At 68.2% G+C, this 55431-nt stretch carries 55 protein-coding genes (2 of these 55 running past the window's edge); 40 read left to right on the forward strand and 15 right to left on the reverse strand.

What is annotated here, in order from left to right; genetic code table 11:
* Positions 1–687, forward strand: partial view of a TRAP transporter large permease gene (locus BUR94_RS18985; protein WP_074258004.1) — the 3' portion only. It extends 600 nt beyond the left edge of the window; 687 of the gene's 1287 nt are visible here — the last part of the coding sequence; its start codon lies beyond the left edge, outside the window; the stop codon is at positions 685–687.
* A gap of 13 nt (positions 688–700) precedes the next feature.
* Here BUR94_RS18985 and BUR94_RS18990 read toward each other — a convergent pair whose 3' ends face one another.
* Both BUR94_RS18990 and BUR94_RS18995 read right to left on the reverse strand, forming a co-directional pair.
* Positions 701–1507 (reverse strand): sugar phosphate isomerase/epimerase family protein, encoded by an 807-nt coding sequence (locus tag BUR94_RS18990; RefSeq protein WP_074258005.1) that lies wholly within the window; start codon positions 1505–1507, stop codon positions 701–703.
* Positions 1504–3195 carry an FAD-dependent oxidoreductase gene (locus tag BUR94_RS18995; protein ID WP_074258006.1) on the reverse strand — a complete coding sequence of 564 codons (1692 nt, stop codon included), beginning with the start codon at positions 3193–3195 and terminating at the stop codon, positions 1504–1506. The genes BUR94_RS18990 and BUR94_RS18995 overlap by 4 nt, the downstream gene beginning before the upstream one ends.
* 115 nt (positions 3196–3310) lie before the next feature.
* Between BUR94_RS18995 and BUR94_RS19000 the strand changes: the two genes are divergently transcribed.
* The 11 genes from BUR94_RS19000 to BUR94_RS19050 all read left to right on the forward strand — a co-directional run bounded on the left by BUR94_RS19000 (position 3311) and on the right by BUR94_RS19050 (position 15674).
* Positions 3311–4237, forward strand: coding sequence for a LysR family transcriptional regulator (locus BUR94_RS19000; RefSeq protein ID WP_074258007.1), 927 nt, complete (start codon positions 3311–3313; stop codon positions 4235–4237).
* 120 nt (positions 4238–4357) lie between these two features.
* On the forward strand, positions 4358–5353 hold the full coding sequence (locus BUR94_RS19005; protein WP_074258008.1) for a Bug family tripartite tricarboxylate transporter substrate binding protein: 996 nt from the start codon (positions 4358–4360) through the stop codon (positions 5351–5353).
* Positions 5354–5470: 117 nt separating this feature from the next.
* Positions 5471–6037, forward strand: a complete 567-nt coding sequence (locus tag BUR94_RS19010; RefSeq protein ID WP_074258009.1) for a tripartite tricarboxylate transporter TctB family protein — start codon at positions 5471–5473, stop codon at positions 6035–6037.
* Positions 6034–7551, forward strand: coding sequence for a tripartite tricarboxylate transporter permease (locus BUR94_RS19015; RefSeq protein ID WP_074258010.1), 1518 nt, complete (start codon positions 6034–6036; stop codon positions 7549–7551). The genes BUR94_RS19010 and BUR94_RS19015 overlap by 4 nt, the downstream gene beginning before the upstream one ends.
* The gene (locus BUR94_RS19020) at positions 7548–8378 is read left to right on the forward strand and encodes a shikimate dehydrogenase family protein (protein WP_245794647.1); all 831 of its coding nucleotides are present in this window, start codon (positions 7548–7550) and stop codon (positions 8376–8378) included. The genes BUR94_RS19015 and BUR94_RS19020 overlap by 4 nt, the downstream gene beginning before the upstream one ends.
* Before the next feature lie 149 nt (positions 8379–8527).
* Positions 8528–10717, forward strand: coding sequence for a catalase/peroxidase HPI (gene katG, locus BUR94_RS19025; protein ID WP_074258012.1), 2190 nt, complete (start codon positions 8528–8530; stop codon positions 10715–10717).
* Positions 10718–10962: 245 nt separating this feature from the next.
* Positions 10963–12144, forward strand: a complete 1182-nt coding sequence (locus BUR94_RS19030) for an ABC transporter substrate-binding protein (protein WP_074258013.1) — start codon at positions 10963–10965, stop codon at positions 12142–12144.
* A 64-nt stretch (positions 12145–12208) separates the two neighbouring features.
* Positions 12209–13132 (forward strand): branched-chain amino acid ABC transporter permease, encoded by a 924-nt coding sequence (locus tag BUR94_RS19035; protein ID WP_074258014.1) that lies wholly within the window; start codon positions 12209–12211, stop codon positions 13130–13132.
* 142 nt (positions 13133–13274) lie between these two features.
* The gene (locus tag BUR94_RS19040) at positions 13275–14234 is read left to right on the forward strand and encodes a branched-chain amino acid ABC transporter permease (protein WP_074258015.1); all 960 of its coding nucleotides are present in this window, start codon (positions 13275–13277) and stop codon (positions 14232–14234) included.
* Positions 14231–14980, forward strand: a complete 750-nt coding sequence (locus BUR94_RS19045) for an ABC transporter ATP-binding protein (RefSeq protein WP_074258016.1) — start codon at positions 14231–14233, stop codon at positions 14978–14980. The genes BUR94_RS19040 and BUR94_RS19045 overlap by 4 nt, the downstream gene beginning before the upstream one ends.
* Positions 14973–15674 (forward strand): ABC transporter ATP-binding protein, encoded by a 702-nt coding sequence (locus BUR94_RS19050; protein WP_074258017.1) that lies wholly within the window; start codon positions 14973–14975, stop codon positions 15672–15674. Before BUR94_RS19045 ends, BUR94_RS19050 begins: the two co-directional genes overlap by 8 nt.
* Before the next feature lie 24 nt (positions 15675–15698).
* On the opposite strand, the gene BUR94_RS19055 is transcribed toward BUR94_RS19050, so the two are convergent.
* The 4 genes from BUR94_RS19055 to BUR94_RS19070 are packed head-to-tail and all read right to left on the reverse strand — an operon-like array spanning position 15699 to position 18453.
* Entirely contained in the window at positions 15699–15935 is a 237-nt protein-coding gene (locus BUR94_RS19055) for an Lrp/AsnC ligand binding domain-containing protein (protein ID WP_074258018.1), read from the reverse strand.
* A 33-nt stretch (positions 15936–15968) separates the two neighbouring features.
* Positions 15969–16727 carry a LamB/YcsF family protein gene (locus tag BUR94_RS19060; protein ID WP_074258019.1) on the reverse strand — a complete coding sequence of 253 codons (759 nt, stop codon included), beginning with the start codon at positions 16725–16727 and terminating at the stop codon, positions 15969–15971.
* Positions 16727–17740, reverse strand: a complete 1014-nt coding sequence (locus tag BUR94_RS19065) for a 5-oxoprolinase subunit C family protein (RefSeq protein ID WP_074258020.1) — start codon at positions 17738–17740, stop codon at positions 16727–16729. The genes BUR94_RS19060 and BUR94_RS19065 overlap by 1 nt, the downstream gene beginning before the upstream one ends.
* Complete coding sequence (locus BUR94_RS19070; RefSeq protein WP_074258021.1) at positions 17737–18453, reverse strand: 5-oxoprolinase subunit B family protein; 717 nt, start codon at positions 18451–18453, stop codon at positions 17737–17739. Before BUR94_RS19070 ends, BUR94_RS19065 begins: the two co-directional genes overlap by 4 nt.
* Positions 18454–18607: 154 nt before the next feature.
* Between BUR94_RS19070 and BUR94_RS20970 the strand changes: the two genes are divergently transcribed.
* The 5 genes from BUR94_RS20970 to BUR94_RS19090 all read left to right on the forward strand — a co-directional run bounded on the left by BUR94_RS20970 (position 18608) and on the right by BUR94_RS19090 (position 21625).
* On the forward strand, positions 18608–19096 hold the full coding sequence (locus tag BUR94_RS20970; protein ID WP_084193207.1) for an AMP-binding protein: 489 nt from the start codon (positions 18608–18610) through the stop codon (positions 19094–19096).
* A 124-nt stretch (positions 19097–19220) separates the two neighbouring features.
* On the forward strand, positions 19221–20168 hold the full coding sequence (locus BUR94_RS19080; protein ID WP_074258022.1) for a putative zinc-binding metallopeptidase: 948 nt from the start codon (positions 19221–19223) through the stop codon (positions 20166–20168).
* 79 nt (positions 20169–20247) lie between these two features.
* Positions 20248–21171 (forward strand): helix-turn-helix transcriptional regulator, encoded by a 924-nt coding sequence (locus BUR94_RS19085; protein ID WP_074258023.1) that lies wholly within the window; start codon positions 20248–20250, stop codon positions 21169–21171.
* Positions 21168–21341 (forward strand): hypothetical protein, encoded by a 174-nt coding sequence (locus tag BUR94_RS20805; protein ID WP_175570504.1) that lies wholly within the window; start codon positions 21168–21170, stop codon positions 21339–21341. Before BUR94_RS19085 ends, BUR94_RS20805 begins: the two co-directional genes overlap by 4 nt.
* A complete protein-coding gene (locus tag BUR94_RS19090; RefSeq protein ID WP_139301363.1) occupies positions 21293–21625 on the forward strand; it encodes a hypothetical protein in 333 nt (110 codons plus the stop codon). The genes BUR94_RS20805 and BUR94_RS19090 overlap by 49 nt, the downstream gene beginning before the upstream one ends.
* Positions 21626–21643: 18 nt before the next feature.
* Here the strand turns inward: BUR94_RS19090 and BUR94_RS19095 are convergent, their stop codons facing one another.
* Positions 21644–22558 carry a LysR family transcriptional regulator gene (locus BUR94_RS19095; protein WP_074258025.1) on the reverse strand — a complete coding sequence of 305 codons (915 nt, stop codon included), beginning with the start codon at positions 22556–22558 and terminating at the stop codon, positions 21644–21646.
* A gap of 171 nt (positions 22559–22729) precedes the next feature.
* Here BUR94_RS19095 and chvE point away from each other — a divergent pair, with 171 nt between their 5' ends.
* The 11 genes from chvE to BUR94_RS19150 all read left to right on the forward strand — a co-directional run bounded on the left by chvE (position 22730) and on the right by BUR94_RS19150 (position 35171).
* Positions 22730–23782: a multiple monosaccharide ABC transporter substrate-binding protein gene (gene chvE / locus BUR94_RS19100; protein ID WP_074258026.1), complete on the forward strand. Its 1053-nt coding sequence runs from the start codon at positions 22730–22732 to the stop codon at positions 23780–23782.
* Positions 23783–23846: 64 nt separating this feature from the next.
* Entirely contained in the window at positions 23847–25367 is a 1521-nt protein-coding gene (gene mmsA, locus BUR94_RS19105) for a multiple monosaccharide ABC transporter ATP-binding protein (protein WP_074258027.1), read from the forward strand.
* Between the two features lie 10 nt (positions 25368–25377).
* Positions 25378–26610 (forward strand): multiple monosaccharide ABC transporter permease, encoded by a 1233-nt coding sequence (gene mmsB / locus BUR94_RS19110; protein WP_074258028.1) that lies wholly within the window; start codon positions 25378–25380, stop codon positions 26608–26610.
* 3 nt (positions 26611–26613) lie between these two features.
* Entirely contained in the window at positions 26614–28359 is a 1746-nt protein-coding gene (gene araD / locus BUR94_RS19115; protein ID WP_074258029.1) for an L-arabinonate dehydratase, read from the forward strand.
* Between the two features lie 60 nt (positions 28360–28419).
* The gene (locus BUR94_RS19120) at positions 28420–29343 is read left to right on the forward strand and encodes a Gfo/Idh/MocA family protein (RefSeq protein ID WP_074258030.1); all 924 of its coding nucleotides are present in this window, start codon (positions 28420–28422) and stop codon (positions 29341–29343) included.
* Positions 29340–30350, forward strand: coding sequence for an aldose epimerase family protein (locus BUR94_RS19125; RefSeq protein ID WP_074258031.1), 1011 nt, complete (start codon positions 29340–29342; stop codon positions 30348–30350). Before BUR94_RS19120 ends, BUR94_RS19125 begins: the two co-directional genes overlap by 4 nt.
* Positions 30351–30364: 14 nt before the next feature.
* On the forward strand, positions 30365–31282 hold the full coding sequence (locus BUR94_RS19130) for a dihydrodipicolinate synthase family protein (protein WP_074258032.1): 918 nt from the start codon (positions 30365–30367) through the stop codon (positions 31280–31282).
* Positions 31283–31290: 8 nt separating this feature from the next.
* Positions 31291–32811, forward strand: a complete 1521-nt coding sequence (locus BUR94_RS19135) for an aldehyde dehydrogenase (NADP(+)) (protein ID WP_074258033.1) — start codon at positions 31291–31293, stop codon at positions 32809–32811.
* Entirely contained in the window at positions 32808–33698 is an 891-nt protein-coding gene (locus tag BUR94_RS19140; RefSeq protein ID WP_074258034.1) for a 2-dehydro-3-deoxygalactonokinase, read from the forward strand. The genes BUR94_RS19135 and BUR94_RS19140 overlap by 4 nt, the downstream gene beginning before the upstream one ends.
* 19 nt (positions 33699–33717) lie before the next feature.
* Positions 33718–34332: a 2-dehydro-3-deoxy-6-phosphogalactonate aldolase gene (locus BUR94_RS19145; RefSeq protein ID WP_074258035.1), complete on the forward strand. Its 615-nt coding sequence runs from the start codon at positions 33718–33720 to the stop codon at positions 34330–34332.
* Complete coding sequence (locus BUR94_RS19150; RefSeq protein ID WP_074258036.1) at positions 34329–35171, forward strand: SMP-30/gluconolactonase/LRE family protein; 843 nt, start codon at positions 34329–34331, stop codon at positions 35169–35171. The genes BUR94_RS19145 and BUR94_RS19150 overlap by 4 nt, the downstream gene beginning before the upstream one ends.
* 92 nt (positions 35172–35263) lie before the next feature.
* Here BUR94_RS19150 and BUR94_RS19155 read toward each other — a convergent pair whose 3' ends face one another.
* The 8 genes from BUR94_RS19155 to BUR94_RS19190 all read right to left on the reverse strand — a co-directional run bounded on the left by BUR94_RS19155 (position 35264) and on the right by BUR94_RS19190 (position 44682).
* Complete coding sequence (locus tag BUR94_RS19155; RefSeq protein WP_342745219.1) at positions 35264–36799, reverse strand: UxaA family hydrolase; 1536 nt, start codon at positions 36797–36799, stop codon at positions 35264–35266.
* A complete protein-coding gene (locus tag BUR94_RS19160) occupies positions 36796–37692 on the reverse strand; it encodes a dihydrodipicolinate synthase family protein (protein ID WP_074258037.1) in 897 nt (298 codons plus the stop codon). The genes BUR94_RS19155 and BUR94_RS19160 overlap by 4 nt, the downstream gene beginning before the upstream one ends.
* A gap of 9 nt (positions 37693–37701) precedes the next feature.
* Complete coding sequence (gene araD, locus BUR94_RS19165) at positions 37702–39429, reverse strand: L-arabinonate dehydratase (protein WP_074258038.1); 1728 nt, start codon at positions 39427–39429, stop codon at positions 37702–37704.
* Between the two features lie 7 nt (positions 39430–39436).
* The gene (locus tag BUR94_RS19170; RefSeq protein WP_074258039.1) at positions 39437–39559 is read right to left on the reverse strand and encodes a dihydroxy-acid dehydratase; all 123 of its coding nucleotides are present in this window, start codon (positions 39557–39559) and stop codon (positions 39437–39439) included.
* A gap of 10 nt (positions 39560–39569) precedes the next feature.
* Complete coding sequence (locus BUR94_RS19175) at positions 39570–41648, reverse strand: TRAP transporter large permease subunit (RefSeq protein ID WP_074258040.1); 2079 nt, start codon at positions 41646–41648, stop codon at positions 39570–39572.
* An 83-nt stretch (positions 41649–41731) separates the two neighbouring features.
* Positions 41732–42772: a TRAP transporter substrate-binding protein gene (locus BUR94_RS19180; protein WP_074258041.1), complete on the reverse strand. Its 1041-nt coding sequence runs from the start codon at positions 42770–42772 to the stop codon at positions 41732–41734.
* Positions 42773–43049: 277 nt separating this feature from the next.
* Positions 43050–43955, reverse strand: a complete 906-nt coding sequence (locus BUR94_RS19185) for a 5-dehydro-4-deoxyglucarate dehydratase (RefSeq protein WP_074258042.1) — start codon at positions 43953–43955, stop codon at positions 43050–43052.
* 10 nt (positions 43956–43965) lie between these two features.
* Positions 43966–44682: a ribonuclease activity regulator RraA gene (locus BUR94_RS19190; RefSeq protein ID WP_074258043.1), complete on the reverse strand. Its 717-nt coding sequence runs from the start codon at positions 44680–44682 to the stop codon at positions 43966–43968.
* Positions 44683–44800: 118 nt separating this feature from the next.
* Here BUR94_RS19190 and BUR94_RS19195 point away from each other — a divergent pair, with 118 nt between their 5' ends.
* From BUR94_RS19195 to BUR94_RS19250, 12 genes are all read left to right on the forward strand, one after another.
* Entirely contained in the window at positions 44801–45529 is a 729-nt protein-coding gene (locus BUR94_RS19195) for a GntR family transcriptional regulator (RefSeq protein WP_084193240.1), read from the forward strand.
* A 357-nt stretch (positions 45530–45886) separates the two neighbouring features.
* The gene (locus BUR94_RS19200) at positions 45887–46618 is read left to right on the forward strand and encodes a FadR/GntR family transcriptional regulator (protein WP_074258044.1); all 732 of its coding nucleotides are present in this window, start codon (positions 45887–45889) and stop codon (positions 46616–46618) included.
* Positions 46615–47481 (forward strand): SMP-30/gluconolactonase/LRE family protein, encoded by an 867-nt coding sequence (locus BUR94_RS19205; RefSeq protein ID WP_074258045.1) that lies wholly within the window; start codon positions 46615–46617, stop codon positions 47479–47481. The genes BUR94_RS19200 and BUR94_RS19205 overlap by 4 nt, the downstream gene beginning before the upstream one ends.
* A gap of 23 nt (positions 47482–47504) precedes the next feature.
* A complete protein-coding gene (locus tag BUR94_RS19210; RefSeq protein WP_281249230.1) occupies positions 47505–48656 on the forward strand; it encodes a mandelate racemase/muconate lactonizing enzyme family protein in 1152 nt (383 codons plus the stop codon).
* 59 nt (positions 48657–48715) lie between these two features.
* Positions 48716–48946: a hypothetical protein gene (locus BUR94_RS19215; protein ID WP_074258047.1), complete on the forward strand. Its 231-nt coding sequence runs from the start codon at positions 48716–48718 to the stop codon at positions 48944–48946.
* Positions 48947–48951: 5 nt separating this feature from the next.
* Positions 48952–49749 (forward strand): NAD-dependent epimerase/dehydratase family protein, encoded by a 798-nt coding sequence (locus BUR94_RS19220; RefSeq protein ID WP_217694080.1) that lies wholly within the window; start codon positions 48952–48954, stop codon positions 49747–49749.
* Between the two features lies 1 nt (position 49750).
* On the forward strand, positions 49751–50989 hold the full coding sequence (otnK, locus tag BUR94_RS19225; RefSeq protein ID WP_074258048.1) for a 3-oxo-tetronate kinase: 1239 nt from the start codon (positions 49751–49753) through the stop codon (positions 50987–50989).
* Positions 50986–51630 (forward strand): 3-oxo-tetronate 4-phosphate decarboxylase, encoded by a 645-nt coding sequence (otnC, locus tag BUR94_RS19230; RefSeq protein WP_074258049.1) that lies wholly within the window; start codon positions 50986–50988, stop codon positions 51628–51630. Before otnK ends, otnC begins: the two co-directional genes overlap by 4 nt.
* Positions 51627–52385 carry a hydroxypyruvate isomerase family protein gene (locus BUR94_RS19235; RefSeq protein WP_074258050.1) on the forward strand — a complete coding sequence of 253 codons (759 nt, stop codon included), beginning with the start codon at positions 51627–51629 and terminating at the stop codon, positions 52383–52385. Before otnC ends, BUR94_RS19235 begins: the two co-directional genes overlap by 4 nt.
* A 51-nt stretch (positions 52386–52436) precedes the next feature.
* The gene (nanR, locus tag BUR94_RS19240; RefSeq protein ID WP_084193242.1) at positions 52437–53162 is read left to right on the forward strand and encodes a transcriptional regulator NanR; all 726 of its coding nucleotides are present in this window, start codon (positions 52437–52439) and stop codon (positions 53160–53162) included.
* The gene (locus BUR94_RS19245) at positions 53159–54403 is read left to right on the forward strand and encodes a ribulose-bisphosphate carboxylase large subunit family protein (protein WP_074258052.1); all 1245 of its coding nucleotides are present in this window, start codon (positions 53159–53161) and stop codon (positions 54401–54403) included. Before nanR ends, BUR94_RS19245 begins: the two co-directional genes overlap by 4 nt.
* Positions 54400–55431, forward strand: partial view of a four-carbon acid sugar kinase family protein gene (locus tag BUR94_RS19250; RefSeq protein WP_074258053.1) — the 5' portion only. It continues 282 nt past the right edge of the window; the window shows 1032 of its 1314 coding nt (coding positions 1–1032); it begins with the start codon at positions 54400–54402; its stop codon lies beyond the right edge, outside the window. Before BUR94_RS19245 ends, BUR94_RS19250 begins: the two co-directional genes overlap by 4 nt.

A 55431-nucleotide genomic window follows, 5' to 3' on the forward strand; every position in this document is an offset into this window, starting at 1 on the left:
CCCGACTGGGCGGGCTGGCGCAAGGCCACCGCCGCGCTGCGCCGCTCGGTCTGGGCGCTGCTGGCCCCGCCGGTGGTGATGGGCGGCATCTACTTCGGCATCTTCACCGCCTCCGAGGCCGCCGCCGCCGGCTCGCTCTACGCCCTGCTGGTCGCGGTGCTGGTCTACCGCAATTTCGGCCTGCGCGACCTCTGGCACTGCGCCTATGCCACCATGCGCACCTCGATGATGGTCTTCATGATCATCGCGGGCGCCGCCATGTTCGCCCATGCCATCACCCTGGTGCGCCTGCCCGTGGGCGTGACCGAAAGCGTCACCGCCATGGGCCTCGGCCCGATCGGCTTCATCCTCGTGGTCATGGCGCTGATCTTCGTGCTGGGCATGTTCCTCGAGAGCATCGCCATCATCCTCATCACCACCCCGATCCTGCTGCCCACCATGATCGCGCTCCAGATCGACCCGATCTGGTATGGCGTGCTGCTGATGATCAACCTCGAGCTGGCGATGATCACCCCGCCCGTGGGGATGAACCTCTTCGTCATCAAGGGCATCACCGACGCCCCGCTCGGCACCATCGTGCGCGGCGCGGCACCCTATGTCGCGCTGATGGTTGTGGGGCTGGCGCTGCTGGTGCTCTTCCCCGGCCTGGCCACATGGCTGCCGACGGCGGCGGGCTTCGGGCGCTGAGGCCGGGGGGCGCTCAGCCCTCCGCCAGAAGCCGCGCCACGGCCTGGCGGGCGCGCTGCAGCACCGCGCCCGCGCCTTCGCGTGCCGTCAGCCCGTCCATCGGCACCTCCACCCCCAGCGGGATCCCGGCCGGAAGCGCGGCGACAAAGGCCGCGAGGTCGATCTCGCCCTCCCCCGGCGGCAGCCGCTCGGCCCGCGCGGCGTGCAGCAACTGCTCGGTCGTATAGGGCGGATGCACCTTCGCATCGGCCAGGTGCGCAAACCGCAGCCGCTCCTCCGGCGCGTTCCGCAGGTCGTCGAGCCGGCTGCCCGAGCGGTCGAAGTGCAGGCTGTCGGCCAGCACGCCCACCTTTGGCCCGGCCTGCGCGGCCAGCGCCAGCGCCCCGGCCAGGTCGGGCACCACCGCCCAGGGAAAGAACTCCAGCGACACGCCGATCCCGCGTGCCCCGGCCAGCTCGGACAGCGCGCCCAGCCTGTCGGCAAGGCGGCCCGGCTCGGGGTCGTAGGGCGCGGCGATCAGCTCCCGCGCGCCCAGCTCCGCCCCCGCGTCGAGGAGCCCCGCCAGCCGCGCCACCTCCAGCCCCGGCTCGATCATGACGAACTCGATGTCATGCACCACGAGCCCCGTCTCCGCCAGCGCCGCCCGGGTTTCGGCCATCGCCGCGGCGTCCTCCATCAGCGGGTAGGCCGGCGAGGTCGGCGTCACCCGCCGCAGCCGCAGCCCCACCGCATCGAAGCCCGCCTCCGCCGCGGCCCGGATGAACGCCGGCGGCGCAAGGTGGATGGCGGTCAGGTGGGCCACCGAGATCATCCGGCTCATCTCTGTTCTCCTTCTGCGGCATGGCGCCCGGCGATGAACCCGAAGGTCAGCGCCGGGCCAAGGTTGATCCCGCCCGCCGGGTAGGTGCCCCCCATGACCGAGGCCATGTCGGTGCCCGCCGCGTAGAGCCCCGGCACCGGCGCGCCATCCTCTCCCAGCACCCGCGCCGCGCCATCGGTGACCAGCCCGGCAAAGGTGCCGAAGCTGCCGGGGATGACCCGCACGGCATGGAAGGGCGCGTGGGCAAGCGGGGCGACGCAGGGGTTGGGCCGCTGGTCCGGGTCGCCCTGCACCCGCATGTAGGCCGTGCTGCCGCGCCCGAAGGCCGGGTCTTCCCCGCGCTCCGCACCGGCGTTGTAGGCGGCGATGGTCCGCGCAAGCCCTGCCGGGTCGATCCCGCAGGCCCGCGCCAGAGCCTCCGGCGTCTCGCCGCGCTTCAGGTAGCCCGACCGCAGCCAGGGCCGCAGCGGCAGCGGGGCAGGGCGCACGATCCCGAGCCCGTAGCGCCGGATGAACCTGTGGTCACAGACCAGCCAACTCTCCGGCTCCGCGCCCTCGGGCACCGCACCGAGCAGGGCGGTGACGTAGTCGTGGTATCCGAGCCCCTCGTTGCAAAAGCGCTCGCCACTCGCCAGCACCCCGATCACCCCCGGCTGGCCCCGGTCGATGATATGCGGAAACACCCCGCGCTTGCCGTCGGGCCAGCGCAGCTCCGACACCGGGCAGAGCGCGGCCGGACCGGCCAGCGCCGTGGTCTGACGTCCGCCCACGGCCTCGCCGGCCCGCAGCCCGTCGCCGGTTGCCTCCGGCACGGCCAGCGGTGCATGGGTCTCGGGCCTGGCAAAGGTCGCCGCCCGGCGCGCCGCGTCATGCGGGTATCCCCCGCAGGCCAGCACCACCCCGCGCCGCGCACGCAACCGCACCTCGCCCTCGGGGCCGGAAAGCCGCGCGCCCACCACCGCCTCGCCCTCCCGCACCAGCTCCGCCAGCCCGTGCCCGACCCGCAGCTCCACGCCCCGATCCAGCGCCGAGCGCATCAGCCGCGCCACCAGCGCGTTGCCGTTGCGCAGCTGCATCCCCCGGCCATGACGCGCCAGATCCCACAGGTGCCGCGCCATCCGCCGCGCTACGTGAAGCGCCGCGCCCGGCGAGCGCAGCATGGTCATGAAGGCCCGCAGGTCGGGCCCGGCCTGAATGGTCATCCCCATGAAGCTCGTCTCGCGCATGGGCCGCCGCAGCAGCGCCACCGCCGCGCCAAGGCCCTTGGCCTCGTAGGGCCGCGCGATCACCGAACGCCCGCCCGGCCCCGCGCCGGGCAGCTGGCTGTAGGTATCGGGGATCGTCAGCCCGGGCTCGAACTTCAGGGCCGTTTCGCGCGCGAAGAAGTCCACCATCTCCGGCGCGGCCTCCAGGAAGGCATCCACCAGCTCGGCGTTGAAGGCATTGCCCTGCACCGCTTCGAGGTAGACCCGCGCCGCGCCCGGCTCTTCCCTCGTGCCAGCCGCCGCGCACACCGGGTTGCCCGGCGCCCAGATCCATCCGCCGGACCATGCGGTGGTGCCGCCGATCATCTCCGCCTTCTCGGCCACCACCACCCGCAACCCGCGATCCGCCGCAACCACGGCCGCCGCCAGCCCCGCCGCGCCGGAGCCTGCCACCAGCAGGTCGCAGATGATCTCTTCGGCCAAGGTCTCCTCCCTCTCGTCCTGCCCGATCCATCGCCGCTGGCATCCCTAACGTCAAATGCTTGCTTGTCGCTCTGCGTAACATCAGGTTAATCGGGCAGACGGAGGAGGAGCCGCCATGCCCGAAATGACCCTGCGCCAGATCGAGGTGATCCGCGCGGTGATGATGACTGGCACGATCTCTGCCGCCGCCGAGATGCTGGGCGTCTCCGCGCCGGGCATCTCCCGGTTGGTCAAGCACACCGAAGAGACGCTCGACATCCGCCTGTTCGAGCGCAAGGCCGGCCTCTTCGTGCCCTCGGTCGAGGCGGGCGCCGTGTTCGACCACGTCCGCGAGGTCTACAAGGGCGTCGCCAACCTGCAAGACGCGGTGGGCTCGCTCAAGCGCGGGGAAAACGTGGCGCTTGCCTTCGCCTCCGCCCCCTCCGTCGCCCAGGTCATCGCCGCCCGCGTGCTCAAACGGGTGCGCGACCGGTATCAGAGCCTCTTCATCGACCTGAACATCCTCAAGATCGAGGAGACCGTCGATTACCTGCTGCTGGAGCGCGGCGAGTTCGTCATCATGTCGTCGCCGGTGCAGAACGCCTCGGTCGAGAACGAGAAGATCGCCGAGGCCCGGCTGCTGGTCATCCTGCCCGAAGGGCACCGCCTGGCCAGCCGGCCCGAGATCTCGGTGCACGACCTCGCGGGCGAACAGCTCATCGGCGTCGAGCCGTCCGACCCCTACGGCGCACTCACCGCCTCTCCGTTCCGCGCCGCCGGGCTGGAGCCGCAGCACGCCCTGCGCGGCCGTTTTGCCCAGACCGTCGTGAGCCTCGTGCGCCAGGGGCTCGGCGTGGCGGTGATCGACGAGTATTCGGTGGCCGAGGCCGAGTTGCCCGGCCTCCACCGCCGCCCGCTGGCAGAGCGCAGCAGCATCGACATCTATGTGTCACGCAAGAAGGGCCGGGTGCTCTCGGGCTTCGCCGAACACGCCATCCTCCATTTTCGCCGCGAGCTGGCACGGGCCACCGAGGAGGGGCCGGGGCATTGGAGCCGGACATAACATCAGGTTAATGAAGGCGACGAAAAGGTATTTGACGTTACCCTTGCCCGCTTGCTACTCCGCCAGCCATCGGAGCGGTCCCACCGGGCCGCCGCAATCCGAAACGTCTGGGAGGACATCATGAACAAGTTCATTCTGGGCGCGCTCTCCGCGCTGACCCTTTCCGCTGGCGCCGCGCTGGCCGAGTACCCCGAAAAAGAGATCCAGGGCATCATCCAGTGGGGGGCCGGCGGCTCCACCGACACGGTGATGCGCTCGGTCACCCCCCACGCCGAGGCGGCGCTGGGCGGCACCATCGTGATGCAGAACATGACCGGCGGCGTGGGCGCCATCGCACTCAACCACGTGGCCGACGCCGAGGCCGATGGCTACACCCTGCTGATGGGCGCCGAAAACCCGCTGCTCTACAAGGTGATGGGCCTGGGCGACAAGGACTACTCCGACTTCACCCCGATCAGCATCCTCGCCCGCGGCACGCCGATGCTGGTGGCCAATGTCGACGCGCCCTTCAACGACTACGCGGAGATGATGGCCTACATCAAGGAGAACCCCGGCGAAGTCCGCTTCGGCGCCACCGGCCCCGGCGGCCTGCCCTCCGTCATCACCGGGATGATCGGCGCGGTCGAAGGCGGCCTCGACGTGATCTCCGTGCCCTACGACGGTGACGGCCCGGCGCTGACCGCCCTCCAGGGTGGCGCGGTCGACGTCATGCCCGCCGTGCTCGGCGCCGCCATCGAGGGCATCCGCGCCGGCAACATGAAGCCGCTCGCCATCTTCGACGTGGAAACCAACGCCAAGCTGCCCGACGTTCCGGTGGTGACCGAGTTCAACGACGCCTACGCCACCTACCTCCCCTGGGGCCCGTTCTTTGGCGTCTTCGTCGCCAACGGCACCCCGGATGACGTGGTCGCCAAGCTCGCCGCAGCCTATGCCGAGGGCGCGAAGAACGAGGAGTTCGTCAAGCTGATGGACGACCGCGGCTTCACCATGATGGGCATCTCCGGCCAGGAGGCGCAGGACTTCCTGACCAAATGGCAGCAGGGCACCACCTGGCTCCTGCAGGACGCGGGCCTCACCAAGGCCTCGCCCGAAGAGTTCGGCATCGCCCGCCCGTAAACCGCACCAGGGCTGGCGCGGGCTCCGCGCCGCCCTCTCAGCACAGAGCAGCGGGCGCCGCATCTCACCCGAGCGCGGCGCCCGTCTTGTCCCGAACGGCAGCCTGCGGAGAAGGCCATGGAACATCTGGATCCGGACCATCACGACGGCACATCCGACGCCACCCCCGGCGGGGTCGCGGCCGAGCGCCGCCCCGGTGAGCTGGCCTTCGCCGCCTTCCTCCTGCTGGCCTCCCTCGGCCTGCTCTGGAGCGCCTGGGGCATCTCCGGCTTCCAGGCCCTCTCCGCGCCCGGCTCGGTGCCCATGGCCACCACGGCGGTCATGGTGGTGACGGCGCTGATCGTGGTGCTGAAAACCGCCCGCCTCCCCCGGATTACCGGCGAGACCTTCTCGCGCGATATCCTGCCTCCCGTGGTGCTGATCTTCGCGGCCTTCCTCGTGGCCTTCGGCGTGGCGCTCAAGCCGCTGGGCTTCCTGCCCACCGCAGCCCTGTTCCTGATCGCCGCGATCAAGATCCTCTCGCGCCGCTCCTGGCCCTGGGTGCTGGTCGTCTCGCTCGGCTCGCTGGTGCTGATCTGGCTCATCTTCCGCATCGTCTTCACCGTGCTGATGCCCGCAGGCATCGTGCCCGAAGCCGAGGTCATCCAGCTCTTCCGCAACCTGCTCGCGGGGGCAGGGGAATGAGCGCGCTCTGGGATTTCCTCACCGTCGTCACCCAGCCCCAGCTCCTGCTGCTGGTGGGGGTGGGCACCTTCGCCGGCATCTACGTAGGCGCGATCCCGGGGCTGTCGGTCACCATGGCGGTGTCGATCCTGATCTCCTTCACCTTCTCCTGGGATGTCTACCCGGCAATCTCGCTGATGATCGGCATCTACATGGGCGGGGTCTACGGCGGCTCCCGCACGGCGATCCTGCTCAACATCCCCGGCGCCCCCTCGGCAATCGCCACCGCGCTCGACGGCTACCCCATGGCCAGGCGCGGCGAGGCCGGGCAGGCCATCGGCGTGACCACGGTGATGAGCTTCATCGGCGGCTTCGTCGGCATCGGCGTGCTGGCGCTGGCCGCGCCGCTGGTGTCCGACTTCGCCCTGCGCTTCCAGCCGCGCGACTACATGCTGCTGGCGGTGCTCGGCATCCTGCTGGTCGGCTCGCTCTCGCAGGGCAGCCTCGTCAAGGGCATCTTTGCCGGCGCGCTGGGCATCGCCATCGGCGCGGTGGGCCGCGACCCGCTCACCTTCACCGAGCGCTTCACTTTCGACCTCAAGATCATGGAAGGCGGCATCAGCTTCATCGCCGTGATGATCGGCATGTTCGGCGTGTCCGAGGCCCTGCTGCAACTCCACCACGTCGACAAGGACGCAGTGCGCCAGAAGATCACCCGCATCGTCCCCTCGCTCGCGACCGTCCGCAAGCACCTGCCGCTGTCGCTCCAGACCTCCACCATCGGCGTGGTCATCGGCGCGCTGCCCGGCACCGGCGGCGACATCGCCGCGCTCATGGCCTACGACCACGCCAAGCGGGTGACGAAGTCCCCCGAGCGCCCCTTCGGCGATGGCGCGATGGAGGGCCTCGTCGCGCCCGAAACCGCCAACAACGCCGCCGTCGGCGGGGCCTTCATCCCGATGATGACGCTGGGCATCCCCGGCGACGCGGTCACCGCCATCATGATCGGCGCGCTCTTCATCCACGGCCTCAATCCGGGGCCGATGCTGATGATCGACCAGCCCGACATGTTCTGGTTCATCGTCGGTGCGCTGGTCACGGCCAACGTCTTCATGCTGATCTTCGGCCTCACCGGCATCCGGCTCTTCACCCGGATCGTCGAGATGCCCCGCTCGGTGCTGATCCCGCTGATCATGCTGCTCTCCATCGTCGGCGCCTACGCGGTGAACAACTCGCTGACCGACGTGTACTGGATGCTCGGCTTCGGGGTCTTCGGCTACTTCATGCGCCACTACGGCTACCCGCTCGGCCCGGTGATCCTGGGCGTGATCCTGTCGCGCCTGCTCGACGACAACTGGCGCCGGGCGATCATTTCCGAGCGCGAGGACTTCTGGCGCTTCATGGGCGGCGTGGTGACCTCGCCGCTCTCGCTCACGCTCTTCCTCGCCGTCATCCTCATCTTCGTCTCCCAAACCCCGGCCTGGACATGGGCCAAGGCTCGCCTCTTCGGGCGCAAGCAAGGACAGCAGCAGTGACCGCCCTCAAGCTCGGCCTCATCGGCGACAATATCGCCAAGTCCAGCGCGCCCCGACTGCATCGCCTTGCAGGGGCCCAGAACGGCGTCGAGGTCACCTACGACAGGCTCGTGCCCGCGCAGATCGGCGAGCCCTTCGATGCGCTCTTCGCCAATTGCGCCCCGCGCGGCTACCGCGGCATCAACGTGACCTATCCCTACAAGGAGCGCGCCGCCGAGAAGGTTTCCATCGCCGATCCGCTGGTCCGGGCGATGGGCGCGGTCAACACGGTGCTCTTCGAGCCGGAGGGTCCGCAGGGGCACAACACCGATTACACCGGCTTCATCGCCGCCTACCGGGTGGCGCGTGGTGCCGAGGGGCCGGGCCTTGCCTGCCTCGTCGGAGCCGGGGGCGTGGGTCGGGCGCTGGCCTTCGCGCTGGTGACGCTGGGCGCCGAGGAGATCCGCCTCTGCGACCGCGACACCGCCAAGGCCGAGGCGCTGGCCGCCGACCTGGGCGCGCTTCCCGGCGCCCCCCGTCTCGTGGTCGAGCCCGACGCCCGCCGCGCCAGCGCCGGGGCCACCGGCCTGCTCAACGGCACGCCGCTGGGGATGGACGGCATCGGCGGCAACGCCTTTCCCGAAGGGGCGACCGGGGGTGCGAAATGGGTGTTCGACGCGGTCTATACCCCGGTCGAGACCCCGTTCATCACCGAGGCCCGCGCCGGCGGCCTGCAGGTGATCTCGGGCTACGAGCTGTTCTTCTGGCAGGGCGTTCACGCCTGGGGCCATTTCTCCGGCACCCCGCTCGACGAACCCGCCCTCCGCCGCGCCCTGGCCGCGGGCTAACCAATAACCACACCTTATCGCGGCCTTCGTGATTTCGAATTTTTCCTGATAGCGTCCGACTGGTAGGGTCCACCGATATTGGGAGGAATCGCCGCGCCCTTGGGCACCGGCTCTCTTCCCTACGCCACATCCAGCTACAGGAGCGCCCGATGGACGGAGCCGAACTCTCAAACATCAGCAAATGCCCGGTGATGCACACCCTCGCCGCACGCGGCAACAAGGACTGGTGGCCGAACCAGCTCAATCTGAAGATCCTCAACCAGAACGCCCCCGGCACCTCGCCGCTGAAGGGCTTCGACTATGCCGAGGCCTTCAAGAAGCTGGACCTCGCCGCCGTCAAGGCCGACCTCCACGCGCTGATGACCGACAGCCAGGAGTGGTGGCCCGCCGACTTCGGGCACTACGGCCCGTTCTTCATCCGCATGGCCTGGCACTCCGCCGGCACCTACCGCACCGCCGATGGCCGTGGCGGCGCCCGCTCCGGCTCGCAGCGCTTTGCCCCGCTCAACTCCTGGCCTGACAACGCCAACCTCGACAAGGCCCGCCGCCTGCTCTGGCCGATCAAGCAGAAATACGGCAACGCCATCTCCTGGGCCGACCTGCTGGTGCTCACCGGCAACGTCGCCCTCGAGTCGATGGGCTTCAAGACCTTCGGCTTCGCTGGCGGCCGGGCCGATGTGTTCGAGCCCGAGGAGGATATCTACTGGGGTTCCGAGGACGAGTGGCTCGCCCAGTCCGACGCGCCCAACAGCCGCTACTCCGGTGACCGCGACCTGGAGAACCCCCTGGCCGCCGTGCAGATGGGCCTGATCTACGTCAACCCCGAAGGCCCCGACGGCAACCCCGACCCGCTGGCCTCTGCCAAGGACATCCGCGAAACCTTCGGCCGGATGGCAATGAACGACGAGGAGACCGTTGCGCTCATCGCCGGCGGCCACACCTTCGGCAAGACCCACGGCGCGGCCGATGCCGCCAACGTCGGCGTCGAGCCCGAGCAGGCCGGCATGGCCGAGCAGGGCTTCGGCTGGACCAACAGCCACGGCACCGGCATGGGCGCGGATACCATCACCTCGGGCCTCGAGGTGACCTGGACCTCCACGCCCACCAAGTGGTCCAACGGCTACTTCAACAACCTTTTCGGCTTCGAATGGGAGCTCACCAAGTCGCCCGCCGGCGCACACCAGTGGTCCCCGAAAGCCTGGAACGGCGAGCACGCGGTGCCCGACGCGCACCACGAGGGCAAGACCCATCCGCCCACCATGCTCACCACCGACCTGGCGCTGCGCTTCGATCCGATCTACGGGCCGATCTCCAAGCGCTTCCACGAGAACCCCGACCAGTTCGCCGATGCTTTCGCCCGCGCCTGGTTCAAGCTGACCCACCGCGACATGGGCCCCAAGCCGCTCTACCTCGGCCCGGAAGTCCCCGCCGAAGAGCTGATCTGGCAAGACCCGATCCCCGAAGTGGATCACCCGCTTGTCGAGGCCGCCGACATCGCGGCGCTGAAGCAGAAGCTCCTCGCCGCGCTACCGGTGTCGGACCTGGTGAAAACCGCCTGGGCCTCCGCCTCCACCTTCCGCGGCTCCGACCTGCGCGGCGGCGCCAACGGTGCCCGCATCCGGCTCGCCCCGCAGAAGGACTGGGAGGCCAACGAGCCTGCCGAGCTGGCCCGTGTCCTGGGCGTGCTCGAGGGGATCAAGGCCGAGTTCGACGGGCAGGGCGCCAAAAAGGTCTCGCTCGCCGACCTGATCGTGCTCGGTGGCTCCGCCGCCGTCGAGAAGGCCGCGGCCGATGCCGGCTCTCCCATCGAGGTGCCCTTCACCCCGGGCCGGATGGACGCCAGCGCCGAACAGACCGACGCCGAGGCCTTCGAGCCGCTCGAACCCCGCGCCGACGGCTTCCGCAACTACATGGGCGGCAACTTCTCGGTCTCTGCCGAGGAGATGCTGGTGGACCGTGCCCAGCTGCTGACCCTCACCGCGCCCGAGATGACGGTGCTCGTGGGCGGCCTGCGGGTGCTCGGCGCCAACCACGGTGGCAGCAAGGCGGGCGTGTTCACCGACCGCGAGGGCCAGCTCACCAACGACTTCTTCGTGAACCTGCTCAGCATGGACACCAAGTGGGAAGACGCGGGCGACGAGAAAGCCTTCGTCGGCAAGGACCGCAAGACCGGCGCCAAGAAATATGACGCCACCCGCGTCGATCTCGTCTTCGGCTCCAACAGCCAGCTGCGCGCCATCGCCGAGATCTACGCCCAGTCCGACGCGACCCACGCCTTCGTCGAGGATTTCGTCGCCGCCTGGGTCAAGGTGATGAACGCCGACCGTTTCGACGTCTGATCTAAAGAACCCACCACGGAAGAAGGGCGCGGGGGCAACCTCGCGCCCTTTTTCATGACACCTCGCGTGCCCCGGCAATCGCTCGGTCAGCGACCTGCCGAAAACGGGCACTGGAAAAATCGGTCGGCAGGCTGTCAAATCAGTTCGATAATGGAATGAGAATAATATTGCCTATATAGGCAATATAGTGCACAAAACTTGCGACGCCCGGCGCGAACCGGGGCGCGACACCAGGGAGGAACAACATGAACAAGCTACTCACGGCGGCCCTCGCGGCCAGCCTGACTGCCACTGCCGCCCATGCCGAGAGCGTGAAGGTCGGCTTCGTCACCACGCTCACCACGCCCGCCGCGGTGATCGGCAAGGACATGGAGAACGCGGTCAACCTCGCCGTCGAGCACCTCGGCGGCAAGGCCGGCCCGCTCGATCTCGAGGTGATCTTCGGCGACGACCAGTTCGCCCCCGAAGCCGGCAAGCAGGCCACCGACAAGCTGGTGAAGCAGGACAACGTCGACTTCGTCGCAGGCTACATCTGGAGCCACGTGCTGCTGGCCTCGCGCAAGTCTGTCGTGGATGCCGACAAGATCCTGATCTCCGCCAACGCGGGCCCCTCCGAGATGGCCGGCAAGCTCTGCAACAAGAACTACTTCTCGACCTCCTGGCAGAACGACCAGACCCCGATGGCGATGGGCGAGGTGCTCAACGCGTCGGGCGTCAAGTCGCTCTACCTGATGGCCCCCAACTACGCCGCCGGCAAGGACATGACCGCCGGCGTGGAGCGCACCTTCGCGGGCGAGATCGTCGGCAAGGACCTCACCAAGTGGGGCGCCGACGCCCAGCTCGACTTCTCCGCCGAGCTGGCCAAGGCCAAGGCCTCGGGCGCCGACGGCCTCTTCGTCTTCTACCCCGGCGCCGCCGCCGGAGCCTTCGTGAAGCAGTACCAGCAGGCCGGCCTCAAGGACACACTGCCGCTCTACTCGGTCTTCACCATCGACGGCATCTCGCTTCCCAAGCTCCAGCAAGCCGGGTTCTCCGACATCCTCGGCTCCAAGATCACCCAGGAGTGGGATCCCTCGCTCGACAACGAGGCCAACAAGAAGTTCGTCACCGACTTCAAGGCCAGGTTCGGCACCTACCCCAGCTTCTACGCCGCCCAGAGCTATGACGCGATCATGCTGATCGCCTCCGCCGTGGCCGCCGTGGACGGCAACCTCGAAGACAAGGACGCGCTCCGCGCCGCCGTCAAGGCCGCCGACTTCGCCTCCGTGCGCGGCAACTTCAAGTTCGGCACCAACAACATGCCGGTGCAGAACTTCTATCTCCGCGAAGTGGTTGAAGATGCCGACGGCACCTGGACGACCAGGGTGGTCCAGACGGTCTACACCGACCACGTCGACAGCTTCGCCGCCGAATGCAACATGAAATGACCTGAAACACCGGTCGGGCAGGGGCCTCTCCTGCCCGCCCGCTCACGAGACGCGCACACACCCCGTGGATACTTCCCTCCTCGTCATCCAAACGCTGAACGGCCTGCAACTCGGGCTGCTGCTGTTTCTCGTCGCCTCCGGGCTGACGCTGGTCTTCGGCATCCTCGATTTCGTCAACCTCGCCCACGCCTCGCTCTACATGCTGGGCGCCTTCATCTGCGCCTCGCTGACCTACCTCGTCGGCAACTTCTTTCTCGCCGTGCTCATCGCCCTGCCGCTCACCGCCGCGCTGGGCTGGGCGGTAGAGCGCTTCGTCGCTCGCCCGCTCTACGCCCGCGACCACCTCGACCACGTGCTCGCCACCTTCGGCCTGATCCTCGTGCTCGATACCGCGGCCCACCTGATCTGGGGCCCCGAAGGCATCGCCGTGCCGCTGCCTCCCGCCTTCCAAGGCCAGGTCACCCTGTCGGAAACCCTGGTGATCCCCACCTACCGCCTCGTCATCATCGCCGCGGGCCTCGCTGCGGCGGGCGGGCTCTACTGGATGGTCACCCACACCCGCCTCGGCATGCTGATCCGCGCCGGCGCCTCCAACCGCACCATGGTGGCCGCGCTCGGCATCAACATCGAGCTGCTCTTCGGCCTCGTCTTCGCCCTCGGCGCGGCCCTCGCGGGCCTTGCCGGCATGCTGATCGCACCGATCACCGAGGCCTCCATCGGCATGGGCAACCAGGTCATCATCACCGCCTTCGTCGTCATCATCGTCGGCGGCATCGGCTCGATGAAGGGCGCCTTCATCGCCGCCCTGCTGATCGGCCTGATCGACACGCTGGGGCGCTCGTTTCTCGATGATATCTTCAAGCTGGTGATGAGCCCGGTGGCGGCCGAAAACTCCGCCCCCGCGATCTCCGCCATGCTGATCTACATCATCATGGCCTGCGTGCTCGCCCTGAAACCGCAGGGCCTGTTCCCGCCGAAGGTGCGGTGAGGCACATGGCGCACCAGAAGGGATTTCGATTGGATTTTCTCAGCAAGAAAATCGGCAGTTCGATTCAAACTGCTCCCAGTTTTCTGCATTGTCTTGCTCCAACCCTCCATCCGCAACGCCAGCCAATGGCGGGCCGCCTTCAATGAGCGCCCGCGCCCTGATCACCCTCGCCGCCATGGCCCTGCTCGCGGTGCTGCCTCCGGTGTTCTACTTCACCGGCAACGCCTTCTGGCTCGACCTCGCCACCCGGCTCACCATCCTCGCCATTGCCGCCACCTCGCTGAACCTCATCCTCGGCTACGGCGGGCTGGTCAGCTTCGGGCACGCCGCCTATGTCGGGCTGGGGGCCTATGCCGTGGGCATCCCGGCCTATCACTGGCTCTACGGCGGGCTCGAGTCGGTGGGGCTCGACACCACCTCCGGCCTCGTCCAGATCCCGCTCGCCATGGTGGTCTGCGCGCTCTTCGCCCTCGTCACCGGGGCAATCTGCCTGCGCACCAGGGGCGTCTACTTCATCATGATCACCATGGCCTTCGCCCAGATGATCTACTACGCCATCGTCTCGATCGAGACCTACGGCGGCGACGACGGGCTGGTGATCGACACCCGCTCCGAACTCCCCGGCCTCGACCTCGACGAGCCGCTCCAGCTCTTCGGCCTCGCCTATGTGTCGCTCCTCGCGGCCTTGCTGATCGTCCGCATGATCACCCGCTCGCGCTTCGGCATGGTGCTGCGCGGCGCCAAGGGCAACGCCGAGCGGGTGCAAATGATGGGCCTCAACCCCTACGCCTACCGCCTCACCGCCTATGTGATCTCCGGCGCCATGGCCGGCTACGCGGGCGCGCTCCTGGGCAACTTCACCACCTTCATCTCCCCCGAGATGATGGACTGGACCCGCTCGGGCGAGCTGATGTTCATGGTCATCCTCGGCGGTGCAGCCACCACCGGCGGCCCGGTGCTGGGCGCGGCGGCCTTCATCATCCTCGAAGAGCTGCTGAGCCACTTCACCATCTACTGGCACCTGCCCTTCGGCCTGCTGCTCATCGCCGTGGTGCTCTTCACCCGCGGCGGGCTGATGGGCATGCTCGGGGGGCGCAAATGAGCCTGCTCGAAACCCGCAACCTGATGAAGAGCTTCGGCGGCATCCGCGCCACGAGCGACCTCAGCCTCTCGGTCGAGCCCGGCGAGCTGCACGCCATCATCGGCCCCAACGGCGCGGGCAAGACCACGCTCATCACCCAGCTCTGCGGCACCCAGGCGCCCGACGCCGGGCAGGTGCTCTTCAAGGGCCGCGACATCACCGCACTGGCCCCGCACAAACGCGCCCGCCTCGGCATCACCCGCAGCTTCCAGATCACCTCCCTGATCGCCGACATGACCGTGGTGGAGAACATCGCGCTCGCCGTCCAGGCCCGCGAAGGCTCCTCCTTCCGCTTCTTCCGCGCCGCCGACAGCATCCCCGCCACCCGCGCCAAGGCAATGGATCTGCTCGCCCGCGTCGGCCTTGCCGAGAAGGCCGGCATGGTCACCTCCGCGCTCTCCCACGGCGAGCACCGCCACATGGAGATCGCCATCGCGCTGGCCAGTCAGGCCGAGCTGATGCTGCTCGACGAGCCCATGGCCGGGCTGGGGCCGGAGGAAAGCGCCCGCATGGTCGAGCTGCTCCGAGGCCTCAAGGGCCGCCACACCATCGTCCTGATCGAGCACGACATGGATGCCGTCTTCGCCCTGGCCGACCGGATCTCGGTGCTGGTCTACGGCACCATCATCGCCACCGGCGACCCGGCCTCGATCCACGCCAACAAGGAGGTCGAGGCCGCCTACCTCGGGGAAGAGACCCATGCTTGAGGTCGCCGGTCTCCAGGCCCACTACGGGCCGTCCCAGGCGCTCTTCGACATCTCGCTCCAGGTCGGGGCAGGGCAGGTGGTCACGCTGCTCGGCCGCAACGGCATGGGCAAGACCACCACCATCAGCGCGATCATGGGCATCGTGAAGCCCTCGGCGGGCAGCATCCGGCTCGAGGGGCAGGAGCTGGCCGGCATGCCCTCGCACCGCATCGCCAACCTCGGCCTCGGGCTGGTGCCCGAAGGCCGCCAGATCTTTCCCAATCTGACCGCCCGCGAGAACCTCGTCGCCACCGCCTCCAACCACCTCGACCAGCCCGACCCCTGGACCGAGGAGCGCGTCTATGCGCTCTTCCCCGAACTGGCCGAGCGCACCTCCTCGATGGGCAACCTGCTCTCCGGCGGCGAGCAGCAGATGCTCGCCATCGGCCGCGCGCTCATGACGAACCCCCGCCTGCTGATCCTCGACGAGGCCACCGAGGGCCTCGCCCCGCTGGTCCGCGCCAAGATCTGGCAGGCGCTGGCACAGATCCGCGACACCGGCCTGTCGATCCTGGTGGTCGACAAGAACCTGCACGACCTGATGCGCCTCGCCGACCGCCACGTGGTGATCCAGCGCGGCGAGACCGTCTGGCAGGGCACATCGGCGGAACTCGAGGCGGATGTGGTCGCGCGGGAGAGGTTCCTCGGTCTGTGAGATCGGTGGGCCGCCCGCCGGTCGTTAGAACGCCTTGAAGGTCAGCGTCGTCAGCGTGCGCTCCACGCCCTTCACCTTCGAGATGTTCTCCGAGATGAACTGCCCGATATCCACACCCTCGGGCGGGTAGAGCTTCATCAGCAGGTCCCACTCGCCCGAGGTCGAATAAAGCTCCGAGTGGATCTCCTCCAGCACCAGCGCCTTGGCCACCTCGTAGGTGGTGCCGGGGGTGCAGCGGATCTGGACGAAAATGGCGCTCATGTCTGGTCTCCTCCCGGGCAGGCTAACGCGAAATCACAGCGGCGCAAGCGCCCAGCCGGCGCCTTCCAGCTTCGTCCGCACGGCCCGCGCGATGGCCAGCGCCTCCGGCCCGTCGCCATGCAGGCAGATGGTATCGATCCGCGCCGGGAGGGTCGCGCCCGAGGCGGCGAAGATCGCCTGCGCCTCGACCATGCCGAGCACCCGCGCAGCCGCCTCCTGCGGATCGTGGATCATCGCGCCCGGCTTCTTGCGGTCCACCAGCGTGGCGTCGTCCTCGTAGGCGCGGTCGGCAAAGATCTCGCAGGCCATCTGCGCGCCCAGCGCCTCCGCCGCGCGCTGCTGGGCGGTCTGGGCGATGACCATCAGCACCAGCTCCGGCTCCACCGCCAGCGCTGCCTCGTAACAGGCCCGGGCCATCGCCTCGTCCTCGGCGGCCATGTTGGCCAGTGCCCCGTGCAGCTTGAGGTGCCGCACCCTGCCGCCGGCCCGCGCCGCCACCGCCATCGCCGCGCCGAGCTGGTAGGTCACCAGGTTGCCCAGCTCCGCCTGCGAAAGCGCGATCCGCCGCCGCCCGAAGCCCTGCAAGTCGGCAAAGCCCGGATGCGCCCCGATCCCCACGCCCTGTTTCACCGCCTCGTGCATGGTCGCGGCCATCACGTCTGCGTCGCCCGCATGAAAGCCGCAGGCCACGTTGGCCGAGGTCACCACCTTCAGGATCTCCGCATCCTGCCCCATCACCCAGGGGCCAAAGCTCTCGCCCATGTCGGCGTTCAGGTCGATCGTGCGCGCCATCAGTCCTCCAGCTCGTTGCCGCGGGTCACCCCGCCCACCAGTTGATAGCCCAGCAGATCGGGGATGTCGTGCGGGTCGCGCACCCGGGGCCTCACCGCCTTGCGCAACCGCGCCAGCTGCGCCGCCTCGCTCTCCCAGAGCGCATCCGCCTGCTCCACGCCCAGCATCGTGAACTGCACCGCATCGCCCGCCTGGGCCTGCGCGAGCCTCGGCAGGTCGGCCGAAATCACCGTGCCGATCCGCGGGTAGCCGCCCACCGTGTGGCTCTCGGCCAGCAGCACATAGGGCCGCCCGTCGCCGGTCATCTGGATGTCGCCGCAGGTGATGAAGTCCGAGGCCAGCCCCTTGGTCTCGCTCTCGAAGGGTGCCCCCTCGAAGTCCAGCCGCACCCCCTGCCGGTTGGCCTGCGGCGCGCGCGTGAAGGCGGTCGCAAGAAACCGCACCACCACCGCCTCGCCGAAGAGCCCGGTCTGCGGCCCCGGCATCACGCGCACCGAGCCGCCGCCCAGCCGGTCGTCCGGCACCAGCACCCGCGCCGCGGCGTCCGGGTCGGGGTCCGGCCCCAGCGCCAGCGCGTCGTCCGCCGCCAGCACCCGGCCCACGCCCGCCAGCAGATGCGCCGCCCGCGAGCCGAGCCAATCCTCGCCGAACACGCCCCCCGCGAAGGCGAGGTAGCCGTAGGAGCCCTTCTCCGCGCCGCCCACCCGCAGCACCGCGCCGGGGGCCAGCAGCACCGTCTCGCCATGCCCCACCGGGCGGCCGTCGAGCTCCGCCTTCATCCGCGCGCCGGTCAGGCAAAAGCGCACCGGCGCATCCACGGTAAACCGCCCGCCCGCGCCGGCCATCTCCAGCGCCGCCAGCGGGGCCTCCTGCCCCAGCAGCGCCGCCGCCTCCAGCAGCGCCAGCCGATCCGCTGCGCCGCCGCGCGCCAGCCCCTTTGCCATCCAGCCGGGGCGGCCCATGTCCTGCACCGTCACCGCGGGGCCGACGTCGATCACCCTGAGCGTGGTCATGCGATCTCCTCGCAGCGGGCGCCGCCCAGCGGCTCGCGCTCCAGTCGCTGCAACTCCGCCGCCTCGACCGGCTCGAACCGCAGCGCATCTCCCGGCGCCAGCACGAAAGGCTCCTTCGCCCCCCGGAGGAAGGGCCGGAAGGCGCAGCGTCCGACCATCCGCCAGCCGGTCACGCTCTCGTTGGGAAACAGCACCAGCTGCCGCACAGCCACCACCAGCGCCCCGGCCGGCACCTTGGGGGTCAGCGCGGTCTGGCGCGGAATGTTCCAGTGCTCCGGCAGGTAGCCGAGATAGGGCATCCCCGGCGCGAAGCCGATCGCCCGCACCCGCAGGTCGGCGCCGGTCAGCTCCGCGCAGGCTTCTTCCGGCGAGCGCCCCGCAAGCCGCGCGGCCTCCTCCAGCTGCGGCCCGTCCAGCGCCACCGGCACCCTCCAGAGCCGTTTCGGCGCAGGGTCGTCGAGCCCGGCCCATGCCTGCCCGTCGAGCAGCGTCCGCACGGCCGCAACCACCTCCGCCCGCGCCATCTTGCCGGGATCGAAGCGCAGCAGCACCGAGGCCAGCGCCGGGGCAACCTCGATCCCCGGCCTCTCCGCCGCCGCCGCAAACTGCGCCACCGCCGCGCTCGCCTCCGGGCTGACCGTGCGGGCAAAGCGCACCAGCACGCCGTCCTGCCCGAGCGGCAGTATTTCGGGGGTGATCGCGGTGCCTGTCATGCCCCCACTCTCTCCCGCCTCACCTGCGGCGACAATATGCACAAAATTGCAAAATTGGGCGGCGAAGCTTGATCGGCGGATTGTGATATGCACTATAACGCACATACAGGGAGGAGGCGCGATTCCCCGGAGTCGCGCCAAGGAGGACGACGCCATGAACAGCAACGCAGCCCTCTACTTCGTCGATCGCCATGTCACGGAGGGCCGGGCCGAAAAGCCGGCCTTCCGCGAGGCCGACGGGGCCAAACGTAGCCAGACCTACGGAGAGCTGTCCCGCGAGAGCGCGCGCTTCGCCGGGGCCCTCATCCGCCACGGCCTGCGCCGCGAGGAGCGGGTGGCGATGATCGTGCACGACCAGATCGAGTTTCCGGTCGTGTTCTGGGGGGCGATGAAGGCGGGCGCCATCCCGGTAACGCTCAACACCCTGCTGGCCGCGCCGGACTACGAGGCGACCCGCAGACCCATATCTACGTCTGCGGCCTGCGCGGCATGGAAGACGGGGTCGACAAGGCGCTCGCCAACATCGCCGAGAGCATCGGCCTGCCCTGGGAGAGCACCCGCGACGCGATGCGCGGCGGGGGACGTTATCACGTCGCGTCTTCATCGACGCGCCCAGCTTCACCAAAAGGCCCCCGCCCGATGACATCCGGGCCCTGGTCGAGGCGCGCATCCCCTAGGGCAAGGCTTGCCCTGTCGCTCCCGACGGCCATCTCCCACAACGGAACCCCGCCCGCCCTCGCGGGTTACTCCGCCGCAAGGAGACCCGCATGCAAATATTCCACTGCCCCGCCTGTTCCGAGCAGGTCTGGTTTCACAACCACCACTGCCCCAACGGCCACGCGCTGCATTTCGACCCCGATGCCCAGGCCATGGTGCAGGGCTCCGATTGCGAGCGGCGCGCCGCCATCGGCTGCAACTGGTCCGCCCACACAGAGCAGGGGCCGCTCTGCCGCTCCTGCGCCATGACCGCCGTCATCCCCGACCCCGAGGTGGAGGGCGCCGAGAGCCGGCTGGCCCGCACCGAGGCGGCCAAGCGCTGGGTGCTGGCCGGGCTGCACCGCTGGGGCTGGTTCGGGCCCTCCGACGCCGGCCCCGCGCCGCGCTTCGAGCTGGTCGCCGACCGCACCCGCCACGGGCCGGAAGATATCACCATGGGCCATGCCGACGGCGTCATCACCCTCGACGTGGCCGAGAGCAGCCGTGCCGTGCAGGAAGAGCGCCGCGAGAGGCTCGACGAGGAGTACCGCACCATGATCGGCCACCTGCGTCACGAGCTGGCCCACTACCTCTTCCTGCGGCTCAGCACCGACGACCCGGCCTTTCCGGACGGCTTCCGCAGCCTCTTCGGCGACGAACGGGCCGATTACGGCGAGGCCCTGAAGGCGCATTACGCCAATCCAAGGCCCGCAGGCGACACCCACATCACCAGCTACGCCACCGCCCATCCCCACGAGGACTGGGCCGAGACCGTGGCCCACCTGCTGCACCTGACCGACCTGGTCGACAGCGGCCATGCCGTGGCCCTCGCGCCCGGCGGCGATGCCTATGCCGAGCCCGATGCCCAGGCCCTGATCGAACGCGCCGCCGACTTCGCCATGCGGGTCAACCACGTCAACCGCGCCCTCGACCTGCCCGATCTCTACCCCTTCGTCCTCTCCGACCCGGTCCGCGACAAGCTCACCTTCGCCCACGACGCGCTCCGCCGCACCGGCTGACGCCGAATTTCGTTGAAGCCGCCGGGCAGATCGTCCATCTTGTGCATTATAATTCACAAGACGCGAGCAGCGGCGAGAGATGAGCGAAATCACCAACTTCCGGGGCCAGGCCACCTCCGCGCTGGGCGGCAGCGAGATGGAGGCGGCGGTCGACAGGCTCATCTCCCGGGTCGGCGAGCGGGTGCGCAAGGCCCGCGAGCTGCGCGGGCTGCCGCGCCGCGTGGTGTCCGAGCTCTCCGGCGTGTCGCCGCGCTACCTGGCGCAGCTCGAGGCGGGCGAGGGCAACATCTCCATCGGCCTGCTGAAGCGCGTCGCCGTGGCGCTCGACCACCGCATCGAATGGCTGGTGGGCGAGGATGATCCCCGGACCTCCGAGGCCATGCGCGTCGCCGACCTGTTTTCCTCCTCCCCCGCCGATGTCCGCGCCCGCGTGCTCGAGCTGCTCACCCCCGAGCCGCCCGCCCGGATGCGGGGCCAGCGGATCTGCCTCATCGGGCTGCGCGGGGCCGGAAAATCCACGCTCGGCGCGGCCCTGGGCGCGCGCCTCGGCCTGCCCTTCATCGAGCTGAACCGCGAGATCGAGGAGCAGGCGGGCATGCCGGTCAACGAGGTCATGGCGCTCTACGGGCAGGAGGGCTACCGCAAGCTCGAGGCCCAGGCCGTGAGCCGCATCACCGCCACCCACGAAACCCTCATCCTCGCTGTCGCCGGCGGCATCGTGGCCGAACCCGACACCTACAAGACCCTGCTCGCCCAGTTCCATACCATCTGGCTCAAGGCCTCTCCCGAGGAGCACATGCGCCGGGTCCGGGCCCAGGGCGATACCCGCCCGATGGCCGGCAACCCCGAGGCGATGGAGCAGCTCAAGAGCATCCTGCGCTCCCGCGAGGCCCTCTACGACCGCGCCGAGGCCCAGCTCGACACTTCGGGCCAGCCCTTCGAGGCCACGCTCAACGCGCTGGAGGCCCTGATCCACGAGCGTGGCTTCCTCACCGGCGCATGACCGGCCCTGCAGTTCACGAGGCCACGGCCCGCCTGCTGGCCCGAAGCCATGCGCTGGTGGAGGCCCTGCTGCTGGAGGGCTCCAACCCCTGGGAGCTGGGCGAGGCGCTGGAGGCGGCGGCATGGCTCAAGGCCCCTGCGCCATGCAGGACCGGATCGGCCTCGACGTGATCGCCGACACGAGGTCCGAGCCCTTTCTCGTGGCCGACCGGATGGTCGCCGAAGGCCGCCTGGGCCGGAAGGTCGGCGTGGGCTGGTTCCGCTACCCCGGCGGTGGCGGCGCGGTGATCGACCCGCTGGTCGAAGACCTGATCCGCGAGGAGGCCCACTTTGCAGGGCGGCCCTGGCGCGAGTTGAGCGCCGATGTGATCCGGTCACGGTATTTCGCCGCGATGGAGGCGGCGGCGAAAGCCATGCCACCGGGGGCCCGCGCCGCGCTGGGCCTGCCCGGCTGATAAGCTCTTCGCGCCCCGTCAGAGCCGCCGGAACACCTCCTGCATCACCCGCTCCGCTGCCCGGTTCATCTGCTGGCTCCGGTTGTGAATCACGAAGTAGGGCGCCACCGCCAGCGGGTCGGCCAGCTCCAGCTTGGCAAAGCTGTCGCCGATCCGGTTGCGGGTGATCACCTCCGCCACCTCCTGGCTCTGCGGCGCGATCGCGTCGGTTCCGGCGAGGATCGACAGCACCACCAGCAGCGAGGAGGAATTGGTGATCTGGTCCGGCGCCGCCAGCCCTGCGGCATGGAAGGCCCCGTCCATCGCCACCCGGATCGGCGTGCCGAGGTCCTGGATCACCCATTCGTAGGCCCGCAGCTCCGCCAGCCTGCGCGGCGCGCCCAGCGCCGGATGCCCCGTGCGCACCACCAGCGCGATCACCTCGTTGCGCGCCGGGTAGATGCGGAACTGGCGGCTGTCGTACTCCGGCGGCAGCCGCGCGATGACAAAGTCGAACCGCCCTTCCTCCAGCCCCCGCACAAGCTGGGTCGAGGGGCCGACCTCGATGGTGGCCTGTATCCCCGGCGCCGCTTCGCGCACCGCCTGGATGGCGGGCACCAGCACCCCCACCGTCGGCCCGGTCACCGACCCCACCCGCACCTCGCCGGCCTCGCCGCTGCGCAGCCCGGCCACCTCGGTCTCAAGGCTCTCCAACTCGCTCAGGATCACCCGCGCATGACGCAGAAAGGTCTCGCCCACCAGGGTCGGCTCCATCCCCTTGGGGTGGCGCAGGAAAAGCGGCGCGCCCACCTCCGCCTCGATCTCCGCCAGCACACGGGAGGCCGCGGGCTGGCTCATCGCCAGCATGTGCGCCGCACTCTGCAACTGCCGGGTCTCGCCGATCCGCTGGATCAGCCGCAACTGGCGGGGCTTCAGCCGGGCGGCCAGGTCCATGTCCCGATCTCCATATCAATAACGATATGCAGACAGCCTATATTCGCATTTTACAGTCATGCAAATCCCGCGCTATCGGAGTCCCACGGGCGCCGGAAGGCCCCGCAACAGGGAGCAGTGCGTCGCAGGGGCCGGGAGGGCCCGCCGAACGCACGCATTTGGAGGATACAAATGAAACTCAAGACCCTTCTCGCCTCGGCTGCGGCCGTGGTGGCCTTCACCGCTGGCGCCTACGCCGAGGGCACCGTCGGCATCGCCATGCCCACCAAGTCGTCCGCCCGCTGGATCTCGGACGGCGAGTCCATGGTCGAACAGTTCGAAGCCGCCGGCTACGAGACCGACCTGCAATACGCCGAGGATGACATCCCCAACCAGCTGGCCCAGATCGAGAACATGATCACCAAGGGTGTCGACGTGCTGGTGATCGCCGCCATCGACGGCACCACCCTGTCGAACGCGCTCGAGAACGCCGCTGCCTCCGGCATCAAGGTCATCGCCTACGACCGCCTGATCCGCGACAGCGAGAACGTCGACTATTACGCCACCTTCGACAACTTCAAGGTCGGCGTGCAGCAAGCCTCCAGCCTCGTCGCGGGCCTCGAGGAGCGCTTCGGCGACGGCCCCTACAACGTCGAGCTCTTCGGCGGCTCGCCCGACGACAACAACGCCTACTTCTTCTACGATGGCGCCATGTCGGTGCTCCAGCCGCTGATCGACGCGGGCACCATCAACGTGGTCTCCGGCCAGATGGGCATGGACACCGTCGGCACCCTGCGCTGGGATGGCGCCGTGGCCCAGGCCCGGATGGATAACCTCCTCTCCGCGCATTACACCGACAAGCAGGTGCACGGCGTGCTCTCGCCCTACGATGGCCTTTCCATCGGCATCCTGTCGTCGCTCAAGGGCGTCGGCTACGGTTCCGGCGACCTGAAGATGCCGATCGTCTCGGGCCAGGACGCCGAGGTGCCTTCGGTCAAGTCGATCCTCGCCGGCGAGCAGTATTCGACCGTCTTCAAGGACACCCGCGAACTCGCCCGCGTCACCGTGGGCATGGTCGATGCGGTCCTCGGCGGCGGCGAGCCCGAGATCAACGACACCTCGACCTACGACAACGGCATGAAGGTCGTGCCTTCCTACCTGCTCGAGCCCGTCTCCGTCGACGCGAGCAACTGGGAAGAGATCCTGATCGGCTCCGGCTACTACACCGAAGACCAGATCAAGTAATCCCCCAGGGGGTTCTCCCGGGGCCTGCGCACGCGCGGGCCCCATCCCAGGCGGAGGCAAGAGCATGACCGCGCTGCTCGAAATGCGCTCGATCACCAAGGAATTCCCCGGCGTGAAGGCCCTCGACACGGTGAACCTCACCGTGAAGCAAGGCGAGATTCACGCGCTGGTGGGAGAAAACGGCGCCGGCAAGTCCACGCTGATGAAGGTGCTCTCCGGGGTCTATCCCGTGGGCAGCTACGAAGGCGAAATCCACTACGACGGCGGGCTGGCCGAGTTTCGCACCATCTCCGACAGCGAGGCGCGGGGCATCATCATCATCCACCAGGAGCTTGCCCTGGTGCCCCTGCTCTCGATCGCCGAAAACCTGTTTCTCGGCAACGAGCGCAGCAAGGGCGGCGTCATCGACTGGCGCGAGACCAACCGCCGCACCGAGGAACTGCTGCGCAAGGTGGGGCTCAGGGAGCCGCCCACCACTATGGTCGACAAGATCGGCGTCGGCAAACAGCAGCTGGTCGAGATCGCCAAGGCCCTCTCCAAGGAGGTCCGCCTGCTGATCCTCGACGAGCCCACCGCCGCGCTCTCGGAGTCCGACAGCCAGGCCCTGCTCGACCTGATGCTGGAGCTGAAGGCCCAGGGCGTCACCCAGATCATCATCAGCCACAAGCTGAACGAGGTCCGCCGCGTGGCCGATACCGTCACCGTCATCCGCGACGGCACCACGGTTTCCACCATGGACGCCCGCGAGGGCGGCATCACCGAAGACCGCATCGTGCGCGACATGGTCGGCCGCGACATGGCCCACCGCTACCCCGAGCGCACCCGCCGCGCGGGCGACGTGCTGATGCAGGTCAAGGGCTGGAACGTCTGGCACCCCGAGCACAGCGACCGGCAGGTCATCCGCAACGCCGATCTCACCGTACGCGCCGGCGAGGTGGTGGGCATCGCCGGCCTCATGGGCTCGGGGCGCACCGAGCTGGCCATGTCGATCTTCGGGCGCAGCTACGGGCGCAACATCTCGGGCAGCGTGGAGATCGGCGGCACGCCCGTCGATACCTCCACCGTCCCCCGCGCCATCCAGACCGGGCTCGCCTACGTTACCGAGGACCGCAAGAGCCTGGGCCTGATCCTCGAAGAGAACATCCAGCGCAACATCACGCTGACCAACCTTCCGCAGGTCTCCAGCGCCGGCGTGCTCAACGAGGCCGAAGAGACCAAGGTCGCCGAAAAGTACCGCCGCGCCATGAACATCCGCACGCCCTCGGTGTTCCAGACGGTGATGAACCTTTCGGGCGGCAACCAGCAGAAGGTCGCGCTCTCCAAATGGCTCTTCGCCGAGCCGCAGGTGCTCATCCTCGACGAGCCGACCCGCGGCATCGACGTGGGCGCGAAGTTCGAGATCTACGGCATCATCAACGAGCTTTCGGCGCAGGGCAGGGGGGTCATCATGATCTCGTCGGAAATGCCCGAACTGCTCGGCATGTGCGACCGCATCTATGTGATGAACGAAGGCGAGCTGGTCGGCGAACTCACCGCCGAAGAGGCCAGCCAGGAGCGCATCATGTCGCTCATCGTGACCGATTGAGGGAAGAGAAATGGCACTCGCAGAAGACTCCGAAACCCATGAACGCAAGAGCATCGGCTCCTACCTGAAGAGCCACCTGCGCGAATACGGCCTGCTCTTCGCGCTCATCTTCATCATGGTCTTCTTCCAGATCGTGACCGAAGGCACCCTGTTCCGCGCGGTGAACATCACCAACCTGATGCTGCAAAACAGCTACATCATCATCATGGCGCTGGGCATGCTGGTGGTGATCGTCTCGGGCAACATCGACCTCTCCGTCGGCTCCGTCATGGGCTTCATCGGCGCGCTGGCGGCGGTGATGATCGTCAACTGGGGCTGGAACCTCTATGTCACCGGCCTGATCTGCCTCGTCGCGGGCGGGCTGATCGGGGCGGCGCAGGGCTACTGGGTCGCCTATTGGAAAGTGCCCAGCTTCATCGTGACCCTGGCCGGGATGCTGGTGTTTCGCGGCGCTTCGCTCTGGCTGCTCGAAGGCCAGTCCGTCGGCCCCTTCCCGCGTGAATTCCAGGTCATCGCAAACGGCTTCATCCCCGATCCCTTCCCCGCCGCGCTGGGCGAAAGCCTCGCCGGGGTCTTCGGCGCGCGGCAGGTCAACGTGCTGGCCCTGCTCACCGGGGTGGTCGCCGCGGGCATCATCACCTGGCTCGGCATGCGCACCCGCGCCCGCAACAAGGCCTACGGCATCGAGGACGAGCCCCGTGCCTTCTTCATCGCCCGCAACCTGATCGTTTCCGCCGCGCTGATCTTCATCTGCTACAAGCTGGCCACCTTCCGCGGCCTGCCCAACGTGCTCATCACCATGGGCGTGCTGACGGTGATCTACGCCTTCGTCACCGAGCAAACCACCATCGGGCGGCGGGTCTACGCCCTTGGCGGCAACGAGAAGGCCGCCAAGCTCTCGGGCATCAAGACAGAGCGGCTCACCTTTCTCGCCTTCGCCAACATGGGCGTGCTGGCGGCCATCGCGGGCCTCGTCTACGCCGCCCGCCTCAACACCGCCACGCCCAAGGCCGGCTTCGCGCTCGAGCTCGACGTGATCGCGGCGGTCTTCATCGGCGGTGCGTCGATGTCGGGCGGCGTTGGCAAGATCGTCGGCGCCGTGGTCGGCGCCTTCCTGATGGGCGTGCTGAACAACGGCATGTCGATCATGGGCATCGGCATCGACTACCAGCAGGTCATCAAGGGCCTTGTGCTGCTCGCCGCCGTGCTCTTCGATGTCTACAACAAATCCAAGCAGGGCTGAGACATGACCTTCCAACCCGCCGAATGGCCCCGCAAGCTCCGCTCCCAGCACTGGTATGGCGGCAACTCCCGCGACACGATCTACCATCGCGGCTGGCTGAAGAACCAGGGCTACCCGCATGACCTCTTCGATGGCCGCCCGGTCATCGGCATCCTCAACACCTGGTCCGAGCTGACCCCCTGCAACGGGTCTCACGTCAAGGAGCTGGTCGAAAAGGTCAAGGCCGGGGTTTGGGAGGCCGGCGGCTTCCCGGTCGAGGTGCCGGTGTTCTCGGCGTCTGAGAACACCTACCGCCCCACCGCCATGATGTTCCGCAACCTCGCGGCCCTGGCCGTCGAGGAAACGATAAGAGGCCAGCCGATCGACGGCTGCGTGCTCATGGTCGGCTGCGACAAGACCACCCCCTCGCTGATGATGGGCGCCGCCTCCGTCGACCTGCCCGCCATCGTCGTCACCGGCGGCCCCATGCTCAACGGCTACTTTCAGGGCGAGCGCGTCGGCTCCGGCACCCACCTGTGGAAGTTCTCCGAGGATGTGAAGGCCGGCAAGATGACCCAGGAGGAGTTCCTGGAGGCCGAGCAAAGCATGTCCCGCTCCACCGGCACCTGCAACACCATGGGCACCGCCTCCTCCATGGCCTCCATGGCCGAGGCCCTCGGCATGGCCCTCTCCGGCAACGCCGCCATCCCGGCGGTCGACAGCCGTCGCCGCGTCATGGCCCAGCTCTCCGGCCGCCGCATCGTGCAGATGGTGAAGGACGACCTGAAGCCCTCCGACGTGATGACCAAGCAGGCCTTCGAAAACGCCATCCGCACCAACGCCGCCATTGGCGGCTCCACCAACGCGGTGATCCACCTCCTCGCCATGGCCGGCCGCTGCGGCGTGGACCTGACGCTCGAGGATTGGGACCGCTGCGGCCGCGACATCCCCACCATCGTCAACCTCATGCCCTCCGGCAAATACCTGATGGAGGAGTTCTTCTACGCCGGCGGCCTTCCGGTGGTGCTCAAGCGCCTCGGCGAGGCCGGCGTGCTGCACCGCGAGGCGCTCACCGTCTCCGGCGGCGCGATCTGGGACGAGGTTAAGGACGCCGTCAACCACAACGACGACGTGATCCTCCCTGCCGAAAAGGCCCTCACCCAATCGGGCGGCATCGTCGTGCTCAAGGGCAACCTCGCCCCCGGCGGCGCGGTGCTCAAGCCCTCCGCCGCCACGCCGTCGCTGCTCCAGCACAAGGGCCGCGCCGTGGTGTTCGAGGATATCGACGACTACAAGGCCCGCATCAACGATGATGCGCTCGACATCGACGAGACCTGCATCATGGTGATGAAGAACTGCGGCCCAAAGGGCTATCCCGGCATGGCCGAGGTCGGCAACATGGGCCTGCCGCCCAAGGTGCTGAAGAAGGGAATCACCGACATGGTCCGCATCTCCGATGCCCGCATGTCGGGCACCGCCTATGGCACCGTGATCCTCCACACCTCTCCCGAAGCCGCCGCCGGTGGCCCGCTCGCGGTGGTGCGGAGCGGTGACATGATCGAGGTCGACGTGGCGAACCGCCGCCTCCACCTCGATATCCCCGAGGCCGAACTCACCGAGCGCCTCTCGGCCTGGACGCCCACCCACGAGCAGCCGAAGTCGGGCTACGCCTGGCTGCACCAGCAGCACGTCATGGGGGCCGATACGGGGGCGGATCTCGATTTCCTCCAAGGCTGCCGGGGCAACGACGTCGGCAGAGACTCGCACTAGCAGAGTGGGCAATCTGCTCCCCTTCCGGGGGCAATCTTCCCACCACCCAAGGAGACCATCATGCAAATCGCCCTCGTCGGCATCGGCAAGATCGCGGTGGATCAGCACGTGCCCTCCATCGCGGCCTCTCCCGATTGGGAGCTCGCCGCCACCGTCTCCCGCCACGGCACGGTGGAGGGTGTCGCCGCCTACACGCAGCTCTCCGAGATGCTCGACGCCCACCCCGAGATCCGCGTCGTCTCGCTCTGCGTCCCGCCCGTGCCGCGCTTTGCCCTCGCGGCCGAGGCCATCCGGGCAGGCCGCCACGTGATGCTCGAAAAGCCCCCGGGCGCGACTCTCTCCGAGTGCCACACGCTCGAAGCGCTCGCCCGCCAGCACCGCGTCACCCTTTATGCCTCCTGGCACAGCCGCGAGGCCGCCATGGTCCCCGCCGCAAAGGCATGGCTGGCCGACAAAAAGCTCACCCGCTTCACCGTCACCTGGAAGGAAGACGTGCGCCGCTGGCACCCCGGCCAGGCCTGGATCTGGCAGCCCGGCGGGCTCGGCGTCTTCGACCCGGGTATCAACGCCCTCTCCATCGTGACCGAGATCCTCCCCGACCCGATCCACCTCACCGCCGCCACGCTCGAGGTGCCCGAGAACTGCCAGGCCCCGATCGGTGCCCAGCTCGCCTTCGCCCACCCCACGGCGCAGGTCGACATGGTGTTCGACTGGCGCCAGACCGGCGATCAGACCTGGGAGATCGAGGCCGAAACCACCCAAGGCACCCTCAAGCTGCTCGACGGCGGCGCGCGGCTCCAGATCGACGGCAGCGAACAGGGCGAGGACGCCGACGCGCTCAAGGGCGAATACCCGCGCCTCTACGCCAATCTCGCCCGCCTGGTCGCCCGCGGCGAGATCGACATGGACCTTGCGCCCATGCGCCATGTCGCCGATGCCTTCACCCTCGGACACCGCAGCCTTACGGAGCCTTTCCACGAATGACCCCCGATGAGAACCGAGAGATCTTCGCCACCACCCCCGAGGGCGACGTGGTCGAGATCGTCACCCTGCAGAACGGCCCCGCCACGGCCCGGGTCATGACCTGGGGCGCGACCCTTCAGGACTTCCGCCTTGACGGCATCGAGCACAGCCTCGTCCTCGGCTCCCCGGTCTTCGAGCCCTACCGCACCCGTATGCGCAATTACGGCGCCATCGTGGGCCGCGCCGCCAACCGCATCGCGGGCGGGCGCGCGCCGCTCAACGGCACCACCCTGCAGCTCGAGACCAACGAAGAGGGTCGCACCGCACTCCACGGCGGCTCCGACGGCTGCGGCTACATCAACTGGCAGCTCGCCGAGGCCAGCGCCACCTCCGCGCGGTTCGCCGTCACCCTGGCCGACGGGCAGGGCGGCCACCCGGGCAACCTCGCCCTCACCGCGACCTACAGCCTCGATGCCGAGGGCGCGCTGACGCTGGAGATCACCGGCACCACCGACGCCCCCACCTTCTGCAACATCGCCCACCACAGCTACTGGAACCTCGACGGCACCCCCACGCTCGACGGCCACACGCTGCAGGTGGATGCCGACAGCTACCTCGCCGTCGATGCCCACAAGATCCCGCAGAACGGCCCCGCCCCCCTCGCCGGCACCCGGTTCGATTTCCGCCAGCCCCGCGCCATCACCATGGCCACCGACGCGCCTGGGCTCGATCACAACTTCTGCCTGCGCGATCCGGGCACGGTCATGCGCCCGGCCTGCACCCTCCGCGCCGCCGGCCTGCAACTGGAGATCGACACCACCGAGCCCGGCTTGCAGGTCTATGACGGCTCCGGCCTCAACTCCGAGGCCCCCGGCCATACCGGCAAGCCCTACGGCCCCCACGCCGGGGTGGCCATCGAGCCGCAGCACTGGCCCGACGCGCCCAACCACCCGGACTATCCCCAGATCACCCTCAACCCGGGCCAGACCTACCGGCAGGTTTCCCGGTTTCATGTCACCCGCATCTGACGTAAGGACAGCCCATGCAAAGCCCGCTTACCGGAATCCTCCCTGTCGCGCCCACGCCCTTCACCGCTGAAGGCGCCGTGGACGAAGAGGGGATGCGCCGCGTCCTCGATTGCATGATCGACCAGGGGGTGGATGCCATCTGCATCCTCGCCAACTATTCCGAGCAGTTCGTGCTGTCGGACGAGGAGCGCGCCCTGCTCACCCGCGTCAGCCTCGAGCATGTCGCGGGCCGCGTGCCGGTGATCGTCACCGTCTCGCATTTCTCCACGCAGATCGTGGTGGACCGCGCCAGATATGCCGAGAGCCTCGGCGCCTCCATGCTGATGATGATGCCCCCCTACCACGGCGTGGGCCTCGTGCCCGCCGAGGCCGGGATCATGGAGCATTTCCAGGCCGTCTCCGATGCCATCTCCATCCCGATCATGGTGCAGGACGCGCCGCTCTCCGGCGTCTCCCTGCCGGTGCCCACGCTGGTCCGCATGGCCCGCGAAATCGAGCATGTGTCCTACTTCAAGATCGAGACCCCCTTTGCCGCCGACAAGCTGGCAGCCCTGATCGAACAGGGCGGCGAGCACATCGTCGGCCCCTTCGACGGCGAGGAGGCCGTGACCCTGCTGGCCGACCTCGACGCAGGCTGCACCGGCACCATGACCTCGGCGCTGCAGCCCGAGCTGATCGGCCCGATCGTCGCCAACTACCGCTCCGACGATCTCGATGCCGCGCTGGCAGGCTGGAAACGCTGCCTGCCGCTGATCAACCACGAAAACCGCCAATGCGGCCTCCGCGCCGCCAAGACGGTGATGATGGAGGGCGGCGTGATCGGCTCCGACCACGTCCGCCACCCCTTGAAACCCATGTCGCAGCGCACCAGGTCACGCCTGCTGCAACTCGCAAAAGAACTCGATTTGATCGCCCTGAAATGGGGCAAGTGAGGAGACCCATGAGCTTTACCCCCAAGGGAAAACACCTGATCGCCGGCGAATGGCTCGACGGCAACGGCACCTTCAAGAGTGAGCCCGCTCATGGCGAGGCCTTCGACTACCCCGTCGGCACGCCCGAGCTGGTGAACAAGGCCTGCGAGGCCGCCGAAGAGGCGTTCTGGACCTACGGCTACTCCTCCCGCGAGGCCCGCGCGGCCTTTCTCGACACCATCGCCGACGAGATCGAGGCCCGCGCCGACGAGATCACCGAAATCGGCACCTCCGAGACCGGCCTGCCCGAGGCCCGCCTCCAGGGCGAGCGCGGCCGCACCACCGGCCAGCTCCGCCTCTTCGCCAGCCACATCCGCGAGGGCAAGCACCTCGACGTGCGCCACGACAAGGCCCTGCCAGACCGTGCGCCGCTGCCCCGCCCCGACCTGAAGATGGTCCAGCGTCCGATCGGCCCGGTGGCGGTCTTCGGCGCGTCGAACTTCCCGCTCGCCTTCTCCACCGCGGGCGGCGACACCGCCGCCGCGCTGGCCGCGGGCTGCCCGGTGGTCGTCAAGGGCCACTCCGCCCACCCCGGCACCGGCGAGATCGTGGCCCAGGCCATCGACGCCGCGATCCGGAAGTGCGGCATCCACCCCGGCGTCTTCTCCCTCATCCAGGGCGGCAAGCGCGATGTGGGCACCACGCTGGTCCAGCACCCGCTGATCAAGGCCGTGGGCTTCACCGGCTCGCTCGGCGGCGGTCGCGCGCTCTTCGACCTCTGCGCCCAGCGCCCCGAGCCGATCCCCTTCTTCGGCGAGCTGGGCTCGGTCAACCCGATGTTCGTGCTCCCCGAGGCCGCCAAGGCCCGTGGCAAGGCCATGGGCGAGGGCTGGGCCGGATCGCTCACCATGGGTGCGGGCCAGTTCTGCACCAACCCCGGCATCGCCGTGGTCGAGAAGGGCGAGGCCGGTGACGCCTTCGTCACCGCCGCCAAGGAGGCCCTCTCCAAGGCCGCCCCGCAGACCATGCTCACCGACGGCATCGCCCAGGCCTACAAGGACGGCAAGGCCCGCTTCGACGGCCGCAACGCCGTGCAGCCCCTGCTGACCAACGAGGACGAGGGCCGCAACGCCTCCCCCAACCTCTACGAGACCGACGCCGAGGCCTACCTGCAGGACCACGCGCTCGGCGAGGAGGTCTTCGGCCCCCTCGGTCTCGTCGTCCGGGTCAATGGCAAGGACGACATGGAGACCCTGGCGAAGGGCTTCGAAGGCCAGCTCACCGCGACGATCCACATGGATGATGGCGACACCGAGCGCGCCAGGGCGCTGATCCCGATCCTCGAGCGCAAGGCCGGCCGCCTGCTGGTCAACGGCTTCCCGACCGGCGTCGAGGTGGCCGACAGCATGGTCCACGGCGGCCCCTATCCCGCCTCCACCAACTTCGGCGCCACCTCGGTGGGCACGCTCTCGATCCGTCGCTTCCTGCGGCCTGTCTGCTACCAGAACATGCCCGACGCGATCTTGCCGCAGGACCTGCAAGGCGCATGATTGCCAGCTGGATCGCGGCCGACTGGGGCACCTCCAACCTGCGCCTCTGGGCCATCGGCCCGGAGGGGGAGGTCATCGGTCGCGCCTCCAGCAACAAGGGCATGGGCAAGCTGGACCCCTCCGGCTACGAGCCCGTCCTCCTCGAGCTGGCCGAGCCCTGGCTCGGCCGCCACGCCACCGACGTGCTGATCTGCGGCATGGCCGGGGCCCGGCAGGGCTGGGTCGAGGCGCCCTACGCCGCCGCCCCCTGCAAGCCCGCAGGCCTCCCGCCTGTCAGCGCCCCCACCGACGACCCGCGCCTGCGCGTCCGCATCCTGCCCGGCGTCTCTCAATCCGACCCGGCCGACGTGATGCGCGGCGAAGAAACCCAGGTCGCAGGCTTCCTCGCCGGCAACCCTGCGTTCGACGGCATCCTCTGCCTGCCCGGCACCCACTCCAAATGGGTCCATGTCTCCGCCGGAGAGATCGTCAGCTTCCGTACCTTCATGACCGGCGAGCTGTTCTCCTTGCTCTCCTCGCAATCGGTGCTGCGCCACGCGCTTCACGGCGAGGGCTGGGACGAGTCCGCCTTCGCGCAAGCCGCCGCCGTGGCCATGTCGCGCCCCGAGCGGCTGGCCTCCTCGCTCTTCTCCCTCCGCGCCGCCTCGCTGCTCACCGGCCTCGCGCCCGGCACCGCCCGCGCGCGGTTGTCCGGCACGCTCATCGGCCTCGAACTGGCCGCCGCGCGCCCCTACTGGCTCGGCCAGCGCGTCGCCCTCATCGGCGGCCCGCTCCTGACCGAACCCTACGCCAAGGCCCTCGCCGCCCAGGGCCTCGCCCCCGAAATCCACGATGGCGAAAACCTCGCGCTGGCCGGCCTCACCGCCGCCCGCATGGCCCTCGCCTGACGCTGCACCGGAGCCGCCCATGACCCGCAACATCGTCGCCATCCTCCGCGGCCTGACCCCGCCCGAGGCCCTGGCCATCGGCGAAACCCTGGTCGCCGCAGGCATCAGCAAGATCGAGGTGCCGCTCAACTCGCCCGACCCGCTCGCCTCCATCGCCCGGATGGTGCAGGCCTTCCCCGAGGCGGTGATCGGCGCGGGCACCGTGCTGACACCCGAACAGGTCGCCGATGTCGCCGCCACCGGCGCCCGCCTCATCGTCTCGCCCGATACCAACCCCGCCGTGATCGACGCCAGTGTTGCCGCAGGCCTGCTCTCCTACCCCGGCATCATGACCCCCTCCGAGGCCTTCACCGCGCTCCGCCACGGTGCCACCGGCCTCAAGCTCTTTCCCGGCTCGCTGCTCGGCCCCGAGGGGCTCAAGGCCATGCGCGCCGTGCTGCCCGCAGGCACCGAGGTGCTGGCCGTCGGCGGGGCGGGGCCCGCCAACTTCGCCGACTGGGCTGCGGCCGGCGTGTCGGGCTTCGGCATCGGCTCCGCGCTCTACAAACCCGGCGATACCCCGGCGCAGGTGGCCGAAAAGGCCGCCGAAATCACCGCCGCCTATGACGCGGCCATGCCCGGGGCGCAGCCATGAGCACCGTCTTCGACACCCGCGCTTGCCGCCTCGGCGAAGGCCCGCTCTGGCACCCGCTCCGCCGTCAGCTCTTCTGGTTCGACATCCTCGATGCCCGCCTGCTGACCCAGACTGACGAAGGCCCGCACGAGTGGACCTTCCCCGAGCTGGTCTCCGCCGCCGGCTGGCTCTCCGAAGATGTCCTGCTCATCGCCTCCGAGACCCGGCTCTTCACCTTCGATCTCGACACAGGCCTGCGCGAGGACGTGGCCGCGCTCGAGGCCGACAACCCGGTGACCCGCTCCAACGACGGCCGTGCCGACCCGATGGGCGGCTTCTGGATCGGCACCATGGGCAAGACGGAGGAGAAGGGCGCAGGCGCGATCTACCGCTACTACAGGGGCGAGCTGCGCCAGCTCTACGACGGCATCACCGTGAGCAACTCCATCTGCTTCGCGCCCGGCGGCCGCGCCGCCTATTGGTCCGATACCCCGACCCACCAGATCATGCGCACGCCCCTGGATGCCCAAGGCTGGCCCTCCGGCGCGCCGGAGGTCTTCGTGGACCTCAGCGCCGAGGGGCTCTACCCCGACGGCTCCGTGGTGGATAGCGAAGGCGCGCTCTGGAACGCCCAATGGGGCGCGGGCCGCGTGGTGCGCTACCTGCCCGACGGCACCGCCGACCGCGTGATCGAGGTGGACGGAGAGAAATCCACCTGCCCGGCCTTTGGCGGCGAGGGCCTGACGACGCTCTACGTCACAAGCGCCTGCGGCGGGATGAAGAAGGATGGCAAGCAGGGCGTGACCTATGCGGCCCCCGCCGGAGTGGCCGGCCTCCCCGAACCGCAGGTGATCCTCTAGGTCGCGCCCCCCGCGAGGACGCCTCGAAGGGCGGACGAGCGCCCCCCCGGCCAGCCAGGCTCATCAGCGCCTGTGGGCGATCTTCGCCCCGGCTACCCCGTCACGCCGATCGGCCAGGGCGCAAACTCCTCCTCGCCCACACCCAGCGCCTCGCTCTTCGACTTTTCGCCGCTGGCCACCGCCAGCATCTTCTCGAAAATCTCCTGCCCCACCTCGTCCAGCGTCCTGTCGCCGTCGATCACCGTGCCGCAGTTCACATCCATGTCCCCGGTCATCCGGGCATACATCGGCGTGTTGGTCGCCAGCTTGATCGTGGGCGCGGGCATCGAGCCAAAGCAGCTGCCCCGCCCGGTGGTGAAGCACACCAGGTTGGCCCCGCCCGCGATCTGGCCCGTCGCGCTCACCGGGTCGTAGCCCGGCGTGTCCATGATCACGAGCCCCTTCTCCAGCACCGGCCAGGCATATTCATACACCGCGTTGATCCCCGTCGAGCCGCCCTTCTTGGAGCCGCCCAGGCTCTTCTCGATCACGTTGGCCAGCCCGCCCGCGTTGTTGCCCGGGCTCACCCGCCCGTTCATCTGCACATCGCGGCCCTCGTTGTACGTCAGCCACCAGTTGATCCGCTCGATGAACTTCTGCCCCACCTCCGGCGTCTTCGCCCGCGCGGTCAGCGTGTGCTCCACGCCATAGAGCTCCGGCGTCTCGCTCAAGATCGCCGTGCCCCCGTGCCGCACCAGGATATCCACTGCCTTGCCGAGCGCCGGGTTCGCACTGAGGCCAGAAAACCCGTCAGACCCGCCGCATTGCAGGCCCACCATCAGGTGCTCGGCGCTTACTGGCTCCCGTTCAATCGCATTGGCCTCGTCCAGCATCTCGCGGATCACCCGCTTGCCTTCCTCCACCGCCGCCGCCGTGCCGCCGACATGCTGCATGGTGATCGCCCGCAACATCTTGCCGCTCTCCAGGCTCTCACCCGCGAAGAACTCGCCCAGGTTGTTCCGCTCGCACCCCAGCGAGCACACCAGCGCGCCGGCGGTGTTCGGATGCCGGATGTATCCCGCCAGCGTCCGCCGCAGCAGGTCCATCGGCTCGCCGGTCATCTCCATGCCGCAACCCTGCTGGTGAACAAAGGCCACCACGCCATCGACGTTCGGCCATTGCGCCAGCCGCTCCTCGTCGAAATACGCGCTGATCTTCCGCGCCACCGTGGCCGAGCAGTTCACCGTGATGAAGATGCCGATGTAATTGCGCGTGCCCACCCGCCCGTCCTTGCGCCGGATCCCCATGAACCTCGCGCGCTCCTCTTCGGGCAGCACCTGCGCCTCCACGTAATCCGCTGAAAACCGGTAGTCTTTCTGAAAATCGTCAACCAGCACGTTGTGCGAGTGCAGCCAGGTCCCGGGCGCGATGTCCTCTCCCGCGAACCCGATGATGGTGGCGTATTTCAGCACCGGCTCGCCCCTGGCAATCGCCCGCGTGGCGATCTTGTGGCCCAGCGGCACGTCCTGCAACGCGGTCACGCCCTCGCTCGCCACCGCCGTCCCGGCGGGTATCTCCACCCGCGCCACGGCCACGTTGTCGGCCGCGTCCAGCCGGATCACCGGCGACTTCTCCATCACCTCGCTCACAGCAACACCGCCTCCTGCATGAAGCCCCGCAAATCCGCCGCCTGCCGCTCGGTCAGGGCCGATGCCCCTGGCGGCCTGCACGCTCCGCAGTCCAGCCCCTGCAGGGCCAGCGCGGCCTTCACGCCGGTCACATTGGTGCCGCCCATCTCCTCGGCGCGGATGTCCTCGAACACCCGCATCCCCTCGATCAGCCGCCCGGCCCCGGAGTACTCCCCCGCCGCCAGCGCATCCCGGATCGCCACCGAGCGCTCCGGCCACACGTTGATCAGCCCGGAGGTGAACCCCCGCGCGCCCATCGCATACATCGGCGGCGCCCAAACCTCGGCCAGTCCCGCGACCCAGATCACTCCCTCCGGGCTCTCCGCGATGGCCCGCGAGAGGTTGAGCGCGTTGGTCGTCGCCCATTTCACCCCCGCCACGCCGGGGATCGCGCAGATCTCGGCAATCGCCTTGGGCCCCATCCCGTCGTTGCGCAGATAGAGCATCACCGGCAGGCCGCCGCCCGCCTCCACCACGCGCTTCACGTAATCGGCATAGCCGCGCGGGCTCACGAAGGGGTCGGGTGTCTGGTGAATCATCAGCGCATCCGCGCCGGCCCTTGCCGCGTGCCTCGCGGCCCGCTCCGCCTCGCGGATGCTCCGCCCGATGCCCGCAAACACCGGCACGCGGCCGTCGACCATCTCCACGACCGAAGAGCACATCCGCGCCGCCTCGGCCTCCTCCAGGCTGTAGAACTCGCCCGTGTTCCCGTTGACCACGAGAATGTCCACGCCCGCGCCCACGGCCCGGTCGATGACCGGCACCAGCCGCTCCGGCGCGATCTCGCCATCGGGCCCATAGGGCGTGACGAGAATGCCCGAAATCCCGGCCAGCGCCTCGTGCACCCGGCTCATGCCCACCTCCTAGTTGATTTCCGGCTCCGGCACCGGGGCACCGAAATCGGTGCGCAGGTAATCGAAGTCGCACCCCTTGTCGGCCTGTTCGATGTGCTGGCTGAACATCTGGCCATAGCCGCGCTCGTAGCGCGGGGCAGGGGCCTGCCAGGCCTTGCGCCGTTCGGCCAGCTCCTCGTCCGACACTTCCATCTCCAGCTTTCGCCCCGGAATATCCAGCACCACCATGTCGCCCGTCCTGAGCAGCGCCAGCGGCCCGCCCACATAGGCCTCGGGCGCGATATGCAGCACGCAGGCCCCGTAGCTCGTGCCGCTCATCCGCGCGTCGCTCATGCGCACCATGTCCCGAATGCCCTGCTTCAGCAGCGCCTTGGGCATCGGCAGCATCCCCCACTCCGGCATCCCCGGCCCGCCCTGCGGACCGGCGTTGCGCAGCACCAGAACGGTGTCGGGCGTCATCGGATGGTCTTCGTCGTTGATGATCTCCTTCAGCTCGGCGTAGCTGTCGGCCACCAGCGCGGGCCCGCGATGTTGCCAGAAGTCCGGGTTGCAGGCAGCGGGCTTGATTACCGCGCCATCGGGCGCAAGGTTGCCCTTCAGCACCGCCAGCGAGCCCTCATGGTAGACCGGATTGCTCAACGGCCGGATCACATCGTCATTGAAGTTCTTCGCACCCGCGATGTTCTCGCCCACGGTCTTGCCGGTCACCGTCATCGCGCCCAGCTCCAGCTTGTCGCCGAGTTCGGCCATCAACGCAGGCAACCCGCCCGCATAGAAGAAATCCTCCATCAGGTAGGTGTCGCCCGAGGGCCGCAGGTTGGCCAGCACCGGCACCTCGCGGCCGATCGCGTCGAACTCGTCGAGCGTGAGCGGAATCCCCGCCCGCCGCGCCATCGCCAGCAGGTGAATGACCGCGTTGGTCGAGCAGCCGGTCGCCATCGCCACCCGCACCGCGTTGCGCGTGGCCTCCCAGGTCACGATCTTCTCGGGCGTCAGGTCCTCCCAGACCATCTCCACCGCACGCCGCCCGCAGGCCGCCGCCATCCGCTTGTGGCCCGCGTCGGGCGCGGGGATCGAGGAGGCGCCGGGCAGGCACAGTCCGAAGCCCTCGGCAATGCTCATCATCGTCGAGGCGGTGCCCATGGTCATGCAGGTGCCGTAGCTGCGGGCAATGCCGCCCTCCACGCCGTCCCACTCCTCCTTGCCGATGGTGCCCGCGCGGCGCTCGTCCCAGTATTTCCACACATCCGTGCCCGAGCCGAGCTTCTGCCCTGCGTAATTGCCGCGCAGCATCGCGCCGGCGGGCATGAAGACGAAGGGCAGGCCCATGCTGATCGCCCCCATCACCAGCGCCGGGGTGGACTTGTCGCAGCCGCCCAGCAGCACCGCGCCGTCGATCGGGTGGCTCCGCAGCACCTCCTCCACCTCCATCGCGCCGAAGTTGCGGTAGAGCATCGAAGTGGGCTTCAGGAACTGCTCGCTGAAACTCTGCACCGGCATCTCCACCGGCATCCCGCCCGCCTGGTAAACCCCCTTCTTCACGAACTCTGCGCGGTCGCGCAGGTGGTGGTGGCAGGGCGAGAGGTCCGACCATGTGTTGATCACCGCGATGATCGGCTTGCCTTCCCAGTCGTTGCCATCCAGCCCCATCTGCCGGGCACGGGAGCGGTGACCCATCGAGCGCAGGTCATCGGGCGCAAACCAGCGGGCGGAGCGAAGGTCTTCGGGCTTTTTCATTTGGTCCTCAGGAGATGGGTTGGGCGAAGGTGAACATCAGCCATATGATGACGGCCGCCAGCACGATGCCCCCGATCCAGGGCCATATGCCATAGCCGTTGATGTCGTCATGAGAGTCGCGTCCGATCATGGGTCTCTCCTCAGTTCAAGAGTTCGGGCAGCCAGAGGGCGATCTGCGGAAACATCATCACCAGCAGCAGGCCACAGATTTGCAGCGCAATGAAGGGCAGAACCGAGATGAAGATCTCCTGCAGGGTCACGTCCTTCGGGGCCACCGACTTCAGCCAGAAGCAGGCCGGGCCGAAGGGCGGCGACAGGAAGTAGATCTGGATGTTCATCACGAAGAGGATGCCGAACCAGATCTTCGCCTGGTCCTCCGTCAGCCCCAGTTCCGGCGCCAGCGTCATCACCACCGGGGCAAAGACCGGCACGGTGATGAGCACGATGGCGATCCACTCCATGAAGGTGCCCAGCACCATCAGGATCAGCATCATCACCAGCACCGTGCCCATCGCGCTCAGGCCGAGGTCGAGGAACAGCGAGCGCATGAACTCGCCGCCCCCCACCAGGTTGAAGATGCCCACGAAGGAGACCGCGCCCAGCACCAGCCAGATGATCGTGCCCACCGTGGCCATCGTGCCCAGCATGGCCGCGCTCAGCACGTCCCACTTGAACTGAAAGCGCACCGCCGCCACCACCAGCGCCCCGATGCAGCCCACCGCCGCGGCCTCCGTCACCGAGGCCACGCCGCCGTAGATCGAGCCCATGACCGAGGCGATCAGGACGATGCAGAGCACCACCGCGACCAGCCGCTCCCGGGTCAGCTTCTGCTCCCGCCCGGTGATCGCCGCCACTTCCGCCGCCGTCGGCGCGAGGCTGTGGTTCAGGTTCACCCGCACCAGCACGTAGCTCGCGTAGAACACCGCCAGCATGATCCCCGGGATCGCGCCGGCCATGAACAGATCGCCAATGCCCACCTCGGCCGAGAGGCCATAGACGATCATGATGATCGACGGCGGAATCAGCGTCGCCAGGGCACCCGCCGCGCAGATCAGCCCGATCGCGATCTTGCGGTCGTAGCCGAGCCGAAACATCTGCGGCAGCGCCACCAGGCCCAGCATCACGATCTCGCCGCCCATCACCCCCGACATGGCCGCGAGGATCACCGCCACCACCGTCGTCTGCACCGCCACGCCGCCGCGCAGGTTGCCGGCAAAGATGCTCATCGCGTCAAACAGGTCTTCCGCAATCCCCGCCCGCTCCAGGATCGAGGCCATCAGCACGAAGAAAGGGATCGCCACGAGCGAGTAGTGCTCCAGCAGCCCCACCGCGTTGGACGACACCAGAAACAGCCCGCGCGGCCCGAAGAAACCCACCGCCATGATCACCGACACGATCAGCGTGACGATCCCCAGCGGCATGCCGGTCATCATCAGCGCGATCAGCATCACCACCATCAGCATCGACACCGTGCCGAGGTCCATCGCCCGCATGTTCAGCGCCTTGGACGGGTCCAGCGCCGCGCCGATCGACCCGAAGAAATCGCTCACCGCCGAGGCCGGGTTCCATCCCAGCCCGTGGCCGAGAAAGGCCGCGACGAAGTAGATCACGAAGTAGACGGCCAGCGCCTTCACCACCATCTTCGCCCAGCCCGAGACGAGATGGCGATGCAGGTTCACCATGAGCTGCGCGAGATACATCATCGCGCCGATGGTCATCAGGCTCTTCATCATCATCGGCAGCGGCGAGTTGAAGGCCGAGCCGCTCTTCTCCAGCCGCGCGACCGAGTCGTAGGCCCGGATCGAGGCATCGGTCAGCAGCATGTAGAGTGCGACGATCCCCACCAGGATGGCAAAGAGATCGAGCCACCACCGCGTCTGCCTCGAGGCCAGCGAGTGCACCACGGTAATGGCGATATGGCGCTGCTTGAGGGTGACGTAGCCCGCCGAAAGCATCCAGGCCGCGGCGCACATCACCATCACCGTCTCGAAGCCCCAGAGCGTGGGCGCGTTGAGCAGGTAGCGAGAGAACACCTCGTAGAGCGTGGCCAGCGCCGCGACGATATAGAAGGTCGAAACCCCGAGCCCCATCAGGTGGCTGAAGTGGTCGACCGGGCCGTAATCGGCCATCGCCACGTCGGGCGCCTCGTCCTCTTCCGGAACCCGCCCCGAAACCTCGAGGTTCGCGTGCTCCAGCCGCTCCTCATACTCCTGCGACATGCCTCGCTCCCCGCCTGCCCGATGTCGTGAAAATCAAAGGTGCGCCGCGCCGCCCCTCCCGGCGGCGCGGCCTGCCGTCCGCCTCAGAGCAGACCGGCTTCCTTCATGAAGGCCACGTGGCTGTCATAGACTTCGCGGGCCAGTTCGGACTGCTTGGCAAAGTCTTCCCAGGCCTGTTGAGCCACCACGCGCATCTTGTCGCGCTCCCCCTGCGGCCAGTCGATGACCTCCAGCTCACCGGCGGCCTTGTCGCGGGCGACCAGCTGGCGGTCGAGACGGTCGAAGTAGGTGCGCAGCCCGTTGTAGGCAGCCAGGTACCAGGTCTCCAGCGCCACCTTCTCGGCATCGCTCATCTCGTCCCAGACGGCCTGGCTCACGGTGAACTGCAGGATCGGGGTCGAGTGGATCCCCGGAAAGATCGGGTATTTGGCGACCTTGTGCATCCCGTTGGCGTCGTTGTTGGCATAGGCCGAGTTGTCGGCCGCGTCGATCACGCCCTTCTCCAGTGCGCCATAGGTCTCCGAGCCGCTCATCGAGACGGGCGCCGCGCCCAGGCGCTTGAACACATCGGCCGCCAGCCCCTCCGGCGAGCGCACCTTCACGCCCTTGAAGTCGTCCACGCCCCGGATCGGCACCTTGCTGACAAAGGCCTCGCGGGCATAGGCCCCGCAGCCCACCACGTGCACGCCGGGGTAGTGGGTGTCCATCAGCTTCTGCAGCATCTCCTTGCCGCCGCCCTGCGCGCAATAGGCCTGGATCTGGTCGGCGCTGTCATAGCCCGCGATCAGGTCGCCCATCAGCGCGAAGGCCGGGTCGATGCCGGCGAAATAGTTGATCGAGGTGAGGTCGCCGTCGAGGATGCCCACGCCGATGGCCTCCGGGGTTTCCCGGCGCGGCACCACCGCGTCCACCGGCAGAAACTCGATGCCCAGCGATCCGCCGGTCATGGCTTCCAGCTTCGGCACCCACTCTTCGTTCAGGTAGGCCAGCGAGGCGTGGCTCGCGTTCGAGCTGGTCTGGATCTTCAGGGTCTTTTCGGCTGCCATGGCGCCGGTGCCGATCACGCTCACCGCGGCTGCCAGGGCCAATCCCCTGACCGGTGTCACCAGTCTGTCGAATGTCATGAGGTCTCCTCCCAAGTTGACCGTATGGGCCGCGTCTCTGGCCTCCACCACGCGCGACTCCCTTACTGATATATTAGTGGTCCAAATCCGGCAACCTTTCCGTTCCCCGGGAAGGCCAGACCCTTACCAAAGGGGAGGGCCGCCGTGCCTTGCGGCAACGAAGCGGCCCTCCACAAAAAACGCAAATCGCGTATGCATGGGTTGTGTATGGGTTGTGCACGGGTTGTGTATCGATGCTTTTCGAATCACCGACCCCCCGTTAACCCTGCCGGCCGATCTACTTGCGGCCCGCGATGAGCTGCTCCATCAGCCCCATTTCCTCCTCGGTCAGGTCGGTCAGCGGGCTCCGCACCGGCCCCGCCTCGAAGCCCCTGAGCCGCACACCGGCCTTGATCGCAGACACCGCATAGCCGGTCTTCCGGTCGCGGATCCGGGCAAAGGGATAGTAGAAATCTCGCAGCATCTGCTCGCACTTGGCGTCGTCGCCCGCGGTGAAGGCCGCGTGGAACTCCAGCGCCGTCTCGGGCACGAAGTTGAACACCGCGCTCGAGTATGTCGGCATCCCCGCGCCCCGGTAGGCCTGGGCAAACAGCTCGTGGGTGGGCATCCCGCCGATGTAGCTGAGGCGGTCTCCCATGCGCACGGTGATCCGGCGCACGGTGTCGATGTCGCCGGTCCCGTCCTTGAACCCGATCAGGTTGGGGCAGTCGTCCGCCAGCCGCGCGATCATCTCCTCCGTCACCCGCGCCTGGCCCCGGTTGTAGACGATCACGGCCATGCTGGTGGCCTTGCAGACCGCGCGGATATGCGCCTCGATCCCTTCTGCCGGGGCGCTGATGAGATAATGCGGAAGCAGCAAGATGCCGTCGCCGCCGGCGGCCTCGATGCCACGGGCAATCTCGCAGGCCACCCGCGTGCCATAGCCGCAGCCGGCAATGATCGGCTGTCCGGGCTGGGCCTCCTTGGCCACCTTCACCACATCCACGATCTCCTGCGGCGTCAGCGAGAACATCTCGCCCGTGCCGCCCGCCACGATCAGCCCCGCAACGGGATAATCGCTGAGCCATTCCAGGTGCTTGCGGAACGGATCGGCAGCAAGGCCCCCATCCGCGCCAAAGGGCGTGACCGGGAAGGAGAGCAGCCCGGTCTTGATCCGGGCCTTCAGGTCTTGATTGTCGAGCATTGGCTTGTCCTCAGCGATTGTTCTCTTTGCGCCAAGTCTCGAACTTGGCCAGGTTCTCTTCCTTGGTGGCCGGATAGAGGCCGATGATCGTCGCGCCGCCCTTCACCTGTTCCACCACGAAATCCTCGTAGGCGGTCATCTCCACGGCTTCCGCGCTGACCTCCTCGGCAATCTCGGCAGGGATCACGATGACGCTGTCGTAATCGCCCACGATCACGTCGCCCGGAAACACCGCCACATCGCCGCAGCCGATCGGCCCGTTGATCTCGATGGCCTCGTGCAGGGTGAGGTTGGTGGGCGAGGAGGGGCGGTTGTGATAGGCCGGGATGTCGAGCCCGGCGATGGTGCCCGCGTCCCGAAATCCGCCATCGGTCACCACGCCCGCGCCGCCACGCACCATTAGCCGGGTGATAAGGATATCGCCCGATGATGCGGCCCGCGGGTCCTTCCGGCTGTCCATCACCATCACGTGCCCCGCCGGGCACTGTTCGATGGCCTGCCGCTGCGGGTGATTCGGATCGCGGAAAACCGCCAGCGTGTTGCGATCCTCCCGTGCCGGGATGTAGCGCAGCGTAAACGCCGGCCCCACCATGTTGCGCCCCTTCGCGGCCACCGGGCGCACGTCTTGGAGCACTTGGTTGCGCAAACCGCGCTTGTAGAGCGCGGTGGCCAGGGTGGCGACGGAAACGCCCATCAGGCGTTCGCGGATCTCTTCAGTGAACGACATGGCGCTTCCTCCCGGTCTCGAGCTCGTGTCGCGGCAACTGATATATTAGTGCTTCCGAGGTTGCAATGCCTGTCGGAGGCTGGTTTGATAGGCCAATTGCAGGAGTATGACCGCCAGTATGAACGACCAGGGCGCCTTTGCAGATGTGATCGCCCGCCTCGGAATCGGCTCCGAGACGAAGGATGCGGCACAGACCGCGTCCAGCCGCACGCTGGCCTCGCTGCGCCGCCGCATCATCTCGCTGCAGCTCCCGCCCGACACCGTTCTGGGCCGCTCCGAGCTGGCCCGCGAATACGGCATCAGCCAGACCCCCCTGCGGGATGCCCTGCAAAAGCTCGAGGCCGAGGGGCTGGTCGATATCTTCCCCCAGAGCAAGACGGTGGTGACCCGTATCAACCCAAACGACATCGAAGAGGCGCACTTCCTGCGCCGCGCAGTCGAGATCGAGGTTGTCCGCAAGCTCGCCGCCAACATCGACGAAAGCGCCATGACCCGTCTCCAGACCCTTGTTTCCATGCAGGAAATGGTGGTGGCCAACGGCGACGACATCGGGGTGTTCCAGGATATCGACGACGCCTTTCACCAGGCGCTGCTCTCCGCCGCGGGCTACGCCGGGCTGCATCGCCTGATCCGCTCTCGCTCCGGCCACCTCAACCGCCTCCGCCGGCTCGACATGTGGGATGCCGGCAAGGTCACGCGCATCATCCGCGAGCACAAGGAGATCATCGAGGCCCTCCGCGCCGGCGATGCCGAGGCCGCCGTCGGTGCCGTGCGCCAGCACCTCAGCCAGACCGTCAGCCGCCTCGAAAGGCTGCGCGCCGAACATCCCGCCTACTTCCCCGATTGACGGTCAGAGCTTGGGCCGGCCAAAGGTCCGGCCCCGGCCAGTGCCTGCCCATCGCGCTGGCGCAGTTGGGGCAATCACCCCGCCGTTGCGTCAGGGGCGGCGGATTGCGCGCGACAACGGCTTCGGCCATGGAGGGGCCTCGCCCCACCGTAGTGAGTGGCGGCACGGAGACGCCCACGGAAGGAGCGCCCACAGACGAGAACCGCCAGTCCGGTCTCTTGGATTTTCCTCCCTGTGCTATCGCCTTTCCGAGCCTCGGCGTGCCTGCGTCACCATTCGGGCGACAGCTTATCAAACAAATTGTGTGATGTTGTCCTGCGGATCGAGTGCTAAGTCGGCATCCGGGAGTTTTCGCTGATGAACGCTATTGCCAACGACACATCGGGCGGGGGAGAGGCCGCAAGCTCGCGGCGCCTGGAGGGCGAGGTCTACGAACGGCTGCTCGGGCAGATCCGCAGCGGGCACTACACTCTGGGAGGAAAGCTGCCGGCAGAAAAGGACCTGTCGGCGGAGCATGGAGTGTCGCGCCCGGTGATTCGCGCGGCGCTGGCCAGGTTGCGTGAAGACGGGCTGATCGTGTCACGACAGGGGGCCGGGTCGTTCGTGAGCGCTGGTGGCCAGGGCGAGGCGGGCGGATTTGCTCCGCTGCAGAGCATCGACGACATCGCGGCCTATATCGCCTTCCGCAAAGTGCTAGAGGTCGAGAGTGCCGGGCTTGCTGCCGAGCGAGCCGCTCCGGAGGAAATTGCCTCGCTCGAGGCGATGCTGGAAGATATGGAGAACAGCGTGCGCGAAGGCACGTCGACGATCGAGATGGATGCGCAGTTTCACACACGGATCGCCGAGTTGTCTGACAACAGGTTCCTGGTTGATACCCTGCAGATGCTTCGGGCGCATATGTTCTTCATCGGCAAGTTCGTTCGAAGCCTCGGCGTGACGGGCTACCGGCAAGGCAAGATCTCGATGGGCGGTGAACACCGCAAGATCTTCGAGGCGATCGCGGCAGGCGACGCCCAGGCGGCAAGATCGGCGATGGCGGAGCATATCGAGGCATCGGAACGGCGTGTATTCAGAGGGAGCGAAGAATGAGCGTGAAGGTTGAAGTGGCCGTGCCCGCCCGGGCGCAGCTTGGCGAGGGGCCGGTTTGGGACGTGGGCGACCAGGCGCTCTGGTGGGCAGATATTTCCGGCGGAAAGATCCACCGCACCGGCGAGGACGGCAGCGACCAGATCCATGATTTCGGCGAACCCGTCGGCTGCCTTGCCCGGCGCGACGCCGGTGGGCTGATCGTGGCGGCGAAGTCGGGCTTCTACCTCTATGACACCGACACCTCGACGAAAACCTTTCTCTCGGACCCGGAGGGCGACCGGCCCGGCAACCGTTTCAACGATGGCGGCACCGACATGCAAGGGCGGTTCTGGGCCGGCACCATGAAGGACGGGGGAGAACCGGAGCAGATTGGCCAGTTCTACCGCTACGCGATCAACGGCTCGGTCACGCCCTTCTTCGACAAGGTCTACACCACCAACGGCCTCGCCTTCTCGCCTGACGGGACGACGATGTATTACTCCGACAGCAACCCGCTGGTCCGCACCATCTGGGCCTGCGACTACGACATCGACACCGGAACCCCCACGAACCGCAGGGTCTTCTTTGACACGCGCGAGGTTGCCGGCCGGCCGGACGGGGGCACGGTGGATTCAGATGGCTGCTACTGGATGGCGGGCGTTTCGGGCGCGCAACTGGTGCGGATCACGCCGCAGGGCAAGGTGGACCGGATCATCGACATGCCGATCGAGCGACCGACCAAGCCAATGTTCGGTGGCCGCAACCTCGACGTTCTTTACGTCACCTCCATCGGTTCCGATATGCCCGATGCGCTGGATGGCAATCTCTTCGCGGTGACGGGACTGGGCGTGAGCGGTGTGGAGCAGGCGAGATTCGCTGGATGAAGATCACCGGGTTGCGGAGCTTCATGAGCCGCGACGGAGATCGCCCGCGGGTGATCGTGGCAGTCGATACCGACGAGGGTATCACGGGTTGGGGCGAGTGTTACAACCACGGGCCCGACCGGGCGTTGCCGCCGCTGCTGGAGTATCTCTACCTGCAGATCGAAGGCGAAGACCCGACGCGGATCGAGCGTCTGATCCTGAAACTTCTGCAACAGAGCCGCTTTCCGCCCGGGGCGCTCGGGCTCGCGGCCATCGCGGGGATCGACCACGCGCTGTGGGACATCTCGGCCAAGGCGCTGGGCGTGCCGGTCTACAAGCTGCTCGGCGGGCATGTGCGCGACAGGGTGCGCGTGTATCAGGGGGTCTATTCGGCCCCCGATGCCGAGCAGGTGCGCGACCATGTGGCGGAGCACTCGGAGCGCTGGGGCTTTTCCGCCTTCAAGCTCTCGCCCTACCGCTGCGACATTCATGCCGAGCCCTGGCACCGGGTGGTGGGCAAGACCGCTGAATGGGTGGCGGAGCTGCGCGAACTTTGCCCTGACGCGGAGTTTGCCTTTGACGCCCATGCCCGGCTGTTCGAGCCTTATCAGGCCATCGACATAGGCAATGCTCTGGCGCCCTTTGGGCCCCTTTTCTTTGAAGAGCCGATGCGGATGGAGAATATCGAAGCCTGGGGCGAGCTGAAGCGGCAGCTGAAGGTGCCGCTGGCCACGGGCGAGAGCCTCTATTCCCGCTTCGAATTCAACCGATTGCTCGGGGTGAAAGGTGCAGACATCATCCAGCCGGACATCTGTGCCGTCGGCGGCTTGCTGGAAATGCGCAAGATTGCGGCGATTGCCGAGGCGCATTACGTGAACGTCGCGCCCCACAACCCGATGGGGCCGCTGGCGACAGCAGTGAACGTGCATTTTTGCGCCGCCCAGCCCAACTTCAAGATTCTCGAGTACCGGCTGCCGGGCACTTCGGCCTTCCTGACGCGCGACTTGGTGCAAGCCAGTGATGCGGCGGGCTATGTGAAGGACCCCTACATGCCGGTGGATGGCCACCTTGAGCTACGGCCGGATCGGCCTGGCTGGGGCGTGGAGATCGACGAGGATTATCTTGCGACCGACCGCTACATCCATTGGGAACGGAAGCTGCCGGTGCGGCCGGATGGCTCCTACGGCTACACCTGATGAGACTCGCGCCGCAGGTGGAGAGGCGGCCGGCGGAGCCTCGGACGGAGGGTGGCTTCATGTCTCCTGCCGGGAAGGGGCGGCATCCGGGGGGGCACAGCTGCCACGCGCATGGCGGTGCCGACCATCTCACGCCGAAGCCCGCGCGCGATGTTGCGCTTGCCAAGCTGCCGCGCGAAGGGCTCATGACCTATCTCCAGCCCGATGCAGGCCACGGGGAAACCTCTGAAATTGCGGCGGCCGCTCTGGCCTTCCTCGCCCGCCACGCGCATAAAACCGACAGGGAGTGACTGACATGATGAACCGACTACTGATCACCGGCGCCGCGGGCGGCCTTGGCACCGTTTGCCGCGACCGTCTGAAGCATATGGCCAAGACATTGAGGCTTTCTGACGTGGTCGACATGCCGCCGGCCGGAGAGAACGAGGAGGTCGTGGTGTGCGACCTTGGCGACAAGGCCGCGGTAGAGGACCTGGTGCGCGGCTGCGACGGGATCGTGCACCTTGGCGGCCGCTCGATCGAGGATACCTGGTCGGTGATCCGCAACGCCAACATAGACGGAGTGTTCAACCTCTACGAGGCCTGTCGGAAGACCGGGTGCAACCGGGTGATCTTTGCCAGCTCCAACCACGCTGTGGGCTTTCACAAACAGAGCACGCGGCTTGATGCCAATGCGCTGACCAAGCCCGATGGGCTCTACGGCGTGAGCAAGGTCTTCGGCGAGGCGATGGCCTCGATGTATTACGATAAGTTCGGGATCGAGACGGCAAGCGTGCGGATCGGCTCCTGCTTCCCCGAGCCGAAGAATCGGCGGATGCTGGCGAGCTGGATGAGCTACGACGATTTCGTGCGGCTGATCGAATGCGTGTTCCGCGCGCCCAAGCTGGGCTGCCCGATCATCTACGGGGCCTCCAACAACGCGACGGGCTGGTGGGACAACCGCGAGGTCGGATTCCTCGGCTGGGAGCCGCAGGACCGGGCAGAAGATTATCGCGCCGTTGTGGAGCAGATGGAGGAGATGCCCGCCATCGACGCGCCTCAGGTGGTGTATCAGGGCGGGGTCTTCACGGTGGACGGAATTCACGAGGAGTAGCATGGCCATTTTTGGGGCGATTGCCGACGATTTCACCGGGGCGACCGATCTGGCCGGCCTGCTTGCGAGGAGCGGGGCGAAGGTTTCGCTGCGGATCGGCGTGCCGGAAGGGGACGAGAGCGATGCGCCCTTCGAGGTGGTCGCCCTGAAGATCCGGACCGCGCCGGTGAGCGAGGCCGTGTCGGAGGCGCTGACGGCACTCGACTGGCTTCGCGGCACCGGGGCGGAGCGGTTCTTCTGGAAGTATTGCAGCACCTTCGATTCCACGGCGCAGGGCAACATCGGCCCCGTGGCGGAGGCCTTGATGGCGGCGCTGGGCGCGGAGCGCACGGTGTATTGCCCGGCCTTTCCGGAGAACGGGCGCTCGGTGTTCATGGGCAACCTTTTCGTCGGGCAGCAGCCCTTGGCGGAGAGCCCGATGAAGGACCATCCGCTGACGCCGATGCGCGACAGCAACCTGATGCGGCTGCTCGCACCGCAGGTGACGCGCGAGGTGGGTCTGGTGGACAGGCTCACGGTGGCGCGAGGGGCAGAGGCGCTGGCCGAGGCGCTCGCACAGGCCCCGGCCCATGTGGTGGTGGACGCGGTGGCGGATGCCGACCTTGAGGTGATCGCCCGCGCCGGCCGAGACATGGCGCTGATGACGGGCGGCTCCGCGCTGGCCATGCCGCTGCCGGCGCTCTACCGCGAGGCGGGTCTGCTCGATGACAGCGCGCGCGAGGCTACGGTGGCGCAGGTGGGGCCCGGGGCGGTGGTGCTCTCGGGCAGCTGCTCGGCCATGACGCGGGCGCAGGTGGCGGCCTATGGCGGCCCGGCCTTCAGGCTCGATCCGCTGGTTCTGGCGGCAGAGGGCCACGGCGCGGCGTCGAACTGGCTGGCGCGGCAGGACATGGGCAAGGCGCCGATCATCTATGCCACGGCAGAGCCGGAGGCGGTGCGCCGGGCACAGGGCGAGCTGGGTACCGGGCGGGCTGGCGAGGTGGTGGAGACCGCACTGGCCGCGCTGGCGGTGCAGGCCCGCGACCAGGGCGCGCGCCGGATCGTGGTGGCGGGGGGCGAAACCTCGGGCGCGGTGACCAAGGCGCTGGGCGTGTCCCGGCTCGACGTGGGCCGAGAGATCGCGCCGGGCGTGCCCTGGTGCGGTTGTGTTTCGGGCGGCCAGGAGATTGCGCTGGCGCTGAAGTCCGGCAACTTCGGGCGGGAGAGCTTTTTTGCCGATGCATTGGGGATGCTGGCATGAGCGAGGCTGCGTTGCGGGAGCAGATCTGCCTTCTGGCGAAGTCGCTCTTCGACCGAGGGCTGACCCATGGCTCGACCGGCAACATCTCGGCGCGGACGGAGGATGGCGGGCTGCTTGTTTCGCCCACGGGCACGAGCTTTGGCCGCCTCGATCCGGCGCGGCTGGCGCGGTTCGACGCGGCGGGGGCGCACGTGGATGGCGACAAGCCGACCAAGGAAATGCCGCTGCACACGGCCTTCTACGACACGCGCGGCACGGCGGGGGCGGTGGTGCACCTGCATTCGTGTCATTCGGTGGCGCTCTCGATGCTCGAGGCCGACGAGGAGGATTTTCTTCCGCCGCTCACGCCCTACGGCGTTATGCTGCTGGGCCGGGTGAAGCTGCTGCCCTTCTTCCTGCCGGGCGATCCGGCAATGGGCGAAGCGGTGCGCGGGCTTGCCGGCAAGCGAAGCGCGGTGATGCTCGCCAACCACGGGCCGGTGGTGGCCGGCAAGGACGTGGAGGCCGCCTGCAACGCGGTGGAAGAGCTGGAGGCCACGGCGAAGCTGGCGCTGATGACGCGGGGCATGGGCGCGCGCGGCCTTGATGGGGGCCAGGTGCAGGCGCTGGTGAGCAAGTTCAACCTGGAGTGGGACGCATGAGGTTTTCGGCCAATCTCGGGTTTCTGTGGAGCGAATTGCCGTTGCCGGATGCGATCCGTGCGGCCAGGGCGGCCGGGTTCGACGCGGTGGAGTGCCACTGGCCCTATGCGGTGCCCGCGACGGAGGTGAAGGCCGCGCTGGAGGAGACGGGGCTCGAGATGCTGGGGCTCAATGCCTCGCGGGGCGATCCGGCGAAGGGCGAGATGGGATTTTCTGCCGTACCTGGGCGCGAGGCGGAGGCGCGCGCGGCGATCGACCAGGCGCTGGACTATGCCGAGGCCACGGGCACCGGGAAGGTGCACGTGATGGCCGGGTTCGGCGGCGACCACGACACCTTCGTGAAGGCCCTGGGCTATGCCTGTGGCAAGGCGGATGGGCTAGGCAAGACCATCCTGATCGAGCCGATCAACCATTACGACGCGCCGGGGTATTTTTTGTCCACCACCGCGCAGGCCGAGGCGATTCTGGCTGAAGTGGGGGCGGAGAACCTGAAGATCATGTTCGACTGCTACCATGTGCAGCTGATGGAAGGAGACCTGAGCCATCGGCTGGAGCGGCTGCTGCCGAAGATCGGGCATATCCAGATCGCGGCGGTGCCCGACAGGGGCGCGCCGGACCATGGCGAGGTGAATTTTGCCCACATCTACAGGCACTTGACGGCGTTGGGCTGGGCGGTTCCGCTGGGTGCGGAATACAAGCCCGGCGGACCGACCGAGCCGACGCTAGGCTGGCTGAAGGCGGCGCAGGACATCTGACCCCCGCGGGCCTCTTGGCAGAGGCGGGCGCTTGCGCTAGCAACTGGTATGATGAGTTTACCAGATTCGCATAAACCCGACAGCATTCGGCCACGCAAGCTGGCCGACGAGGTGCAGGACCGTCTTTTGCGGCTGATCCGCGAGGATGGCCTTAGCCCCGGCGACGCGCTGCCCTCGGAGCGGGAGCTGATGGCGCGATACGAGATCGGGCGGCCGGCGATCCGAGAGGCGATGCAGGCCTTGCAGCATCGCGGGGTCATCGAGATCCGGCATGGCGGGCGGCCAAGAGTGGCGGAGCCGTCGCTCGACGGGTTGATCGGGCAGCTCGGGACCGGCGTGCGGCACCTGCTCGCCCATACCTCCTCGATGGACCATCTGAAGGAGGCCCGCGCGGCGCTGGAGGCCGAGATGGCCCGGATCGCCGCGCGCCGGCGCAGCGAGGTGGACATCGCCTCGCTGGAGGCGCTGTTGGCGGCCCAGGAGCTATCTTCGGAGGAGCCGGAGAAGTTTCTTGAGATCGACGGCAAGTTCCACCGCCGGATCGCTGCTATCTCTGCCAATCCCATCTTCGAGACCCTCGTGTCAGGCGTGTTCGACTGGATGCGCGACTTCCACGTGGAAGGCGTGCGCAAGCGCGGGCTGGAGCAACTGACGCTGGCCGAGCACCGCGTGATCCTCGACGCGATCGCGGCGGGACAACCGGAGGCGGCGGCGCAGGCCATGCGCGACCACCTCGAGCGCGCCAACGAACTCTATCACCAGGACCACTTCCAATGAGTGAACGCATCGAAGCGGACTACCTGATCGAAACCCCGGTAGAGCCTGAAAGGGCCGCAGAGGCGATGGCGGGGGAGCAATCTTCCGGCACCTTCGTGCCCGTGCCCGGGGAGACGCCGGAGTTGCGCGAGCGCTCGGCGGCGCGGGTCGAGGCGCTGGAGGTCATCGGGGAGGTGGCGGAGCCCTCGCTGGGCGGAGGCGCCGTTGGCGAGCGCTACAGGAGGGCGAAGGTGACCTTGAGCTGGCCGATGGGCAATATCGGGCCGTCGATCCCAAACCTCGTGGCGACGGTGGCGGGCAACCTGTTCGAGCTGCGACAGTTCTCGGGGTTGCGGCTGTGCGACATCCGGCTGCCAAGGGCATTTGGCGAGGCCTACCCGGGCCCGAGGTTCGGGATCGAGGGCACGCGCCGGCTTTCGGGGGTGGACGAGGGGCCTCTCATCGGCACCATCGTGAAGCCCTCGGTCGGATTTGGGCCGGAGGAAACAGCGGCGCTGGCGGGAGAGTTGGCGCGGGCGGGCATCGACTTCATCAAGGATGACGAGCTGCAGAGTGACGGGCCGAACTGCCCGTTCGACGACCGGGCGCGGGCGGTGATGCGCGTGCTGAACGACCATGCCGAGAAGACCGGCAAGAAGGTGATGTTTGCCTTCAACCTGACCGGCGAGGTGGACGAAATGCGCAGGCGGCATGACCTGTTGCTGGAGCTTGGGGCCACCTGCGCGATGGTCTCGCTGAACTCGGTGGGCTTTGCCGGGTTCCTCGCCTTTTCGCGCCACTCCGAGCTGCCGATCCATGCGCACCGCTGCGGCTGGGGCTACCTGAGCCGCGCCGAGATGCTGGGCTGGGACTATACGGCGTGGAGCAAGCTCTGGCGGCTTGCGGGGGCGGACCACATGCATGTGAACGGGCTGCGCAACAAGTTCTCGGAGGGGGATGCCAGCGTGGTGGCCTCGGCGCTCTCGGTCGGCACGCCGCTGTGGGACGACAAGCCCTGCGTGGCGATGCCGGTGTTCTCCTCGGGCCAGACGGCGGTGCAGGCGGCGGAGACCTTCCGGCGGGTCGGTCACGCCGATTGCATCCACGCGGCGGGCGGCGGGATCATGGCGCATCCCGATGGACCGGAAGCGGGCGTGGCCTCGCTGCGGGAGGCCTGGGAGGCGGCCCGGTCCGGTGTTGCGGCGGAAGATTACGCGGCGAGTCACCCGGCGCTGAAGGGTGCGCTGGAGGCCTTCGGGTGAGCCTGCCTGGCGGCACGTTGATCGGCTGGGCGGGGGACGACTTTACCGGCTCGGCGGCCAGCATGGAGGTGCTGGAGTTTGCAGGCGTGCCCTCTGTGCTGTTTCTCGACGTGCCCACGCCCGCGCAACTGGCGCGGTTTCCTGGCGTGCGGGCGGTGGGCGTGGCCACCACGGCGCGGTCGCATGCGCCCGAGTGGATGGCGCGGGAGTTGCCGCGCGTGTTCAGGTTTCTGGCCGGAACCGGCGCGCGGGTGGTGCACTACAAGACCTGCTCGACGCTGGACAGCTCGCCCGAGATCGGCTCGATCGGCCGGGCGATCGACCTCGGGGCGGAGGTGGTGCAGGGGCCGTTCATCCCCTGTCTTCTGGCCGCGCCGAAGATGCGGCGCTACCAGGCCTTCGGGCACCTCTTTGCCAGCGGGCCGGGCGGGGTGTTCCGGCTCGACCGGCATCCGGTGATGGCCCGGCACCCGGTGACGCCGATGGATGAAAGCGACGTGGCACGGCATCTGGCGCGGCAGACCGGCAAGAGCTTCGGGCTGGTGTCGCTGGAGGATCCGGAGGCTGCGCCCGAGGCGGAGGTGTGGTCGTTCGATGCCATGACGGATGCGGATATGGGCGTGGTCGGGCGGCGCATGTGGGATGCCGCGCCGCTGCTCGCCGTGGGCTCGCAGGGCGTGGAATACGCCTTGGTGGAGCATTGGCGCGGGCGGGGCTGGCTGCCTGCCGAGGACCGGGGGGAGAGCGCCGGGCCGGTGGAGCGGATGCTTGCCGTGTCGGGCTCGGTCTCGCCGGTGACGGCCGCGCAGATTGAATGGGCCGAGGCGCATGGCTTCGAGGGGATCGAGCTGGATGCGGTGGCCGCCGTGCGGGGCGAGGTGACCGGCGTTTGCGAGGCTGCGATTGCGGCGTTGAACGTAGGGCGCGACCCGCTGATCTACACCGCGAAGGGTCCGGATGACCCTGCCGTGGCGCGGCTGCGGGCGGCGGTGCCTGCCGGCGGGATGGAAGAGGCGAACGCGCGGATC

This window comes from Vannielia litorea (genome assembly GCF_900142295.1).
Taxonomy (GTDB): Bacteria; Pseudomonadota; Alphaproteobacteria; order Rhodobacterales; family Rhodobacteraceae; genus Vannielia; species Vannielia litorea.

What these genes read in the sequence shown, in the direction of transcription:
- BUR94_RS19005 (WP_074258008.1), top strand. Translation starts at nt 4,358, where the DNA reads ATGAACAAGTTCATTCTGGGCGCGCTCTCCGCGCTGACCCTTTCCGCT.
- BUR94_RS19130 (WP_074258032.1), top strand. Translation starts at nt 30,365, where the DNA reads ATGCAAAGCCCGCTTACCGGAATCCTCCCTGTCGCGCCCACGCCCTTC.
- araD (WP_074258038.1), bottom strand. Translation starts at nt 39,429, where the DNA reads ATGAAAAAGCCCGAAGACCTTCGCTCCGCCCGCTGGTTTGCGCCCGAT.
- BUR94_RS19085 (WP_074258023.1), top strand. Translation starts at nt 20,248, where the DNA reads ATGAGCGAAATCACCAACTTCCGGGGCCAGGCCACCTCCGCGCTGGGC.
- BUR94_RS19210 (WP_281249230.1), top strand. Translation starts at nt 47,505, where the DNA reads ATGAGCCGCGACGGAGATCGCCCGCGGGTGATCGTGGCAGTCGATACC.
- araD (WP_074258029.1), top strand. Translation starts at nt 26,614, where the DNA reads ATGACCTTCCAACCCGCCGAATGGCCCCGCAAGCTCCGCTCCCAGCAC.
- BUR94_RS19145 (WP_074258035.1), top strand. Translation starts at nt 33,718, where the DNA reads ATGACCCGCAACATCGTCGCCATCCTCCGCGGCCTGACCCCGCCCGAG.
- BUR94_RS19140 (WP_074258034.1), top strand. Translation starts at nt 32,808, where the DNA reads ATGATTGCCAGCTGGATCGCGGCCGACTGGGGCACCTCCAACCTGCGC.
- BUR94_RS19170 (WP_074258039.1), bottom strand. Translation starts at nt 39,559, where the DNA reads ATGATCGGACGCGACTCTCATGACGACATCAACGGCTATGGCATATGG.
- BUR94_RS19080 (WP_074258022.1), top strand. Translation starts at nt 19,221, where the DNA reads ATGCAAATATTCCACTGCCCCGCCTGTTCCGAGCAGGTCTGGTTTCAC.
- nanR (WP_084193242.1), top strand. Translation starts at nt 52,437, where the DNA reads ATGAGTTTACCAGATTCGCATAAACCCGACAGCATTCGGCCACGCAAG.
- mmsB (WP_074258028.1), top strand. Translation starts at nt 25,378, where the DNA reads ATGGCACTCGCAGAAGACTCCGAAACCCATGAACGCAAGAGCATCGGC.
- BUR94_RS19125 (WP_074258031.1), top strand. Translation starts at nt 29,340, where the DNA reads ATGACCCCCGATGAGAACCGAGAGATCTTCGCCACCACCCCCGAGGGC.
- BUR94_RS19180 (WP_074258041.1), bottom strand. Translation starts at nt 42,772, where the DNA reads ATGACATTCGACAGACTGGTGACACCGGTCAGGGGATTGGCCCTGGCA.
- BUR94_RS19205 (WP_074258045.1), top strand. Translation starts at nt 46,615, where the DNA reads ATGAGCGTGAAGGTTGAAGTGGCCGTGCCCGCCCGGGCGCAGCTTGGC.
- otnK (WP_074258048.1), top strand. Translation starts at nt 49,751, where the DNA reads ATGGCCATTTTTGGGGCGATTGCCGACGATTTCACCGGGGCGACCGAT.
- BUR94_RS19135 (WP_074258033.1), top strand. Translation starts at nt 31,291, where the DNA reads ATGAGCTTTACCCCCAAGGGAAAACACCTGATCGCCGGCGAATGGCTC.
- mmsA (WP_074258027.1), top strand. Translation starts at nt 23,847, where the DNA reads ATGACCGCGCTGCTCGAAATGCGCTCGATCACCAAGGAATTCCCCGGC.
- BUR94_RS19095 (WP_074258025.1), bottom strand. Translation starts at nt 22,558, where the DNA reads ATGGACCTGGCCGCCCGGCTGAAGCCCCGCCAGTTGCGGCTGATCCAG.
- chvE (WP_074258026.1), top strand. Translation starts at nt 22,730, where the DNA reads ATGAAACTCAAGACCCTTCTCGCCTCGGCTGCGGCCGTGGTGGCCTTC.
- BUR94_RS19175 (WP_074258040.1), bottom strand. Translation starts at nt 41,648, where the DNA reads ATGTCGCAGGAGTATGAGGAGCGGCTGGAGCACGCGAACCTCGAGGTT.
- otnC (WP_074258049.1), top strand. Translation starts at nt 50,986, where the DNA reads ATGAGCGAGGCTGCGTTGCGGGAGCAGATCTGCCTTCTGGCGAAGTCG.
- BUR94_RS19065 (WP_074258020.1), bottom strand. Translation starts at nt 17,740, where the DNA reads ATGACCACGCTCAGGGTGATCGACGTCGGCCCCGCGGTGACGGTGCAG.
- BUR94_RS19010 (WP_074258009.1), top strand. Translation starts at nt 5,471, where the DNA reads ATGGAACATCTGGATCCGGACCATCACGACGGCACATCCGACGCCACC.
- BUR94_RS19055 (WP_074258018.1), bottom strand. Translation starts at nt 15,935, where the DNA reads ATGAGCGCCATTTTCGTCCAGATCCGCTGCACCCCCGGCACCACCTAC.
- BUR94_RS19045 (WP_074258016.1), top strand. Translation starts at nt 14,231, where the DNA reads ATGAGCCTGCTCGAAACCCGCAACCTGATGAAGAGCTTCGGCGGCATC.
- BUR94_RS19070 (WP_074258021.1), bottom strand. Translation starts at nt 18,453, where the DNA reads ATGACAGGCACCGCGATCACCCCCGAAATACTGCCGCTCGGGCAGGAC.
- BUR94_RS19050 (WP_074258017.1), top strand. Translation starts at nt 14,973, where the DNA reads ATGCTTGAGGTCGCCGGTCTCCAGGCCCACTACGGGCCGTCCCAGGCG.
- BUR94_RS19195 (WP_084193240.1), top strand. Translation starts at nt 44,801, where the DNA reads ATGAACGACCAGGGCGCCTTTGCAGATGTGATCGCCCGCCTCGGAATC.
- BUR94_RS19015 (WP_074258010.1), top strand. Translation starts at nt 6,034, where the DNA reads ATGAGCGCGCTCTGGGATTTCCTCACCGTCGTCACCCAGCCCCAGCTC.
- BUR94_RS19040 (WP_074258015.1), top strand. Translation starts at nt 13,275, where the DNA reads ATGAGCGCCCGCGCCCTGATCACCCTCGCCGCCATGGCCCTGCTCGCG.
- BUR94_RS19030 (WP_074258013.1), top strand. Translation starts at nt 10,963, where the DNA reads ATGAACAAGCTACTCACGGCGGCCCTCGCGGCCAGCCTGACTGCCACT.
- BUR94_RS20970 (WP_084193207.1), top strand. Translation starts at nt 18,608, where the DNA reads ATGAACAGCAACGCAGCCCTCTACTTCGTCGATCGCCATGTCACGGAG.
- BUR94_RS19090 (WP_139301363.1), top strand. Translation starts at nt 21,293, where the DNA reads ATGGCTCAAGGCCCCTGCGCCATGCAGGACCGGATCGGCCTCGACGTG.
- BUR94_RS19150 (WP_074258036.1), top strand. Translation starts at nt 34,329, where the DNA reads ATGAGCACCGTCTTCGACACCCGCGCTTGCCGCCTCGGCGAAGGCCCG.
- BUR94_RS19235 (WP_074258050.1), top strand. Translation starts at nt 51,627, where the DNA reads ATGAGGTTTTCGGCCAATCTCGGGTTTCTGTGGAGCGAATTGCCGTTG.
- BUR94_RS19060 (WP_074258019.1), bottom strand. Translation starts at nt 16,727, where the DNA reads ATGGCGCGCACGATCGACCTGAACGCCGACATGGGCGAGAGCTTTGGC.
- katG (WP_074258012.1), top strand. Translation starts at nt 8,528, where the DNA reads ATGGACGGAGCCGAACTCTCAAACATCAGCAAATGCCCGGTGATGCAC.
- BUR94_RS19200 (WP_074258044.1), top strand. Translation starts at nt 45,887, where the DNA reads ATGAACGCTATTGCCAACGACACATCGGGCGGGGGAGAGGCCGCAAGC.
- BUR94_RS19190 (WP_074258043.1), bottom strand. Translation starts at nt 44,682, where the DNA reads ATGTCGTTCACTGAAGAGATCCGCGAACGCCTGATGGGCGTTTCCGTC.
- BUR94_RS19120 (WP_074258030.1), top strand. Translation starts at nt 28,420, where the DNA reads ATGCAAATCGCCCTCGTCGGCATCGGCAAGATCGCGGTGGATCAGCAC.
- BUR94_RS19220 (WP_217694080.1), top strand. Translation starts at nt 48,952, where the DNA reads ATGATGAACCGACTACTGATCACCGGCGCCGCGGGCGGCCTTGGCACC.
- BUR94_RS19215 (WP_074258047.1), top strand. Translation starts at nt 48,716, where the DNA reads ATGTCTCCTGCCGGGAAGGGGCGGCATCCGGGGGGGCACAGCTGCCAC.
- BUR94_RS20805 (WP_175570504.1), top strand. Translation starts at nt 21,168, where the DNA reads ATGACCGGCCCTGCAGTTCACGAGGCCACGGCCCGCCTGCTGGCCCGA.
- BUR94_RS18990 (WP_074258005.1), bottom strand. Translation starts at nt 1,507, where the DNA reads ATGAGCCGGATGATCTCGGTGGCCCACCTGACCGCCATCCACCTTGCG.
- BUR94_RS19245 (WP_074258052.1), top strand. Translation starts at nt 53,159, where the DNA reads ATGAGTGAACGCATCGAAGCGGACTACCTGATCGAAACCCCGGTAGAG.
- BUR94_RS19185 (WP_074258042.1), bottom strand. Translation starts at nt 43,955, where the DNA reads ATGCTCGACAATCAAGACCTGAAGGCCCGGATCAAGACCGGGCTGCTC.
- BUR94_RS19160 (WP_074258037.1), bottom strand. Translation starts at nt 37,692, where the DNA reads ATGAGCCGGGTGCACGAGGCGCTGGCCGGGATTTCGGGCATTCTCGTC.
- BUR94_RS19000 (WP_074258007.1), top strand. Translation starts at nt 3,311, where the DNA reads ATGCCCGAAATGACCCTGCGCCAGATCGAGGTGATCCGCGCGGTGATG.